The sequence below is a fragment of the Streptomyces scabiei 87.22 genome, assembly GCF_000091305.1.
GTDB lineage: Bacteria > Actinomycetota > Actinomycetes > Streptomycetales > Streptomycetaceae > Streptomyces > Streptomyces scabiei.
Genome location: NC_013929.1, coordinates 8,990,184 through 9,046,922, shown reverse-complemented (window position 1 = coordinate 9,046,922; position 56,739 = coordinate 8,990,184). Strand labels below are relative to the sequence as shown.

The window sequence follows — 56,739 nt, the reverse complement described above, 5'->3', positions numbered from 1 at the left end:
AGCGGTGCTGTCTTCGGTGTCGCCGGCCCCTCCCCCCGAACCGCACGCCGCAACGACTCCGAGGACGGCCACGGACGCGCTCAGGCGGATGATCAACCCAGGGCTGAATCTCATGCTTCTCCCCGCGACGCTTCACCACACTCTGCCGATGCGGACAGCAGGGGAACATAGCCCGATTCTTGCTCACTGCCGGGAAACTCGACCTGAGCAGTGGACCGTGCTGCCCAATCGGAGCAGCGTCCGGCCTGCCTGGGCCGTGCCCAGGAGCCCTCGCGCCTGCGGTTGCCATGGACGAAGGAGTGCATGGGCCCGCACGGGCTGGTGTTGGCAGGGGGCGTCACCTGGGGTGTACCCGTGAGGCGGGTGTCGACGCCGATGATGCCCGGGTGATCAGTGCGCTGTACGTACAGGCGCAGCAGGTTGTGGCCCAGGAGCAGGAACCCGATCAGGACGGGGTCTCCTCGCCGTCGGGGCTCGACAGGGCTCGCAGGACGGTGAGTGCCCGGCCGTGTTCGGGTTCTGGGTCCGGGGTGAGCTCGGCGGGGCGGAGGCGGATGACGGTCATGCCCATGGCTTCGCTGATGTCGCTGCTGCTGTGGAGCTGGGTGCCGGCCAGGACGGTGCGCAGGATGCCGGGGATGTAGTAGGGGGCGACGGTGTCGTTGGGGATCTCGTACAGGAAGGTCGTGCCGTCCTCGCCGTCTCCGGCTTGGACGGCGATGCGGACGGCGCCTGGGGCGCGCAGGACCCCGCGCAGGCGGCAGCCCTCAGCGAGGGGCGCGTTGAGGTTGGTACAGCAGCAGGCGGTTGACAGCCGCCTGCGTGTGTACTGAACGATCACGACAAACCTGACCTGCGCGGGTTGGCCCGCCGGTTCTGGTGAGGGCGCTGACCCTGTTCTCGTACTCGCGGCGGGTCTTGCGCCGGGCCGGGACTGCGGGGAGGCCCTGACCGCCGTCGAGCGGCTGGCAGCGGGCGTGGCGCGGAGGTAGTCGGCAACCTTGCCCGGCATGTCGAGGGGGCTGTGACCACGGCCTTTCGACGCTGATCGAAAGGCGTGGCCTGCTTTTCGGCTCGCGGACCACACTGAGGCCGAACCACCGAAGTCCCACCAAGTCCGAGGGTCAGGGCACCTTCGCGAGAGGGGGCGGTTCGGCTGGACCGGTTGCCACCACAGAGGAGATCAGATGAGCGTGACAAGCTTCAGAAAGCGGGCGGCCGCAATGGTCGTGACGATGATCGCCGCATTGGCCCTTCCGCTGGCGGCGCAGGCACCAGCACAGGCAGCACCCAACGGTGCGGCCGGAGCAGCCGCATGGACACCGGAGATCTACCCGCTGTACTCGGGCGAGCGGGTATGGGCACGGAATGTGTCGAGTGCCAATCGGAACTTGGCGCTGGGCGCGTGCTCCGCGGCGTCGGGGATCGCTTGCGTGTCGGTTGGCCAGGGCGACGGCAATCACAGCATCTTCCACCTGTTCAGGTGCGAAACGCGATCGCTCTCGAACTTCATCGACGCGCTGGCTGTTCGTAACAACCAGACCGGCTCAGCCGTAGTCCGTTTCTGGGGGCCCAAGTATCACGCCAACGTTGAGGCGAACGGCCGGATCACCGAGGTCGGCCCGAACGAGGCGGTGTACGACTTCACTCACATCGACATCTGCTGAGGTCACATCGACCCGGGAACGCTGATCGTGGAGTCCTGGTCGGAGGCCTTTGCGGATGTCGCGAAGGACCCCGGCCCGCACGGCCGTCACCGTCCTCTGGCGAGGGTCGGTCCGTGGCCGCTCGCTCGTGGCCGACGTGGAACAGCTGGGAGCGGGTCAGCGCCTTGTCGCTGACATCGATGATCGAGGTCAGGCCGATGTTGCAGCTCTCGGCGACCGGCCGCGCCACCAGGGAGGCGAGCAGCCCGTCCATGCGGTGGGCCGGTCGGAGGCGTGCTTGAACCTGCCTGCCCAGGAAGCCGATCCAGGAATGGACCTCGAACAGTAGGTCCGGCAGGTCCGGCCCGTCCGGCAGGTCGATCCACGGACAGCTTGGCCCGGCCGCCGCCGTCGGGGACGACGATCTCCACCTTCGCCTCGTCCCCGGCCGCCGCGAGCAGGTCGGCCATCTGCCGCCACGCGGCTTCCAAGGCCCGGATCAGCTGGTCCAGGTGCTCGTGGGGGTCCTCGGACAGGCTCAGGCCGGCCTCGGACTGAGTCAGGCCGCCGTTTGCCGGGTCCGTGCAGGTGCCGTTCGTCCTGCGGGCGACGGAGTCGTCGTTCTCCCACTCGCCAGTGACGGCCGGGCCGCCCCGGTGAACCGCGGGATCGCCCGGGACAGCGTCACTGCCCGGCCTTGCAGTACTCAGCAGCCGCGCCGGTCTCCTCGGCAAACGGGCCCGGCGAGTGCGCCACGGCGTCCGGCAACAGGGTGGGGGATCTCCGCCAGGTAGGGATGGGTGGCGGCGACGTTGCGCAGCAGCTTGGGGATGGCGACCCGGTCCAGTCCGCGCTCTGTGCGGGAGAGCAGCAGCGGGCCGTACTCGGGGCCGGAGTGCGGGGCCGTGTGGGTGCGCGCGGGCAGGTACTCGCCGAGCGCCCACACCACGGGCCGGGGCACGGACGTCAGTGTGGCGAGAAGGGCATCCGCTGGGGAGGACGGCCCGCAGCTACGGCCGCATGAGGATCCGTTCACCGCAGCTCACCCCTGGCGACAGCGGGCAATGAGCTGTGCACCCTCTGCGGTGAGCAACCGAGGCATGAGTCGACGCAGCGCAGCGGCATGCTGATGGACTCGCTTCAGCGCGGCTCGCCGGGCCGGAGCCGAGCCGGGAACCTCTTGAGCGGGACCGCATCCGCTCACGACACACCCAGTGGGCCACCACCGCACGAGCGGCTTCGAGGCAGGCTCACGGACGGCGAGTGACCCGGCTCGGCGGGCGGTCGGGTAGCGGGACGGAGGAATGAGCGGCCCGGCCGAGTGCCCGATCGTTTGGAGAAGGCGCCGCGCACGGCTGGTCCCCTTTTCTGGGGTTACGGAGGCGGTCCCGCAGTTTGAGTCCATGATCGCCATGCAGGCAAATGAGGCACACATAGCCGGGGCTGGCACAACGAGCGCGACCGCGGTATCTGCAGAGATGCGCTCCACCGGTTCACGGCACGGATTGCGGCTCATCCAGGACATTCTCGAAAGATCGGTGACGGGGCGTCATCTGATCGCTCAACCGGAGGTCCGGACGCCGCCGCCGAGCAATTGGTCCAAGCCATTGGCGACCTGCTCGATGAGGCCGTCTTTGAAGACGACGAGGGCTTGTTCCGCGTAGTGGGCGAACGTGCCGAGGCGGGCGTCCGCGGTGACAAGGAACTGGAACTCATCGTCGGCGATGGCGCTGCAGTAATGCTGCAGTCGGCCTGCCCCATGTGCTCGTGGAGGGCACCGCTCCCGTGGCCCGTCCCCACTTCCAACTCTCCGGCCTGCGTACCTGCTTTCCTGTCTCCTCGTGCAACCCTTCGACGCCTTCGCAAGTCTCCTGATTGCCGAACAATGGATCAGTGGGTCATACATGGCACAACTTCGGGCAGACATGAACGGACCAGCACTTCGTCGACCGGGATGTCCGCACCGGATGTCCCGGTCCCATCGCAGGATCTCAACGCGTGGCCGAGCACAGTCGCATTCCCGGCCCCGCTCCCGACACGCGTCCACGTCCTTACGGCGAACGTCGCGGCAGCGCCCCTGATCGGCGGCCTCCTCGCCGCGTCGGCGGCTCGGCCGGCGCGGCCCACTCCGCCACGACCGCACAGCGGAGGTCGATTGTGAGGGCTGTGCGACGTTTTGGGTGAACGTCGCCTGCCGGGCTCGCATCGGCGGCCACCCTGGGGTGATCAGCACAGCAACGCCCGACTCGTCATCGGCAACAGCCCAGCGAAAGGCCCGTCCATGAAGCGAACGTTCACTTTGATCAGTGCACTGGCCGTCACCGCGCTGTCGCCGACCGCGGCGCACGCTGCGGTCAAGAAGGCCAAGGCTCCCCTCAGTTGCGAGTCCCGGACGTTCACCTCGACACCGGGTCCTCGCTTCAACGACCCGGAGGACCCCGACGCCCGGATGAACGTCATGGCCCCGATCATCGAATCGATCAACAGCGCCAGTTGCGGGCAGACCATACGCGTCGCCATGTACTCGATCGGCAGCACGCAGCCGGGCCCGGACTTCGCCAACGCCCTGATCGCCGCGCACCAGCGCGGCGTCATCGTCAAAGCGCTGATGGACGTGCACAGCGACAACGCGGTCTGGCAGTCGTTGGTCACCGAGCTCGGCAACGATCCGCAAGCCTCCAGCTTCGCCGCACTGTGCCCGGGCGGCTGCCTGACCCACTATTCCGGCTCCTCCCTGCACGCGAAGTACTACATGTTCAGCGGCGGAAGCGACGCGAACAGGACCGTGACCGTCAGCAGCGCCAACCCCACGTCCACCCAAGCCAATACCGCGTGGAACAGCAGCGCCACCGTCAAGGGCAACGTCGACCTGTACACCCTCTACGTCCGCTACTTCACCGCCATGGCCAAGGGGGCGCTCAACGGTCCGGGCCCGCTGATGCCCGACTACTACAGCTCCACCGACGGCCAGGCCGCCAGGACACTGTCCCCGCCCTCCTACCAGTGGCCCAAGGCACGCTCCAAGAGCGACACCTGGGTCGACTTCCTGAACAACGTCAAGGCGCCGGCCACGATCAACATAGCCATGTTCCAGTGGACCTCTCACGGGCAGCCGGGCGACCGGAACTATCTCGAACTGCCGAAAAAGCTGGTGAGCCTGGCAAAGACCGGCGTCAAGATCCGCATACTCCTCACCGCCGGTCAGGTCGACAGCAGCGTGCAGAACTACCTGAAGGACCGGCCGAACATCTCCGTGCACGACACCAGCCGCGGAACCGACGCGAACGGCCACGCCCTGCACTACACGCACGACAAGTACATGATGGTCAGCGGCGGCTACGCAGGTACGGTCAACTCCAGGAACGTGTTCGTCGGCTCCGCGAACTGGACAAGCAACGGCGTCTGGCACAACGACGAGTCGGACCTGAAGCTGGTCGGCCAGTCCAACTATGACGCGTTCATGACGGACTGGCAGAACCAGTACGACCGCTGCTGCGGGACCGCAACGCTGAAGCTGGGCGCAGAGGAGCGCGCCGAGAACACGGCACGCGAGATTCCGATCGACCCGAAGCAGGTCAAGGAGTAGGCACTCCCCGCCGCTCGGTCACCCCTGTGGGTACCGCACGGTGAGCTCTTCCAACCGCGCCAGAAGGTCTTCACCGCCCTGCTCTCCCAGGCCGACGCCGAAGGCGACCTCGACTGGGTCGTCGCTGGTCGACTCCACCATCGTCCGTGCCCACCAGCGCACCGCCGGGGCCCGTCAAAAGGGGCCCCGGCCGCGAGCCGGACGACCATGCCATCGGACGGTCCCGAGGCGGACTGACCATCAAGGTCCACCTCACCGCGGACAGCCGCTGCCGTCCGCTGGCCTTCGTCCTCACGCCTGGCCAGGCGGGTGACGCGCCAGCATTCCCTGCGATCACGGCCCGTTTACGAGCGCCGCGACCGCTCGGCCGCCCTCGGATCACGCCAGACGTGATCCTGGCCGACAAGGCCTACTCATCCCGCGCGATCCGCACCCACCTTCGCCGGCGCGGGATCCGGGCGGTGATCCCACAGCCCGCCGACCAGGCAGCCCACCGCAAACGCCGCGGCAGCCGAGGCGGCGGGCCACCGGCCCTCGACCGCGACGCCTACAAGCAGCGCAACACCGTCGAGCGGTGCATCAACAAGCTCAAGCAGTGGCGCGGCCTGGCCAGCCGCTACGACAAGACAGCCACCATCTACCTCGCCGGACTTCACCTCGCCGGACTCCACCTCCCCGCCATCCTCATCTGGTCAGCGACATGATCCGAAAGAAACTGCCTACTTGTGGTGTCTGCGGGCCGCCGGGCGCCTGGTTGCAGGAGGTCCCGCGCTGTCGAGGTCCAGCCGGTCAGCCCGCCGTCCACGGGCGGAGTTTGTCGGGGTTGCGTACTGCCCAGATGTGCGTGATCCGGTCGTCCGCGACGTCGAACGCGTACACAGCCACGGTGACGCCTTCGTGTTCGATCACCAGACCGGCCCGGCCGTTGACCGTGCGCTCCGAGACCGTCAGGCCGCCGGACGCCCGGACTGCGAGGTCGGTGAGGTAGCGCGCGATTCCTTCGCCGCCTGCGATCGGGTGGAGCGCGGCGGCGACCACACCGCCGCCGTCCGCGGTGAACGTCGCGCCGGGGGCGAGGAGTCTGACGAGGGCGTCGATGTCCTGCGCCTCCCACGCCTGCTTGAAGTCCCTGACGAGGCCCGCCTGGTGGGCTGCCGGGGCCGCAGGGGGCAGGGAGGTGCGGACGCGGCGCCGGGCGGAGGAGGCCAGTTCGCGGCAGGCCGCCGGGGTGCGGCCGGTGATCCCGGCGATCTCGGCGAACGGGTAGCCGAAGACATCGTGCAGGATGAGCGCGACGCGCTGAGCCGGTGTCATGGATTCGAGGGCGACAAGAAACGCCATGCTCACCGACTCGTCGAGTGTGACCCGGTCGGCCGGGTCCGCGGGATCGGTCGCGGCGCCGCCTGTGCGCCCGCTGATCCAGTCGGTCCGCTCGGGCAGCGGCTCCGGGATCCATTCGCCCATGTAACGCTCGCGCCGGACCCGCGCCGAGCCGAGGAGGTCCAGGCACACGCGGGTGGCGACCGTCGTCAGCCAGGCGCCGGGTGACTCGATGGCGTCCTGCTGCTGTCGGGACATGGTGTACCAGCGGGTGTAGGTCTCCTGGACCGCGTCCTCGGCCTCGGCCAGGGAACCGAGGAGGCGGTAGGCGAGACCGATGAGCCGCCGCCGCTCGCTGATGATCGCGTCCAAGCCCGTGTCGGACTCGTCGTGCCGTGACTTCGCGTGATCGGTCATCGTTCCGGTGGCTCCCTGATCTCGGATCGTCCCTCGGCAGTCCGACGAGACAGCACGCCCGATTGTCAGGTCTCCGACTCGCCCTGACGTTCAGAGGGGTTGCGTCGTCGTACCGCTCACAGACGCCACCGGCCCGGAGAACCCGGGCGGGACACCTCAGGAGACAGCGATGACCAGGATCGGCATACTCATCGGCAGCACCCGCCCCGGCCGCAAAGGCGACCAGGTCGCCCGGTGGGTCCACGAGCGGGCGGCCCGCCGCGGCGACGCCGCATTCGAGGTGATCGACCTGCTCGACCACCCGCTGCCGCACCTGGACGAGCCGCTGCCCGCGCTCGCTGGGAGGTACCAGCACGGGCACACCCGCGCATGGGCTGACACCATCGCCCGCTTCGACGGATTCGTCATGGTCACCCCCGAGTACAACGCCTCCATCCCCGGCGTGCTCAAGAACGCGATCGACTACCTGTACGCGGAATGGACCCACAAGGCCGTTGGATTCGTCTCCTACGGCGCCGGCGGCGGCGCCCATGCGGCCCGGCAGTTGCGGGCACTGTGTGAGCTCCTTCAGATGGATGCAGTGACCCCGCAGGTCTCGCTGTCCCTGCACACCGACTTCGAGGACCACGCGACACTCAAGCCGGGCGCCCACCACGTCAGCACCCTCGACACACTGCTGGACCACATCGTCGCCCAGAGCACGGAAGGACGGACAGCCATCCCCACACAGCGCGAGACGGACGAAGCCGCGATCGGCCGCCACATCGACGGGATCATCGACGCGATCCAGGCCAAGGACCTCGAGGGTCTGAGGCGGCTCTACTCGAGGGACATCGTGTCCTTCGACATCGATCCGCCGCTCCGGCACGTGGGGATCGACGCCAAACTCAAGAACTGGGCGAACGTGTTCACGTTCTTCCAGGAGGTGACCTACGAGGTGCGCGACCTGATGCCCACGGTGGGCGAAGACGTGGCGTTCACACACGGCTTCGGTCGCCTCAGCGGCACGCTCCCTGACGGGACGGCGGTGGGCGGCATGTGGGTCCGGATCACCCTCTGCTTCCGGAAGATCGACGGAGCATGGCTGATCACGCACGACCAGGTCTCCGTGCCGCTGGACATCCCGGGTGGCAAGGGGGTCGTCGACCTCGAACCGTGACGTCAACGGGCCCTGCCAGCCCTGCGCGGCTCCGCGCCCCTGGGTTACCGAAGTAGTGGTTCTCCATGGACCCGAAGCGGCGGTTGCCGAGCCAGGCACGGTGCTCTTCAGGGTCGCCCAGCGCGGCGAGGGCCGCCTTTCCGAGCCGGATCCGGGGGCGCCGACCCACCAGCCGGAACCACGAACCGCGAACCTCACCGAGTCACCGGATATCGAAGACGGCGATGCCGCATGACATCCGCTGCCGACTCACCTGCCGCTCGCCGCCGCCACCTGCGGACCACGCGGTGACCCATGGATGCAGGACTGGCCGGTCTTCTCGGTGGTGTCATCGATACAGCTGCCACGCACCACAGAGCCCTCGTCAGTAAACTGACGTTGCCGAGATTGAAAGACGGGTTCTGAGCTCTTGAGCAGCACGTGCACCGTTGCCGGTGGCGCGATGCCGGCCCTGGCCGGGTAACTCTTCGGCTGCCTCGCGGCCGTGGCTCTCCGGGCCAGGCCCGCGAAGGCCTGGCCCGGAGAGCGCCGGATTGCACGGGAGTTACCTACACCGGGTTCAAAGGCGGGTTCTCACGGGTTTCGACAGCAGCACTGGCACGGAGATGTTGCTGTCGGGTCCGATGGCCGGCACGGTTCTGCGGACTCCCCGCCCATCCGGCGCGTCCGGCGTCGCCTCGGACGTACGCGCCCCCAACCGTCCGGATAAACGGATGCCCGGGCGAGCGTGACGCGACAGGATGCTCCGCATGACCTTGCCCACCCCCGAGTTGCACACCGCCCGCCTGCGACTGCGGCCGTTCACCGACGCCGACGCGGCGCCGCTCTACGCGCTGCACAGCAGCGCCCACGTGCTGCGCTACTGGGACTCCCCGCCGTGGACCGAACCGGCCCGCGCCCAGCGCTTCGTCACGGCCTGCCGGACGATCGAGAAGGAAGGCACGGGAGCGCGGGTGGCCGTCGACCGCGTCTCCGACGGCTCGTTCATCGGCTGGTGCGGCCTGACCGGCTGGAACCCGGACTTCCGCAGCGCGTCCCTGGGCTACGTCCTCGACGCCGCCGCGTGGGGCCACGGCTACGCCACGGAGACCGCGCACGCCGTCCTGCGGTGGGCGTTCGACACCCTGGACCTGAACCGCGTCCAGGCCGAGACCGACACCCGCAACGCGGCGTCCGCCCGGGTCCTGGAGAAGCTCGGCTTTGTCCGCGAAGGCACCCTCCGCGAGGACTGCATCGTCAACGGCGACGTCTCCGACTCCTGGGTCTTCGGCCTCCTCCGCCGCGAGTGGCACCCGACGGTCACGCCTATGGCCGGCCGCTAGGACCGGGCCTGCCCGCCTTTCGGTCCGCGACCCCCACGGAGAAACACCGTGGGCCGCTCCGGCGAGCTCGACGTACGTCTTCGCTTGCCCCACCGATCCCGACCATCCGCACCGCTGGTGCATCCGGTAGTTCATAGGGTCTGCCCGCAGCGGCAACAGCCTCATCGGTGTGCGGGTGCTGTCGCTTCTCGTGAACATCGAACACGCCGCGGCCCAGGCGTCTCCCGAAGCACTGAACTACCTCTGTCGAAACCGGGGCTCCGGCACAGCTTCTGTGACGCCATCACTGCCCGTCACGCCGACAGCACTCCGTTTCGCAGGAGTTGGGAGCCAGAGTGGCCGACCGTCTGCGCCGGGCACGGCCGACGCCGGTGGTTCGGCACCTGCCCATGGACTCAGCCCTGACCTGGACCGCTTCCAACTCCGTTGCTGTACGGCTGAGTACGCGTACTCAGGTGCCGGCTGCCGGACTCCTCCATGCTGGGGCGCGAACGCCGGACCGTCTCAGGGGGACATACGCATGGACCACACCCTGCAGCTGCGCACTGCCACGCCTCGGGATCACGACTGGATCCACGAACTGCGCCACCGCGTGTATGCGGAGGAGCTCGGTCAGCATCCTGTGGATCCGTCGGGAAGGCTGAGTGACGGACTCGACGGCGACAACATCTATCTCGTGGCCGCGCGCGGCGAGACGCGGATCGGCTTCGTCAGCCTTACCCCGCCGTGGGTCGGCCGCTATTCCCTCGACAAGTACCTGACGCGTGAGGAGCTGCCGGTCCTGACCGAGGAGGCGCCGTTCGAGGTCCGCGTCCTGACCGTCGAGGAACGCTGGCGGTCCACCGCGGCGGCGCCACTCCTCATGTACGCGGCGCTGCGCTGGGTCACGGCGCGGGGCGGTCGCCGGGTGGTGGCGATGGGACGCACGGAGCTGCTCGACATGTACCTCGCCGCCGGGCTGCGGCCGGTGGGGCGCACGGTCCGCTCGGGCGCGGTCTCGTTCGAGGTCCTCAGCGGCTCCGTGGCCGAGCTGACGAGGACGGTCGCGGACCGCCACGGTCGGATTCTGGAGCGGCTGAGGACGGGCCTCGACTGGCGGCTCGACGTGCCCTTCGCGCCGCGTGCGGACGGCTGTGAGCACGGCGGGGCGTTCTTCTCGGCGATCGGCACCGATTTCCGGACCCTGACCCGCCGTCACGAGGTGGTCGCGGCGGATGTGCTGGACGCCTGGTTCCCACCGTCCCCGCAGGTCCGCGCGGCTCTTTCGGAGGATCCGGGGTGGGCGGCCCGGACCTCGCCGCCGACGGGCGCGGAGGGACTGCTCGCGGAGATCGCCACGGCCCGCGGGCTGCCGGTGGAGTCGCTGGTCGTCGGGGCGGGCTCGTCCGATCTGATCTTCCGGGCATTCGGCCGGTGGCTCACGCCGGGGAGCCGGGTGCTCCTGCTCGATCCGGGCTACGGGGAGTACGCCCATGTCACCGAGCGGGTGATCGGCTGCCGGGTCGACCGGCTCCAGCTGCGCCGGGAGGACGGCTGGCTGCTCGACCCGGCCCGGCTCGCCACAGCGACCGCCGACGGGCGGTACGACCTCGTGGTGGTGGTCAACCCGAACAACCCGACCGGCCGCCACGCCCCGGCCGACGCGCTGCGCGCGGTGATCGAGGCATCGCCCGCGCCGACCCGGTGGTGGATCGACGAGGCGTACCTGGGGTATGTCGATCCGGCGGACTCGCTCGCCGGGCTCGCCGCGGTCGACGCCCGGGTCGTGGTCTGCACCTCGCTGTCGAAGATGTACGCGCTGTCGGGGATGCGAGCCGCGTACCTGGTGGCCCGTCCGGAGACGGCCGGGGACCTGCGGCGCTGGACGCCGCCGTGGCCCGTGAGCCTGCCGGCCCAGCTGGCTGCCGTGACGGCGCTGCGCGACCCCGCGTACTACGCGGAGCGTTGGGCCCGCACCCATGCGCTGCGCCGGGAACTGGCATACGGCCTAGGCGAGTTGGACGGATTCTCCTCGGTCGACGAGGGGGTGGCGAACTACCTCACGGTGACCCTGCCGCCGGACGGACCGAGCGCGGCGCGGCTGGTGGGTGAGTGCCGGCGGCACGACGTGTATCTGCGTGACCTGTCGCCGATGTCCCCGGCGTACGAGGGGCGGACCGTCCGGATCGCCGTCCGCGACACGGCGGAGAGCGCGAGAATCGTGGCGGCGTGCCGGAGCGCCCTGGACGCGCTGCGCACGCCGGCCGCAGTGGTGTCGGCCGCGCCGGGACGGGCCTCCCGGTGACGACGGTCGCTGGTCTCGTACCGTACCTCGGCGGGGCGCTGACGGTCGGAGGTGTCGCCGTGGCGGCGACCCGGCGACGTGAACTGATGGTCCGCTGGTGCGTGTGGGCGCTCGGAGTACCCCTGGTGACCGCCGCGTTCTGGCTCGGTCCACCCGGGATCGCGGTGCTCGCGGCTGTGGTCGGTGTGGTCGCCGTGGCGGAGTTCGGCGGGCTGCTCCTGCTGGGTCCGGTGGACCGGGCCGTGCTGGCCGCGGCGATCGTCGGTCTCGTCCTCACCGCCTGGCTGGCGCCCGGGGAGGTGCTCCGGGTGGCGGCGGCCGGGGCACTTGCCCTTGCCGGGGTGCCCTTGCTCTCGGGCGACGCGGAGCACGGGCTGCGCCGCCTGGGGGCGGGCCTGCTGGGGCTCATATGGCTGGGCGCCCTGGCCGGCCTCGTATCGTCCGGCGCCCTCGGCCTCGTCCTGTTCGTGGCCGTGTCGATCGCCGACATCGTCGCGTACGCGGTGGGTCGCCGAATCGGCGGCCCCCGGCTCTCCCGGCTGTCGCCCGCCAAGCGGTGGAGCGGCACGCTGGCTGGGGCCGCGGCCGGTCTCCTCTCGCTGGCCGTACTGTCCTCCCTGACGTGGCAGACGGCGGTGGCCGTGGCGGTCGGCGGCCCGCTCGGGGACCTGTTGGAGTCGATGATCAAGCGGGGCGCCGGCGCCAAGGACACCGGCCGATGGCTGCCCGGCTCCGGCGGCATCCTCGACCGGATCGACTCCCTCCTCGTCGCTCTGGCTGTGCTGTTGGTGCTGAAGTGAACCAGGGGGCGGTGATCCTGCAGGCCTGGCTCGGACTTCCCATCGCCGAGCTCGAACTCCGCCACCGCCACCGCCTGCGGGCCACGGGCCGAGGACCGCATCCGGGCTGCCCGCACGACCGGCCTGCGGAACCTGCCCCTGCACGACAGTGCGCAGAACAGGGTCCGGCTGGAGATCGTCCAGATCGCACTCGACCTGCTGGCCTGGATGCCGATGCTTGCACCGAACGGTAAGGTCCGGCTCTGGGAGCCCCGCCGCCTGCGGCTCCGCCTGTTCAGCCCGGCCGGCCGGCCAGCTCATCACCACCGGCCGCCGCCAGATCCTCCGCCTTACTCACCACTGGCCCTGGACCCATATCGTCACCGACGCCCTCGAACGGCTCGACCAACTACCCAACCCGGTCTGACCAGTAGCCTCCCGTCCCTACAAGCAGCACCATCCGTCTCCGGAGTGAAACCCGGCGCTCACCGACACGACAGTCGGGCTACCGGCCTGCCCGTCAACAGCCACGGAACGCGAAACGGCCTGCCGACGGAATCGGCAGACCGCCACGAAAGATCGAGGTTAGGCGGTGTAGTCCGCCTGATCGCAGTTCCTGGGCGCATAGCCGGACTTGGTGTTGCACACCTTCAGGGTCACCGTGGCGCCTTCGGGGATATTGCCCGAAGCCCATGGGCTGCAGTAACCGGCAGGATGCCCGCTCGTCGTAGCGGTACGGTCGAAGACTCCGTTGTGATTGGAGTCGAGGTAAGCAGTCACGCCCCAGCCGTCTGCAAAGCCGTCACACGCCCTGATCGAGTCACCGGGTATGTCCTGGTACGGGTCCTGCTCGAAGTTGCCCCAGTCCCGGAAGTTGTTGATCTTCAGCGCGAACAACTGTCCGGTGCCGGCACTGGCGGAGGTCGCGTCGACTCCTACGAGAAGGGCCGCAGCGACAGCAGTCATTACCGGAAGTGCCTTCGTTCGGAACAAGTTTCTACCTCTCATGGGCCATTTCTAGCCCCTCCGAAGTGAGTGATCAGGTCAGAGCAAGGATGCTTGGCCGGACTCAACTAGTCGTTAGCAATCCGTCGCAAGTATGTTGCCAATGCGTCCACGTGGCGATCGTGTGCCTTCTGACGTCCCACCCGGGTTCCTCCCTTGCGCCCGCGAAAGCGGCAACGTTTTACCGCGACTGAACGCCGGCCAGCGGGTTGTGAACCGAAGCCGGAAATACCGTACCGAGATTACGGAAGTGTTCACGAAGACCAACATGTCGGCCGCCGAACTCAGCAGGTCACCCTCAATGCCTCCTGCCCTGCCAGCACTGGCCTTGCGCGTTGACGCCGTACGACGGCCAGGAGGTGCCTGAGCGCCCTGCGGCTGATCGTGCGCAAGAAGCGGCGCGCGCCCGTGCCCCCACTGCGCTTCACCGACACCGGCGCCGACGCCGACGCCGACCTGACGGGTGGTATGAAGGGCGAACGCATGAACAGGGATCTTTCAGCAAGGCATCGGGACGTAGTTCCACCGGACCACATGCCGCTACGGAAGGTGCGACTCCTCCACGCTGCACCGTCGCCCATGCCTGAATCGGGAAGACCATCCGGAACGGCTGAGCCGCCCGGCCTCGCGGCGGGACTGCGGGTCAGGAGAGCGACCAACTCCGCGCTGTGGGGCTGCCTACGAAGAGGTCGGCCCCATGGCCTGAGAAGTGTGGGGCCATATCCTGACCACATCGGACCACTGCCAGACCTGCGTCAGCCCTCGGGCTGCCGAGGCTGGAAGATCCGGCTCACCACAGAGAACGGAGCCCCGTGATGACCGTGTCCCCCTCCCTGACCTACGCCTTCGAGATCCGCGCGGCGGTCGCCCCGAGCCTGCACATCGGCCACGGCGAGGGCGAGCTGACGGAGTTCACCCCCGTCACCGGCGGAACCGTCCACGGCCCTCGCCTCACCGGCACCGTCCTGCCCGGCGGAGGTGACTGGTCCAACACCCGTGGCGCCGTCTGCGAGTTGGAGGCCCGCTATCTCCTGCAGGCCGACGACGGCGCCGTGATCGACATCGTCAACCGCGGCTACTACCACGAACACGCCGACAGCCCCGACCTCTACGACGGGACCCTCCGCCTCGCCGAGTCCGGCACCTACTTCCGCACCGCCCCCGTCTTCCGCACGGACGCCCCACGGCACCTCTGGCTCGCACGCACCGTCTTCGTGGGCCTCGCCCGGGAGGAAGACGACCACATCGTGATCCGGTGCTACTCGGTCGACTGACCCTCGCCCCATCGCCGGCAACGGGGAGGAGCACGGTCCACGGCTCCGTCGCCCACTATGTCGACCCGCTGGTGGAACCACGGGAGGGTGGGTGTGGCCCGGCAAGGCGGGCGAGAGCCACAGCAGCCGGCCGCTGGGGTCGGTGACGACCTGCACGTTCACGCCGTGGCGCCGGTATTTGTGGGAGTAGTGGGCCGGGCCGTCGCCGCCCGGGTCGCACTCGGCGAGGGTGCCGTCCAGCAGGACGAAGTCGGGATCGCGCTGGCGCAGCGTCTTCAGCAGACCCGATGCATGTTCGGCGAGCAGGTCGACGACCGTGCTTGGGTTGCGACTTCGAACACCTCCCTCAACGGCACGTGCGCCTCGTGCGTTGCGCAAGGGCTCACTGACACCAAGTCGCTCCGACAATCGGCCCCGACGCGAACATGACGATCACCACGCGAATGGTGAAGACTGGATTGATGCGCCCTCACGCCCCAGGCGGACTCCTGTTCGTAGCGCTCGGTCTCATCCTTGTCGCCGCCGGCTACGTCTGGAGAGGACGTGTTCTGCGTCCCCTCTCGGCGAAACGCGCCCAGGCAGCCGTGATGCGGGATCGTTCCAGAAACCTGCTGCGCTCTGCCGACATGGCAATCGCCGGAGCGCGTCAACGGGCCGCGCACGGCGAACCGGCCATCGTGACGGTTGGAGACGTGACCAGGGTGGCGCGCCGGCACTACGGGTACCCCTTCGTGGAGCGCGAAGAAGCGGCTGCCGCCCTCCGCCAGCGCTATGAGGCTGCCGACTGCCGAGTGGACTGCATGACCGACGCTTTCAACTGACTGCCTCCCCGGCAAGTGCATGACGCCAGAGGCGCCGGAGCTGTCACCTGATAGGTGGTCACGCTGAGAATGGTCATTGCCGTCATTGGTATGTGCCCGCACGTACCGGACGGGTAGGACACGGACGGCCGGGTCGGGAGCCGACAGCAGTCCGCGCACTGATCGCGACGTCGCCGATGTCCCCCAGACCACGCTGTCACGCCTACTCGGAGCCCGGGCCGGGTCGCCCCCGACTCCGGCGAGCATCAGCAGAGAGCACCGCTCTTGACCGCGAGGAACTCGACCCAGCCGCCCACCAGCGTGCTCTGCTCGGGCTCACCGAAGACCTCGGTGCCCGTCAGCGCGCCTCCGGCCAGATCGCGAGCGGCCTGACCTGCATTCACCACCCACACCACCGGCCTGCGCAACCTGCGCTTGCACGACGCCGCACAGAACCAGATCTGGCTGGAGACCGCCCTCGATCGACTGGCCCGGATGCCCATGCTCACTTTGACCGGAGAAATGCGCAGGTGGAGCCCAGCCGCCTCCTCCGTCTCCGCTTTTTCTCCGCCGCCGCTCAGAACGTCACGACCGACCCCCGCCCGCACCTGACGGTCGCACGCCACTGGCCCTGGGCCAACGGATCACAGACAACCCGGCACCGCTCGCAGCCCTCCCGAACCCCTGCTACAGCACGTTCCCGTCCCCGCGAGCAGCACCACCCTGACGGACCACCGAAACGGCCCGTCGAAGAACCGACGGGCCGTCACGAAGGATCGAGGCTGGATCAAACGCTCTGGCTCATCCCGTGCGGTCGGCGGCAACGACGTTCACATAGCCCATCATTCCGTTGTCCTCGTGTCCGGTGATGTGGCAGTGAAACATCCACATCCCGGTGAAGTCCGTAAAGCGAATCCGGATCACTACTTTGCCGGCTTTTCCATCGACTGCGTGGGGAACGCTCACGGTGTCCATGTAGTCGGCGGGAGGCTGGGCGCGGCCGTTCACACTGAGGACCTGGAACGGTGCGATATGGAGATGGAACGGATGATCGTGGTGACTCGTGTTGGTGAGCGTCCATTCTTCGACTGTTCCGAGTGTGGCCGGCTTCTTGAAAGTCGGCTTCTTCATGTCGAACAGCTTGCCGTTGATCCAGAAGTTGTTGCCGCCGTCGTCACTCAGGGCCACGCGGCGGGATTGGGCGATGGGTTCTCCGGACAGATCGGGTTCGGATCCGGGAAGCGGTCCGGCGATCTCGGGCGAGGTGACCATGCCCGCCGGTCCCCCGGTGGCAGCCGACCCCGCGCTCCCGCCGCCCTTTCGGACACTGACCTTCATGAGGGTGGTGTCGGGGTAGGAGTCGCCGTCACCCTCCGGCCCGGTCTCGTGGGCGAGGGTTCTGAGCCAGGTTGATCCGGGGGCTCCGGCTGTCACCAGGACGTCGAAGCGCCTGCCGGGCGGAACCCGAAGGTGGGTCGCCCGGGTCGGCGCCGCGGAGGGATTCCCGTCCTGGTTGATGACGGTGAAGCTGCCGCCGTCGAGTTGGAGGTCGTAGAGGATGGCGTAACCCTCATTGGCGATGCGCCACAACTGGGTCTCGCCGGCTTTCACGTTCAGTGTGGGCCGGTACTGGCCGTTGACCAGGCGGACCGTCGGTGATGCCGGCTCCAGGACCCCGTCCGGGTAGACGATCGAGCTGGATCCGCTGATCTGGGCGTCCTTGAGCGCCAGAGTATGAGCGGTGATCCCGCGGTAGGCCGGCGACAATGAGGCGCGGCTGTCCCCGACAATGATCGTTCCCGACAGCCCCGCCCCGATCTGGGTCTCGGTTACATTGCAGCGAGCCTCCGCTGGAGCAGCGGACATCTCCATCTCTGGCATCGAATCGCCGTCCCCAGGGGACGTCTCCATTCCCGGCATCGACTCGCCGTCCCCGGTACACATTTCATGGTCGTGGTACCAGTAAGTCCCGGGCGCCTGGTTCGCGGGAATGTCGAGATGGTAGGTCAGAGTCTGGCCAGGCTTCGCGGACAGCATGATGTTGTCCGCGCTTCCCTTCGGGGACAGGTGCATTCCGTGGTAGTGCAAATTGGTTGCCGTGTCCAGCTTGTTCTTCAGTTTCAAGGTGACACGCTGGCCGGGGACAGCATGGATGGTCGGCCCGACGAGGCTTCCGTTGTAGGTCTCCGCGAGCACTTTCTTGCCCGAGATCATCACCTCCTTCTTGGCCGCCGTGAGCTGAACCGTCACATCCCCGGGGGTTGCGGTGTTGAGGTCGGGCGGTTCCACCAGCGCAGCTCCGGGAACCATTCCAGCCGCCTGCTGTTTGGTCGTCGGAAGCGGCTTTTCGTCAGCCGGACGCGCTTTTCCATGAGCTGCCGAATTCGAGTGTGCGCTCTCGCAGCCCGCCAGGAAGGAAGACACGAGCGCGGCCCCGACCGTCAGGACTCCGAGGCGGGCGATGCGTGATCGGCGCACGTTCGAGCGTGCGGTCGAGCGTGCGGACAAAGGATTCTTCCTCTCGGGAACACTATTCACACTCGGTGGCGATCTTCTCGGTGTGATCGCTGACCTCATCGGATGTACTTGGCGGGCTTGGTGGCGACGTTGAGGAGATATTCCAGCGGGCCACGGCGGAAGAAGCGGGACCAGAGCGCGGCGAACACGATCGCGCCCACGATGTACGTGAGTACGGGTGTCCAGGAGCCCGGGGCGGCGGTGCCGGGGGCAGAGGACAGCAGGGACTGGGCGACGAAGTGGCCCACGTAGGCCGTCAGGGACATGGTGCCGACGGCGATGACCGGCTTCGCCAGGCGGCGCAGGAGCGGCAGCCGGTCGATGAGCACCGTCGTTCCCACGATCACGAGGATCGCGATCCCGACGCTGCCGATGATGTCGAACGTGGTGCCGCTGTGCGGCCCGGCGGACAACAGTTCCGACATCGGCAGCTCCGGCATCCCTCCGGACCCGCTGCCCACGGCCGACGCCGCAGAGCCGCTGGACGACGACCCGCCCTCCGCCATGCTCTTCAACGCGTCCTTGCCCGCAAGGAGCAGGGACAGGCCGTACGCGCCTACGAGGAGGGCGGCGCCGAGCGCGGCCAGGCGCCGCTGGACAGCGGGAACGGACAGGTCGAGGCGGGCCAGCGCCATGCCGGCGACCACGAACGACATCCACGTGATCGTCGGGTAGAAGCCGGTGAGCAGCAGATCGAGCACTCCCACGCCGCTGAGCCGCTCGAGCGGATCGTGGGCGTTGATGCTCCCCCGTACCGACTCGTTCAACAGCGAGGCCAGGGCGAACGCCAGCTGCGGTGTGGCGAGGGCGAGCCCGGCCGCGGTGATCGCCAGCGTCCTCGCGCTCAGTCGCACCAGGGGCAGCGCGATGAGGAAGTAGACGCCGTAGAAGCCGAGAATGATCACTTCCCCGTACTCCATCGCCAGCGCGGTGCCCAGCGCCAGAAGGATCACGGCGCGGATCGCGATCCGGGCTTTCGCCTGCCGACCGGCCAGGCCGGTCTTGGGCTCACGGCGGCCGGCGATCAGCATCAGCGAGAACCCGGCGAGCGTGGCGAACAGGACCGAGGAGTGCCCCTCGGCCAGGAAGCGCACCCAGGTGCCGACGCCGTGGGTGGCCGACAGTTTCGGGCCGATGTGCACGATGTACATGCCGAACACCGCCAGCGCGCGGGCCAGGTCCACCCCGACGAGGCGTCCCATCGAGGGGCCGCCGGGGACCTGCCGGGCGGACTCGGACGAGGTTCGGGCCCGCGGAGGCGAGTGCTCCTGCGGGGCCGGTGCCTCCTGCGGCGGCTGTATCTGCGTCACACAGAAGATCATTCGGCGCCGCTGGGCGGCGGCCCACCCGCCAGGCTTCGGCGCCACCCCCGCCGACCGGCCACGACCACCCCGCCGACCGGCCGGAATTGATCCCCCGGCGACCGGAGGCAGGGCGCGCGGTGCCCTCGGGCCGAGCCGGCTGTGTTCGACCCGGTGGCCTCCGACCCGACCGTCTCCCCCCTCGTCGACGCGCTCGCCGCGCACGGTCCGCATGCTCGTGCGGTGATCCGCGGCGCACGTTACGAAGTACGCGAACAGGGCCGGGAGTTGGCGAAGGCAAGCAGTCCAGCCGCCGACGGCCAGGTGACCGTGGACCTCGACGAGGTGCTGGTGCCCGCTCACTCCGAGAAGCAGGACGCCACCTCGACCTGGGAGAAGACCTTCGGTCATCATCCGAACCTTGTCGAGGGCCGGGGACGGCCACCGGTTCGTCCCCGGCGCTTGCGGTGAAGCCGCTGGTCGTCGGGATGGGCAATGGTGGCTTTGATACCGCGCCGTCGCAGGTAGGCGCGGTTGTCGCGGCTGGAGTAGGCCATGTCGCCGCGTACCCGGTCCGGCCGGCGACGCGGGCGGCCCGGTCCGCAGCGCCGGATGCGCAACAACCTTGGGAGCGGTTGAGTTCGGGGCGTGCCGGCCTGGCGGGTCGGATGGTAGGTGATCAGCAGGCGTGCGGCCGGGCGAGCACCAACTCCGTGCTCCACTTGCGACGGGTCGCCTGCCGTGTGGGGCGGTCAGAGACCGGGGCTGCGATCGCGAGGGGGCGGGGCGTAGGCCTTGCGGCCGGGGCGCTGGGCGCATGAGCGGCGGACCTGTACTTCGGTGCCGTCGATGCGCAGGTCAACGCCCTCCGAGTCGACGTAGGCGAACAGGTCCTCCAGCGTCCGCAGCCGCACCCCCGGCCGGTCCGCGTGGCGGAGCCGCGGGCCGCCAGCAGTCGGGCAACTCGCCGAAGTGGGCGCGCGAGACGCCGGACGGGGCAGGACGGGAACCGACCGCACGGGCCCAGGTAGGCCGCACAACTCGCCCGACCCGTACGGCCGTTCTCATGTCACGGGTCAGTGGGTCAGCACTCTTGATCGCCTTCTGGGCGGCGCCTAGGCTCTCATGCCCATGGACATGGGGGAACCGGACCGCGGGCGGCGGGCACGGCACGACGGGCTGGTCAGGCGTCGTACAGCCGCAGGTGTGCTGGCCGCGGCGGCGGGGCTGGTCATTCTGGGCACGGTGTTCGTCGTACTGCCGGGGGTGGTGGTCGACCACGACCTCGCCGGGGCGAGCGTCGCCGCGCAGGATCGGCTGAAGGCGGTGAACGATGTCCGCACGGCGCTTCTGCAGGTCGTCGGCGGCCTGGTCGTGCTCTTCGGCGCGTACGCCACCTGGCGGCAACTGCGGGTGAGTCAGGACGGTTTGCGTGCCACCCAGGAGGGCTACGTCACCGACCGGTTCAGCCGGGCCGTCGACCAGCTCGGCAGCGACAAGCTGGATGTGCGCATCGGCGGGTTGCACGCGCTGTGGCGGATAGCGGAGCAGTCCGCCCGCGACCGGGAGGCCATCATCTCCATCCAGGCCGCGTATCTGCGTACACACCTGCCCTGGCCACCCGCCGGGCCGGAATCGCCGGCGGCGGACGTGCCCATCAACGACATCGCACCCCTGGAGACCCGCGCCGCCGACGCCCAGGTGGCACTGACCGCGCTCGGCGTGCTGTGCCGGCACCGGGAGCAGTCCTGGGTCAATCTCAGCATCACCGACCTGCGCCGGGCCGACTGCGACGGACTGTGGTTCCCCGAGGTCAACTTCGACCGCGCTTGCCTGGAGGCGGCGGGCCTGTACCACGCCAATCTGACCCAGGCATCCCTGGTCTCCGTCAACCTGCGGCACGCCGACCTCACGACTGCGATTCTCCGCCGGGCTCGCTGCGTTCTGGCCGACCTTCGGGCTGCGAAGCTGGTCGGAACCGACTTGCGTGACGCCGACTTCACCGAGACCGACCTGCGCGAGGCGAACCTGCGCAAGGCCGACGCCCACGGCGCGGTCTTCCACCGCGCCGACCTCCGCATGGCCGACTTGCGCGGCACCGACTTGAGCACCGCCAACCTTGTCGAGGCACGCCTGACCGGCGCCCTGGCCAGTGAGCACACCCGCTGGCCCGCCGGTTTCGACCCTACGGCCGCCGGAGTCGTCGACACCGATGACCCCGGCCCCGAGCCCTCGCCTTTACTCCAGCCGCCGGGGATGACGTGGCAGGCAGCGCCGCTGCGGTCCGCTCCCTGACCAAGACACGCCGGTCAAGACTCCTGCGACCGCGATCCGCAGGACTGGGGACACCTCTCCTCAGCGGCGTCTTGATCGCGCAGAGCCCCAAGCCGGCATGTGCTTTCGCGGGGCCGTGCGGGTGATCGGCGCATCCGGGAGAGGCGTGCGGAGGGAAGAAGCTCGGTGTCCGTACGTGGCTGCCGCCCCGGCGCCGCCGGACTCGCGAAGGAGGCTTCCGTGCCCACGTCCCCGAACATTCCCGACGTCCTGGTCATCGGCGCAGGTGTCGGCGGACTGGCCTGCGCGCGTGACCTCCTGGCGGCCGGGTTGGACGTCCAGGTCGTGGAGGCGTCCGACGCCGTGGGCGGCCGGATGCGCTCCGACCGGGTCGACGGCTTCATCGTGGACCGGGGTTTCCAGGTGTTCAACACCTCCTATCCGCAGGTGCGCTCCAGGCTGGTGCTGCGCGAACTGCGGCTGCGGCCGTTCACGGCCGGCGTCCTGGTGCACACCGCCGGGCAGGGCACCCTGCGCTTCCAGGACCCCACCCGGCGTCCGCACGCCTGGTCGACGCTGCTGCCGGGACGGCTCGCGGGTCCCCGTGACCTCGCGGCGCTCGGCCTGCTCACGGCCCGCGACCTGGTCGGCCCGGTCAGCCGGGTGAAAGCGGCACGGGACCGGACCACCCGCACCGCCCTGGCCGACGCCGGATTCTCCGCGGAGTTCGTCGAACGGTTCTTCCGGCCGTTTCTGTCCGGGGTCTTCCTGGAGGACGAGCTGGAGACCTCCAGCCGCTTCTTCCACCTTGTCTGGCGCAGCATGCTCCGCGGCACCCTGTGTCTGCCGGGCGCCGGAATCGGCGCCGTCCCCGCGGCGCTCGCCGCCGCGCTGCCCGCAGGCACGGTCCGCCTGGAGACCGCCGTGAGTGCCCTCACGGACGACGGCGCCGTGACGGACACCGGACGGGAACTGCCGGCGCGGGCGGTCGTGGTCGCCACCGGCCCCGGTCCCGCGGAACGGCTGCTCCCCGGCCTGAAGGTGCCCGACTACCGGGTGGTGACAACGTACTACCACGTGGCACCGCGGTCGCCGCTGGCTGAGCCGACTCTCCTCGTCGACGAAGGCCGCCGGTTCTTGAACACATGTGTCCTGAGCGAGGTGGTGCCGGCACACGCCCCGGACGGCTACGCCCTCGTGGCGACCTCCGTGCTCGGCGGGGACACCGACGGGCGGGAAGGGACGGTGCGCGCCGCGCTGGCCGAGGCGTACGGGACGGACACCGCAGGGTGGGACCTGCTCACCGTCCGCACGATCGTCGACGCGCTGCCGGTCATGGCGCCACCGCTGCCGCTGAGCCGGACCACCCGGGTGGGGCCGCGACGTCACGTGTGCGGCGACCACCGGGCCACGGGCTCGGTCCAGGGAGCCCTGGCCTCCGGCGCACGGGCCGCCCGGGAAGTGCTCCGGGAACGCTTCCGTTAGCTTGATCCTCACCCCGTGCGGCGAGATCGCGGAAAGGTCGGCTGCCTGTTCCGGGACATGGCAGTACCCGTCTTGCGGGGTGGGTGGACGTCGTGGTGTGGGGTGGGGTGGGCCGGGTGCCCTTTCGGCCAGGCAGCCCTCACCCTCACCCGGACGGCAAGGACTTCACGGCCCGCTCGGGGGCATGGCCGACGAAGAGGAGCGGCATACGGCACCTTCCTGCACCGAGGACATGTACGACTTCGGAACGATTGGTTTCGGGGTGCGGCGGCCTGGCGGGTCGGATGGAGGGTGATCAGCAGGCGCAGACGTTGGCGGCCGGGAACGAAGTGGGCTCGGGCGGGACGCCCTGCACGTCCTTGTGGGTGTCGATGACGAACACCACCACGTGCGGCTCGGCCGTGGCCTCGACCACGGCCCGTGGCGTTCGGCAGGTCACGCCAGGCGCCCCGGTGGACAGCTTCCACAACACGCCGTTGATCAGGGCGGGCGGGGAGTGTGGCCCGGTGCTGCAGTTGCTTCACGCAGAGCGCAGCTACGTCTTCGACGAGCTCGACCGGCCGGTCCAGAGCCTCAGTCGGCCGAACTCTGCATGCCGACAGGGCTCCACGGGCCGAGTACGCCCTGACCGGCCTCGGTCGATCCCCGAAGGTGCTCTGATCCCGCTCGGACCATGGGCGATCACCACGAGGCGGATGTGCGGACCGCACGCGCGCGTTACGACGCCGCGTCGTGACGAGCTCGAACGTGCAGGCCAAACAGCGTTCGCGCAACCGTGCCGGGTTCGCGCTCCGGTTGACGAGCGGGCGCTCGGAGTCAGGCGCCGGCCGCCTGCTCACGGGCCTCGACGGGGGGGGCGACGTGCGGCAAGTTGTGGGTCTTGCCCTGGGCGGGCTCGACGGATGGCTTGTGGACGGTGGCGGGACCGCGGTCGTGCGGCGGCAAGTCGTGCGGCTTGGCTTGCCACTCTTGTCGGACCGGTGCGACCAACGACTGGGATGATGTGTCGCCATGGACACAACCCCTCCGAGCCACACCCGCGTCGAAGCAGGGTGGCAGAACGTTCGCGCTGACGGGCGGGTCCGTCCGGAATTGAGGTTCCCCCGAGATGCGGAGGAAGTTGACAGCGGGTCAGATGGGACTCATGAGAGGACCTGTGACCATGGCTGCACCCCGGAAATACTCGCTCGAGTTGCGTGAGCGTGCGGTACGGATGTACCGCACCACCGAGCCGAAGCCGCAGATCAAGAAGCTGGCCGTCGACCTCGGCGTGCACCCCGAGGCCCTGCGCGGCTGGATCCGCCAGGCCGAGGCGGACGCCGGCGAACGCGACGACCGTCTCACCACCGACGAACGCGCCGAGCTCGCGGCCCTGCGCAAGGAGAACGCCCAGCTCAAGCGGGCCAACGACGTCCTGCGGACGGCCTCGGCTTTTTTCGCGGCGCAACTCGACCCGACCCGGCCCAGGTGACGGCGCTCGTTGACGAGCATCCCCGCCTGGGAGTCGAGTGCGTCCTGCGGGAACTGCACATCCCCTCCTCCACCTACTACCGCTGGCGCCGCGCGGAGAAGGAACCGTGCGAACGGCGACGCCGCGACGTCGAACTGGCCGAGCGGATCAAGGAGATCCACGCGGAGTCCGGCGGCAATTACGGATCGCCGCGCGTGCACGCCGTCCTCAGACGCGAGGGCACACGCGTGGGCCGCAAGCGGGTCGAGCGCCTGATGCGCGAGGCCGACATCGCGGGGATCAGCCCGCGGCGGAAGGGCTTCACGCGCCGCGATCCCAAGGCCAGCCTCGCCCCGGACCTGGTCAACCGGGACTTCACCGCACCGGCGCCGAACCGGTTGTGGGTCACCGACCTCACGATGGTCTCCACCGGCGAGGGACCGTTGTGGCTCTCCGCGATCCGGGACGCATTCTCCCGGCGGGTGGTCGCGTGGGAGACCTCCGCCCGCGCGGACGCCGACCTGGTCCTGACCACGCTGGAGTACGCGCTCGCGTCCCGCGAGGTCGAGCCGGGCAAGCTCATCCACCACGCCGACCACGGCTGTCAGTACACGTCCATCAAGCTCACAACCCGGCTGATGCGGGCGGGAGTTGAGGCGTCCATGGGCTCCGTCGGGGACTCGTACGACAACGCCCTCGCGGAGAACCTCTGGATGCTCATCAAAACCGAGGGCCTCCGTGGCCGCACCTTCACCACGAGGGCCGAGGCGAATCTCGCGCTCTTCGAGTACATCGACGGCTTCTATAACTCCCGCCGCATCCAGGAACGGCTCGGCTTCCTCAGCCCGATCGAGTTCGAGGAGAAGTACTACGCCGAGCAGGCGACGGCCGAACCAACGAATCTGAACACCCGTCAACCCCTGCTGACCAGCTGATCAGCGGCTCCCGCATGACGGGGGAACCTCAAATTGCTGGAAGCGGCCTACGCTGAGCCGCGCCTGCGCCAGTTGTTCCCCTGGACGGGAATGGGCGAGCTGCATTTCAGCCGTTGCACAGAGTGGCCATGGGCATGGGACATTCCTTACATCCAGCCCACAGCCGAAGGCGAATACTGGGTCTCCGGCCCCCTGCGCGACCAGTCCGTGGGTCCGGCCGCGACGTCGCAACAGGCCGTCACAATGGTGGTTGACCGCCTCCCTCCCGATTGCGGACCCGCCTTCGTAGGAACCCGAGAAGAACTCGCCGCCCACGACGCCGCGACCTCCGGCGCCCGGGACGCCAACCGCTCCACGCACCAAGGCTGAAGCGTTCTCAGCCGACAAGATGAGCTGATCGCCTGTCCTGCTGCGCCACTGCGAGGACATCGACTCCGCCTGCCCGGATCCGGAACCACGGCAGTTCACCGCCTTGGCCGAAGTGCTGGGGCGGATACCCGATGTTCGACGATCCTCGCCGGTCCGGGGCCACCGCTACCGCTTGGGCTCCCTGCTCGCACTGTGCCCGGTCGCTGTCCTCGGCGGAGCCACGTCCCTGGCCGCCATCGCCCGCTTCGCCGTCGATATCGACCCCGACCTGCGCGAACGAATCGGTCTGGTCTCCAGCACGCCGAGCGCCTCCACACCGGAACGGCTCCTCGCCCGCCGGTACGGGGACACGCTCGACGACGCCGTCGGCGCCTGGCTCGCCCGATACGCCACCGACCCGATCGGCAAACACGACGACCGCTGGTCGACCTTGCCGTCGACGGCAAGATTGCGCGGGTCCCGCACCGACGGCACAGCCGTCCACCTGCTCGCCGCCGCGCTCCACGCCTGCCAGACCGTGATCGCACGGCGCCAGATCGCTGAAAGGAGCAATGCAATACCCGCCGACGGGCCACTACCACGGCACTGGTGGACGGCCGACTCTTCCTCGCCGCGGCCAAGAGCGGCACGGCCGCGCGGAACACGCCACCGCGCGGCTCACCCCGCCGCTGCCGGCCCCTGCTCTCCCCGCCGGCGGCTGACGATGCTGGACAGGGTGAGCGCGGTGACCGTGTCCCGTACGCCGGGCATCCGGGCGATGTCCTCCCAGATGCTCCGGACACGTTCCAACGAGGCAGCCTCCAGGCGCACCATGATGTCGAAGTCGCCGCTGAGGATCTCGCAGATGACCACCTCCGGAATGCGCTTGAGCGCGGCCAGGACGTCGCCGCCGCGCATGCGGTCCTGGCGGTGGACGAGGACCAGCGCCGAGACCACATCGCCGGTGTCGCCGCCCGCGCGGACGATGGTGTAGCCGGCGATGTGGCCCCGGCGCTCCAGCCGTTCGACGCGCTGACGCACCGCGTTGCGGGAGAGCAGCACCTTGCCGGCCAACTCCGCATGCGAGATGCGAGCGTTGCGGGTCAGCTCGGCGATGATCTTCTCGTCGGTGCTATCCACGGCGGACCGTCTCCTTCGCGCATCGGTCATGGTCGCAAACTCCCCGCGCCAGGGGTCTCCGGCGCGACCGGGTGCCGGAGCGAGACCGCGGCGGCGGACCTTCGGCAGGCCGCCGCTCAGGTCCGGCCGGGCTCGGCCCGCAGCGTGCCGATGGTCGGGGTCATGGCTTTCCTCGTTCGGGCTCAAGCCGCGGTGCGGCCGTTCGTGGTGATGAAGTCGATCGGCTGGGAGGTGTGGCCCTGAAGGGCGAGGTCCGCGGCGATGTCGCCCATGGCGGGCGAGATCTTGAAGCCCTGGCCGGAGAAGCCGGCCAGCAGGACGATGTCGTCGCAGCCCGGCAGGGGGCCGACCAGAGGGAGGGTGCTGTCGGTGTAGCCCTCCATGAAGGCGGACAGGCGCACCGGGTCGGGGTTCAGGCCGGGCAGGTGGCGGCGCACCGCCGTGGTGAAGGTCTCCAGCTCTTCGGGCGCAACGGTCCGGTTCAGGCGGTCGGGGTCGTCCACGGGTTTGTGGTGCTGCTGGGGCAGGCCCAGCTTGACGGTCAGGCCGTCCGGGGACGGGATGCCGTAGAAGGGGACGTCGCCGCAGCGGACGAAGGCGGGGCGCTCGGCGTCTGCGGGACGGTCCTCGTGGGGCAGGAACCAGGCGCTGATCGCGCGGTAGACGTTCACTTCCCACGGCAGGTCGGGCAGCAGGTCGCCCACCCAGGGGCCCGGGGTGACGACCGCGGCGTCGAAGCGCTCGGTGCCGGTGTCGGTGCGGATCTCCACTCCTCCCCCGGCGACGGGAACGACTTCCCGCACCGGGGTGTAGCGGCGGACCCGGGCCCCCAGCTCCTCGGCACGCCGGGCCGCGGTCTGGACCGTCAGCTCCGGGCGGACGAACCCCGCGTGGGAGTCGAGCACCACCAGGTCGCCGTCGTCGACGCGGAACTGCGGGAACCGCTTCGCCATGGCCTCGGTGTCGATCATCTCGTGGTCGAGGCCGTGCTCGGCGATGCCGTCCATGACGGTGCGCATCTCGGGGTCGTCGGGCGGCCCCATGACCAGGGCTCCGGTCAGGCGGCGCAGTTCCCGCCCGGTCTCCGCCTGCAACTGCTCCCAGAGGGCGTCGGCGTGCCGGACGAGCGGCACATAGCGGCCGTCGTGGGTCTGCACGCTGCGGAAGACCCGGGTCTCACCGCCTGCGGCACTGCGGTCGTGACCCGGGGCGAAGCGGTCGTAGGCCACGACTTCGGCGCCCCGTGCCGCCAGCCGCCAGGCGGCCTGGCTGCCCATCGTTCCGACGCCGACCACAGCGACGCGATTCCTCGCGGCTGACACAGGACTGTCCTTTCGTATCGCCGAGCCGCAAGCTGGGCCCGAGCGTGAGGACGCTTGGGGGCGACGTGGAAGGGGCGCACCCTCGGGATCCCCATCCACCACGTGCCACAATGTGGCATAGCATGCTGTTATATGACACAGAGAATGGCGGCGGCTTTCGAGGTAGTCAAGAGGCTCGAAATGGTGACGCGGTTCGAGTGCGGCGACAGAGGCGTGTGCTCGACTCGTGGTCGATCGGCCATGCTGCGATCAGCGGTCGCCCGAGGCAAGTCGGCGCGACGGAAGAGCAGGTCGTTCGGCCCATCGCTGGTGGTGGTACTCAGCAGGAATGTTCAGAAAGCGGTGTACCCGCCGTCGACGGTCAGGACCGATCCGGTCACGTACGACGACTCCGACGATGCGAAGAAGAGCACCGCGTCGGCAACCTCTTCGGGGGTGGCGAGGCGTTGGAGGGGGATCGTGCTCTCGCGCTCACGACGGTAGGCCTCGGGGTCGGGCCTGCGCTCGAACGCCGCTTCGATGACCGGAGTGACGGTCAGACCCGGAGCGACGACGTTGACACGGATGTTGCGCGAAGCCCATTCGATGGCAGCGCCCTTGGCGAGCATGATGAGGCCACCCTTGGCGGCGGAATACAGGGCCTGCCCGGCCATGCCCACCATGCCCAGCCGTGAACTGACACACACGAACGAGCCGCCGGTATCGGGCATCAGAGGTGCGAAGTGCTTCATCACCAGGAACGCGCTGAGCAGGTTGCTCTCCAGCACGTTCCTCGCGTCGTCGCAGGCCATCTCGGTGAGCGGACTGACGGCCTGCAGGCCGTGGTTGAGGACGACGACGTCGACGGAGCCGAAGGACTCCGCGGCCTGCTCGGCCAGGCGCTCGACGAACGCCTCGTCGTTGAGGTTTCCGGGAACGTACAGGTCGTCGGGCTCAGCGCTGTCGAGTCGCTCCCTGCGGCCGGTGAGCAGCAGTCGTGCGCCCTCGCGGCGGAAGTGGGAACTCACGGCTTCCCCGATGCCACTGCTGGCACCGGTCACCAAGGCCGTGACCTTGTCGAGTCTCATGTCAGGCACTCCTTTGCGGGTGAGGTCGGTCGGGTTGCGGGCTCGGATTCGAGAGGTCCCGTCCCCGGCATGGGTCAGTTGAGGAATCCGCGGGCGTCGACCGGCCAGCGCTGCAGCGACGTGCCCGTGCTGTCGGTGACGATCAGTTCCTCGAAGCCGAGGACGACCGGGCAGACATGGTTCGGCACCACCGGGACGACGCTGCCGACTCTGGGGCGGAACTCGCCGTCCGTGAGCGGAAGGAACCCGTGGTACTCGTTGACCTTGGACAGGACCGCCTTCGTGCCGGCGATGCCTCCGTAGCCGATCTCGGGGCTGCCTTCTTTGCTGAGAGCCTTGTTGCCCACATCGACGATGACCTGGCCGGGGACCCAGTCGCTGACCACGGTGCCGGCGACGAACAGCGCGATCTGGTCCTCCGTGCAGGAGCCCAGCCGGGCGTTGTTCAGATCGCCGAAGATGTACTCACCGGGACGGATCTCGGTGATCACGCCGCTGGTGGAGAACTCGAAAGTGGGAGTGGAGCCGGCGCTGACCACCTCTGCGGTGACACCGACACCTTCGAGGCTGCGTACCGCGGCGGTGAGCGCGGCTTCCTGGTCCTGCGCGGCGCGTCGGCGAGCGTCCCGATCCGCGCCGCCGTGACCGGGATAGGTGAAGACGCCCACCGGCATCAGGCCGCGTTTGCGGGCGGCGAGCGCGAGATCGCCCGCGGCCTCGGGCGGCGCCCCGGAACGACGGGCGCCGCAGTCGACCTCGATCACGACCTGCAGTCGGTCCGGTTCTTCCCCCATCGCGTCGGCGAGAGCCTCGATGGCAGCGACGTTGTCGACGCCGACCCGTAGGCGGGCGGACTCGGTGAGCCGGCGGATCCGGGGCCCCTTCGTTCCTGCGGCCCAGATCGGGTAGGCAAGGAAGATGTCGTCGAACCCGGCCGCGGCGAAGACCTCGGCCTCACCGACGTTTCCCGCGGTGACACCGACCGCGCCCGCCGCGATCTGCCGTCGCCCGATCTCCACGCACTTGTGCGTCTTGATGTGGGGCCTGACCTTGAGGTTGCGCTGGTCGGCGAAGCTCTGGATGCGGTCGATGTTGCCCTGCATGACGTCGACCAGCACGATCGGCGCGGGGGTGTCGATCCGCTCGACCAGAGCGTCGAGTGCTCGTTGCAGCCGGTTCATGCTGCCCCTCCTTGTGATTCTGCCTGGAATGATCGAGGGGCGCGGGCGCTGACTCCCTCTGGATGCCGAAAGCGGTCCGCGATATCGCGCGTTCGCGTGCACCGCCGCCGTCGGCTCGCCGCTATACCGCGGTGCAGACCATCTGGATCTCGACCGGACTGTTGAGCGGCAGCCCGGCGACACCGATCGCGGTACGGGCGTGGCGTCCGTTCTCACCCAGCACCTCGATGAGCAGTTCACTGGCCGCGTCGGCGACCAGAGACTGCTCACCGAAGTCCGGCGTACTGGCGACGAAGACCAGCATCTGCACGATCCGCACCCGGTCCAGATCCCCCACCGCCAGCACAGCCGCAGCGAGACAGTTGAGCACGGCATGACGGGCGAACGACCGCGCCAACTCCACCTCCACCTCCCGGCCGAGAACGCCCTGCCCCAGCAGCCAACCGTCCTTGTAGGGCAGTTGGCCCGAGATGTAGATGCTGGAGCCCACGGTCCGGTGGTGCACGTAATACGGATTGTCACGGAGTTCGGGAAGGGCCAGACCCAAGGCTTGAAGCCGGTCGGAAGCCGAGGCGGCGTTGGTCGGCGGGGTCATGGTCTGACTCATCGAGTCACCTCTGCGGTCGGGTCGGGGCACACTCCCGCGCAATCGGCCAGGAGGACCCGCTTCGTATAAGGCTTGATCATCTGCACTCGGCTTTCCTCTCGAGCAACAGGGGGCGACAAAGCGCTACATAAGGGCTTAAACCTCCCCACCACATTGTCGTTTGTCGACCATATGGTCGACAGTTGAGTACTGTCAACACAAGCTTCAGCGTCGAACACGACCCCGGAACACCGCGTGCGTCTGGGCTCGCCGCCGATGGGAGCGCCGGTGGGCGCCGCGAGCCGGCCCCCGAGGGCGGCTCGGCCTGCCGCCCGGTTTGCGGGCCAGACCCGCAAAGGCAGGCCGCAAAACCTGGGCGGCCGGCTCGGCGACAGTGCCGCGTGGCGGCACAGGCCCCGTGCACCACGCGAAGAACGCCGCCACCCTTGTGGCGGTTCAGCACCAGGACGATCGCGAGCGAAGGCAACTACCCGCACGAACAGCATGTTGCTCGCGCCTCGCCTGCCGATGGGCAAGCACGGCCTCTACGCCGAGCGGCTGCGGGATCAGTTCGTGGGTGCGATGCGGCGGTTCAGGCCGGACGCGCAGTGGCGTGAGATGCCGTGAAGTCACTCTGAGGGACCTGCCACCGGTCAGAAACAAGCTCGACCCCGGCGGATGCCTGTCGTCCGTGGTCGCACCTTCACAGGCGTACCGAAGCGCGGTCAGGGCTGAGGCCCGGACGCCGCGACAGCGATGAGGGGCGGAGTCCGGGCAGGCCGTAACGCATGCCTGGGCTGTCCGCACCCGCGGTGACCGTGCTGCGGACGCGGTCAGTGCGCCGTCTCGGCCAGGTCACAGGTGTGGCATACCACCCTGCGTGCCGGGACACGGCCGGACGCGGCGCCCATGCCGACCTGACGGGTGACCTTTACGTGACGTACGTGGGCATGGTTCTCGCAGTGGCCGAGCCGCAGCGCGAGCACACATCGATGCCGATGGTGTCGCTGCGCGCCTCCTGGAGGCAGTCGTAGCGCCTCATGTCCAACTCCGATTGCAGCAGAGGCCGGGTAGGCGGCCAGTCCATACGGACAAACCGCGCTGCTCAGGCACAGGGCGTGGCCCGCGTCCCCACACCCTGGCCCCGCCCACCAGGAGCATTGAGGGTCAACGAGGCACTCACGCAGCCCCGCTCGGCACGGAGCCGGAGAGCCACGCCTGCCGAGGGCGCTCAGCCGAGGGGCAGTGGCGAGCGGGCTTGAACGCCGCACACAGGCGGCACGCACTCATGCATGCCGGGGCGCGTGTTCGCCCGGATTCGACTTCCGGGCCCCCAGGCCCATGGGGAAATGGGCGGCCAGCTCACGGCGGAACGCTTCCGTGTCGCCTTCCAGGGCGACGGCGGCCAACCTCTCATGCTCGACGACCAGCTTCTGCGGGTCTTTGCTGTAGGTGCGGTGATCGACGCTGAGGTGGAGGCGCAGCCGGGTCTCCCAGCCGGTCCAGAGGCTCTGCAGCACTCCGTGCCCCGAGAGCTCGTAGAAGAGCCTGTGGAAGCGAAGGTGCGCGTCGATGCTGGCCGGGATGTCGTCCTCCTCCATTGCCCGGCGGAGATCCTCGACGGTCTGCAACAACTGCGGCCGCTCAGGACCGCGCAGCGCTTCGGCCGAGAGCTCGGCGGCGTAGGGTTCGACGTGAAGCCGGACCGAGTCGATCTCGGCCACTTCACGAGCGCTCACCTCCACGACGAAGGCCCCACGGTAGGGGTACTTGACGACGAGCCCTTCCTCCTCCAGCTTGGTCAGCGCCTCACGCAGCGGGGACCGGCTGATCCCGAGGTCCGAGGCGATGTGCGCTTCGCGCAGCTGACCACCGGGACGCACGGTTCCGTTGAGGATGGCAGCACGCAGTGTGCGGTAGACGCCGTCCGGCGTCGTCGTCCGCTGCTCCTGCCACTCGAACTTGTGGTCCACCCCGTTGCCCTCCGTCGACGCTTGTCGACCATTTGGTCGTTTGTCGACTATACCTTTGCTGGTTCTGCATTCCACCTCAAGTCGGCTGTCCGGCAAGGAGCTCACCGCGTTCACAGCGATGCCTTATCCGACTCGCGCACCCCTGCCAAGGCCAGGCGTCGCGGGTGATGCGGCGCCTGCCGGGTGAACGCCTTCGCACCCGGGGGCCGACTCCTCGGCCGGCAACCCCGGCGAGCGCCGGCCTCATGTGCCCATCGATCCGGCACTGGCTGCCGGCCCACTCGAAGGTGACCTCGGCCGACAGCTGAAGCGCCCGGCCCGGCGCGTCACTCGATTCATCCGGAAGTGGATCAGCGCCGGACCTGCCCGAAGGCTCCTCTGGCCTCTGACGCTATTGACAGGCGAGTTTCATTTGGTCGACAATCGACTAAGTAGTCGACAATCGACTAAACATGACTGCTCCGCTGAAGCACTAGGAGGACCGGTGGGATTCGACGTCAAGCCCAAGTTCGTGACGTTCGACATGAACGGCACACTGATCAAGTTCAGCATCAACGACACGATGCGTGAGGTCCTGGGCGACCGGCTGCCGGCCGAGGTCGCCGATGAGTACCTGCGGGTCTGCAAGGCGTACCGCATCGACGAGTGCACGGGGGCCTACCAGCCGTTCCACCAGGTCGTCGCGCGGTCCATGGAGCGCGCCCTGCACAAGGTCGGTCTGGAGTTCCGCGAGGACGAGGCGCAGGCGGTGTACGAGCGCATTCCCACCTGGGGCCCGTACCCCGGAGTCACCGAGGCGCTGAACCGCCTGGCCGAGGCGGTCCCGCTGGTCATCATCACCAACAGCGACACCGCGCACGCCGTGCGCCTCGCGGAGAACCTCAAGGCCCCGTTCGAGGTCGTCATCAGCGCCGAGGAGATGGGCGTCTACAAGCCGCGACTCAGCGCGTTCGAGTACATGTTTGACAAGCTCGGCGCGACACCCGACGAGATCGTCCACGTCTCCGCGAGCCCCATGTACGACCACCGGTCCGCGGCCATCATGGGCATCAAGGACAAGGTGTACATGGACCGCGGCTGGGAGCACGACGAGCACTGGCTCGGCTACGAGCGGATCACCGACATCGCCGACCTCCCGGTCCTCTTCGGGCTGCCGCGCCCCTGACGTAGGTGGAGTCGGCGCGGTCGTTCGCCCGTCATGCCGTGCTCAACTGTCTCGCTGCGGCTGTGCTGGCGGTGGGGGATCTGGACCGGGTCCGGATCGTGCAGATGCTGGTCTTCGTCGCCAGTAAGCCGGACTTCGGTGAGCAGTCTCTGGTCGCCGACGCGGCCAGTGAACTGCTCATCGAGGTGCTGGGTGAGAACGGACGCCACGCCCGCACCGCGATCGGTGTCGCCGGGCTGCCGCTCAACAGTCCGGTCGAGATCCAGATGGTCTGCACCGCGGTATAGCGGCGAGCCGATCATGAGCAGTTCGGCGGTGGCGGCTTCAACAGGTACTCGGCACCGCAGATCCGCCCCAGAGGTCATCCGCCATGAGCGTCGAGGGCAGATTCCGCTCCAGCGTCTCGCCACTTCCGAGAGATCTCCGAGAGGTCGCCGACGCCGTCCCCTTCCTCGCGCCGTCGGCGCCCTCGTCCATCGCCGGGGCAACGGACTCGGTCGGCAGCGGCTACTCCGCCTTCCAGCAGCCCCCGCGGTTCCCAGAGACAGATGAAGGACACACCATGAACGTCCTCGCGGCACCACCTCGAAACGGAGAGCTCGGCTTCTGGGTGCAGCAACTGGCCGCCAAGAAGCCCTCGTTCCCCCGGTTCACCGGCCAGGACACCGTCGACGTGGCCATTGTCGGCGGCGGCTACACCGGTCTCTGGGCGGCGTACTTCGCCAAGAAGCTCGAACCGTCGCTCTCGGTCGCCGTCTTCGAGGCCGAACAGGTCGGCTACGGCGCGTCAGGGCGCAACGGCGGCTGGCTCTCGGCGATGCCACCGGGGAACCGTGCCGGCTTCGCCCGAGCCGGGGGCGGGCTGGAGGCGAGCCGGGCACTGCAGCAAGAATTCGTCGCCGGCGTCGACGCGGTCCTGGACATCCTCCGGGCCGAGGGCATCGACGCCGATCAGCACAAGGGCGGAGCGCTCGTCGCGGCCCACACTCGGGCAGGGCTGGGCCGACTCGTCACCCGGCGTGATGCCGACCTGAAGTACGGGCTGACCGACGACGAGGTCCACCTGCTCGGCCGGGACGAGTTCCGGTCCAGGATCAACATCGCCACCGTCCACGGCGGGCTCTTCTACAAGCACTGCGCACGGATCCACCCGGCGAAACTCGTCTACGGCCTAGCCGACACCCTGACCTCCATGGGGGTCAGGATCTACGAGGGCAGCCGCGTGGACCGTGTCGGGGGCAAGACCCTCGCTCTGGCCGACGGACGGGTCACCGCGGCGAAGACGTTCATCTGCACCGAAGGCTATTCGGGACAGCTGCTGGGCAGCCGGACCCTGATCCCGGTCAACTCCTCGATGATCGTGACCAAGCCCCTCCCGAAGGAGGCATGGCAGGAGATCGGCTGGGACGGTCCCCAGTGCCTCAACGACTCCGCGCACACGTTCATCTACGCCCAGCGGACAACGGACGGCCGTATCGCCATGGGGGGCCGCGGTGTCCCCTACCGCTTCGGTTCCGGTACGGGAGGAGCCGGTGCGACCGCCCGGTCCACCATCGACCTGATCTCGCACAAGCTCGGTTCCTTCTTCCCGGGGATCCCCTTCGAGGTGGATCACGCCTGGTCGGGAGTCCTGGGCGTCACGCGGGACTGGAACGGCGGCGTGCTCTGGGACCCGGCCGCCGGGGTCGGATCGTCCTCCGGCTACGCGGGACACGGTGTCACGGCAGCCTATGTCGGCGGCAGGACCCTCGCGGAGCTCGCCCTCGAGAGGGAAACCGAACGGACCACCCTCCCCTGGGTCGGCTACCGGGCACGGAAGTGGGAACCGGAACCCGTTCGCTGGCTGGGCGTTCACGCCATGTACCGGCTCTTCGGTATCGCCGACCAGTGGGAAGAGCGCCGGGGCTCCACCACGACCTCACTCCTGGCCAGATTCGGCAGCCGCCTTGCCGGACTGCACGAGTAACGAAAGGAAACGCCACTCATGGACGCACAACTCGCCGTCGTCGGCCTGGGCAGCATCGGAAGCATGGCGCTGTGGCAGGCTTCCCGGCTGACCGACTCGGTCGTGGGCTTCGAGGCCGCCACCCCTGCCCACGGCCGCAGCGCCGTGGGCGGGGACACCCGTCTGTTCCGCATGATCTACTTCGGGAAACCCGATTACTACCCCGTCTTGGAACGCTCCCAAAGCCTGTGGGCCGAGCTCGAAGCGGAAACGGGGCAGGAAATCTTCATGCCTACCGGGGGCCTGACCATCGGGACGGCGAACAGCAGCTTCATCAACAGCCTCCTTGAGACAGCGCGCATCACGGGAGCCGAGCACCGCGTACTCAACCGGGAGGAGATAGCGGAACGCTACCCCCAGCACAACCTCCGCCCCGGCGACTGCGCCGTCTACGACCCCCGCGCCGGCGTTCTGCGCGCCGACCGCGCCGTCAGCGCCGCCGTCGCGGCGGCCCGGGCCAACGGCGCCACCGTCCTGCAGAACACACCTGTGGACAGCATCACCGAAACCGACCACGGCGTCGTCGTCACCTCCGGCGACAGAACCTGGACGTTCGAGAAGGTCGTCGTCGCCTCGGGCGGCTGGTCCCGCCGGCTCATGCCCGACCACCTGAAGGCAGTCACGGAAACCCATCGACTCGTCCTGACCTGGTTCATCGCCCAGGACGGCACACAGTTCTCGCCGGAGAACTTCCCCGTCTTCAGCCGGCAGTACGACGATCGCTCCCTGTACGGCGCACCCGCTGTCGACGGTGTGACGGTCAAGGCATCCGTGGACGCACCGATGAAGGGGCGGGCGAGGGCGACCCCCGACCCGGGCTCCGTGCTCAGGGAACTCACCCCGGAAGAAGTCGAGAAGGTCACCGAGACCGTCACCGAATTCTTCCCCGGCCTCACCCCCACCATCGTGCGCGCCGACGCCTTCCCCGACCTCTTCACCGAGGACAGGCATCCCCTCGTCGGCTGGCTGGACGAGAACAGCAGCATCTACTGCGCCACCGGTTTCTCCGGAAAAGGCTTCAAGATGGCGACCGGCTACGGCCACATCGCCGCACACGAGGCGCTCGGCAAGCAGACCGTCGAAGGCCTGGACTTCGTGCGTCCGGACCGGTTCAAGACCAGCTAGCCGCCCACTCCGGCCGCCTCGGCGCAGTGGGGAGCGTAGATCGGCTCCATCAGAACGCCGGCGCAGTCTGTTCCTGCTGCGGGCCCTGAGCGCGTGCCTTGAGCAATGCGTCCCGCAGGCGGTTGTGGGCCATGGCCAGGGCGGCGTGCACCGCGCCGCATGCCACCGAGAGTCCCAGAACCTGGGAGACGGCCGTGATCCGGGGCACGGCCGGCAAGTTGTGTCCGAGTCGCTTGCGCACTTCGGGGAGCACCTCCTCCACCAGAGGGCTCAACCGGCCGACGAAGTAGATGGATTCGGGATCGAGTGTCACGGCGACGACACTCACGGCGGTCGTGACCGCCGTAGTGAATGCCTTGAGTGTCTCCGCACGGCCTCGATGGTCCTGGGACGTGAGCCACAGGTCCTCGACGCGCTCGGTGTCCAGTCCGTGTTCACGAGCGAGCTTCGCGAGTCCCGCGGTGCTCAGCGTCCCGTTGAGGGCGCGGTCGTCGACACCCGAGGAGAGGGAACCGATGTCGCCGAACGCGGGAGTACGTCCCCGAGCCGGTTCCCGGTCCCTGCACGTCGCGAAGTTCACGGTACTGCTGAGGCTGAACAGGGCGGCGTTGCGGATGCTCACGTCGTCCGTGAGCACCTGGAGCAGGGATGCGTTCGCGTCACTGTCGAAGGTCACTGGAGTGTCGAGGAGTTCTTCGAGGATGCGGTGGAAATCTCTGCCGGAGAAGATCTTCATCGGATCGGCAGGCCGGAAGACCTCGACGCCGTCGCGGACATGGGCGGGCAGTGCCACGACGATCTGGCGTCGGGGACCTCGTGCCGAGGCCCTGGTCCGTGCGATCAGGTCGGCCAGCCACCGGCCACCGGCGGGGACGTCGTCGTGCTCGACCGTCGGAACGACCACATGTCCGATCTCGCGACCGCGCAGGTTGGTCACCAGCACGCCGGTGGTCACGGCGCCGAAGCTGACGCCCACGACGTGTCCGGCGGTCTCGGGCACGTCGAGGTACGTCGACGGACGGCCACGCCCCGACGACGGCGTCGACTCCCCCGTCCACGACGAACCCGTGCGAGCGCAGGTCTTCGACGGCCCGTGACACTGTCGCCTTGCTCAACCCCGTGTCCTCGATGAGCTTGTTCCGGGTCGACGGCGCGTGGGAGAGAACCACGTCGAGGACACGTGCCGTGTTGTGGTCGCGTGGTGTGGGGTTGATGCTGCTCACCTCATGACCTTAGCCAGACCGTACGCCGCCCGAACCCGGGGTCTGCGTCTCAGGGCGCGGCTCCGGACGTGTCACGGCGGGTGCTCAGCAAGCGGTCCACGACCTCCTGCAGGGCGACGGACATGGCTCGTTCAAGGTTGAGCCAGTCGTCGCCGGCATGCTCGAGCAGATACTCGCGACGATCCGGCACGCGCCGCGCGAGCGGCGAGATCGGCGACGAACCGCTCGTCGTCGAGGTCTCCCGCCAGGTAGAGGTCGTCCGGGTGGCTCTCCGGCGGCTCGGGTCGCCGTCCGGTGAGCAGGAGCCGGGCACCCTCGCGGCGGAAGTGGGAGGCGATCGCCTGCCCGATGCCGCTCGACGCTCCGGTGATAACGGCGTTGACGCCCTGGAGTCTCATACGCGTTCCCAGTCGGTCGGTGGTCGGAGTCGGCCGTCGTCAGGCGCGTACCTGTCCCCTGCCGGCGACGATCTCCGGGCGGAGCAGCTCGGCGAGGGTTTCGGCGGGCAGCAGGCCCTTCTCCTGGACGAGTTCGGCGACGCCCCGGCCGGTGGCGAGGGCTTCCTTGGCGATGTCGGTGGCCGCCGAGTAGCCGATGTAGGGGTTGAGGGCGGTCACCAGACCGATGGAGTTCTCCACGCTCGCGCGCAGCGCCTCGGTGTTCGCGGTGATCCCGTCCACGCACCGCTCGGCGAGCGTCAGACAGGCGGCCCGCAGATGGGTGAGGGACTCCGACAGCGAGTGCAGGATGATCGGCTCGAAGGCGTTCAGCTGGAGCTGACCGGCCTCGGCGGCCATCGTGATGGTGACGTCGTTGCCGATCACCTCGAAGGCGACCTGGTTGACCACCTCGGGAATCACCGGGTTCACCTTGCCCGGCATGATCGACGAACCCGCCTGCACCGGCGGCAGGTTGATCTCGTTCAGCCCCGCCCGCGGCCCCGACGACAACAGCCGCAGATCATTGCAGCTCTTCGACAGCTTCACCGCGATGCGCTTGAGCACCCCCGACATCTGCACGAACGCACCGCAGTCCTGCGTCGCCTCCACCAGATTGGCCGCCGTCACCAGCGGCAGCCCCGTGATGTCCGCGAGATGCCGGCGCGCCGACTCGGCATACCCGGCCGGGGCGTTGAGGCCCGTGCCGATGGCCGTGGCACCCAGGTTGATCTCATGGACCAGTTCCACGGCCTCCGCCAGACGGGACCGGTCCTCGTCCAGCATCACCGCGTACGACGAGAACTCCTGGCCCAGCGTCATGGGCACCGCGTCCTGCAACTGCGTACGGCCCATCTTCAGCACATCACGGAACTCCACCGCCTTACGGGCGAAGGAATCCTGGAGCACCGCCATCGCACGGAGCAGCTCCCGCACCGCGAAGACGGTCGCGACCTTCACAGCGGTCGGGTAGACATCGTTCGTCGACTGGCCGAGATTGACGTCCTCGTTCGGGTGCAGGAACTCGTACTGCCCCTTGGCGTGGCCCAGCAGCTCCAGCGCCCGGTTGGCGACAACCTCGTTGGCGTTCATGTTCGTCGACGTGCCCGCGCCACCCTGGATGACGTCCACGACGAACTGGTCATGCAGCCTGCCGCCACGGACCTCCCGGCACGCCCCGACGATCGCGGCGGCCTTCCCCGCCTCCAACAGACCGAGTTCCTCGTTCGCGAGGGCGGCGGCCTCCTTCACCGCGGCCAGCGCCTCGATCAGATGCGGGTACGCGGAGATCGGCATACCGGTGATCGGAAAGTTCTCCGTGGCGCGCAGAGTGTGCACACCCCAGTACGCGTCGACGGGAACGTCACGGTCACCGAGCAGGTCGTGCTCGCTGCGGGTGGTAGCGGCGGTCATGGATATACGGGCCTTCTCTCAGGGGGCGTCCAGGGGGTCGCGGGGGCCTCTCGCTCTGTCGCGGTCAAGGCCCCCGCGACGTCATCGGCGGCGGCGCCCGGTCAGAGCAGGCGGTCCTTCGCCTTGTAGTAGGCGCCGCCGAACGGCAGGAACCAGGGAGTGCCGTTGTAGAAGGGGACGGGGACCTTCGGGAAGTCGAAGCCGCGCATCGGGTTGGCCTCGGGATTGCCGTCCATCATCTCGGCGACCGCGCGGCCCATGTACGTGGCCATCTGGACGCCGTGGCCGCAGTAACCCATGGAGTAGTACAGGCCGTCGACCTCGCCCGCGTGCGGGATGCGGTCCCAGGAGAAGCCGACCATGCCGCCCCACACATAGTCGATCTTCACCCCTGCCAGTTGCGGGAAGATCTCGGTCATCTCCCGCTTGAGGATGTCGCCGCTCTTGACGTCGGAGGCCGGGTTGGAGGGGGCGAAGCGGGCCCGGCCGCCGAAGGCGAGGCGGTTGTCCGGCGTGAGACGGATGTAGTTGCCGACGTTCTTGTGGGCGACCAGCAGGCGGCCGTTGGGGATGAGCTCCTTGGCGCGCGCCTCCCCCAGCGGCTCGGTGACGATGATGAAGCTGCCGACGTTGATCAGCCGCTTGCGGAACCACGGCATCGACTGGTCGGTGTAGGCATCCGTCGCCGCCATGACCTGCTTGGCACGGATGGTGCCGTGCATGGTCTCCACCACGAAGCCGCCGCCGGGGAGGCGGGTGAGGCCGGTGGCGGCGTTGCGCTCGTGGATCTCGGCGCCGGCGCGCTCGGCGGCGTCTGCCAGGCCGACGACGAACTTGCCCACGTGCAGGGCCGCGCCGAGCGGGTCGAGCAGGGCGCCGTGGTAGTAGTCCGAGCCCAGCTCGGCGCGCAGCTCGCTCTTGCTCAGGACGACCGTCTCGTGGCCGAAGTTCTCGGCCAGGTCGCGCTGCTTGGCGTGCATGCCCTCGAGGTGCTTGGGCTTGCAGACCAGGCCGAGGCGCCCGGCACGGTGGAAGTCGCAGTCGATCTTCTCCTTGACCGCGATCTCCTCGACGAGGTCCACGGCGACGCGGAACGCGTCGTAGAGCTCGCGCGCACGTTCCTGCCCGTAGCGCTGGCGGGCCTGGGCCGGGCTGATGGTGATGCCGGGGTTGCAGTGGCTGCCGTTGCGCCCGGAGGCGCCCGAACCGACCTGGTCCTTCTCGACGAGGACGACCCGGGCCCCCTTGCGGGCGGCGTGGTAGGCGGTGGACAGGCCGGAGAGGCCGCCGCCGATCACCACCACGTCCGCCTCGTCGGGCAGGTCCTTCCCGGAACGGTCGGGCAGGGCGGGGGCTGTGTCCATCCAGTAGGGGATCTGCTTCATGGCGTGCGTCCTCTGTCTTCTCTGTCTCTTTCGCCGGTGAGCCGTCGGTCAGCAGCCGAGCAGCTTCGGCAGGCCCGACAGGTCGGGCAGCTCGTCGTAGGGCTGGTAGTCGGCGCTGCCCTTGCGGCCGTAGCGGTTGATCCACACGCGGCGCTTCAGGCCGAGGTCGCGGGTCGGGATGTGGTCGTACTCCCAGCCCTGCGCGGTGTGGATGACCTGGGAGGGCTCTACGCCCATGGTCTTGAAGGCGTACTCGAACGTCTGGCGGTCGGGCTTGTAGGCGCCGGCCTGCTGGGCGGTGATGACGTAGTCGAACTCGACGCCGATGTTCTCGACGTTCCGTGCGATGAGGTTGTCGTCGGTGTTGGAGATGATGGCGATCTCGTACTTCGTCTTCAGCGCGCGCAGCGCGTCCGGGACCTCGGGCCAGGGGCCGAAGGTGGGGACGGCCTCGACGAGGGCGTCGCCGTCGGACTCGCGGTACTCCAGGCCGTGCAGGCGCATGGCGTTGCGCAGGCTGGAGTGCAGGATCTCGTGGTAGGGGCGGTATGCCTCCAGGACGGCCTGGAAGCGCATGACGCGGAAGTCGTCGAGGAACTCGTCGACGTCCAGATTGTCCAGGTCCAGCCGGTCCTCGATGACCTTCAGGGTCGTGGGGGCCAGCTCGAAGTCGATGAGGGTCGCGTAGGCGTCGAAGGTGACGATCTCTCGCATGGTGTTCAGCCTCGTCTCGCGGGATTCTCGGGTTGGCGGGGGCTTCAGACGACGCGTTCGCCGGGGGCGACGATCGCGTCCAGCGCGGCCAGGTCGGCCGGGCTCGGTATCCAGTCGGCGGCCGCCGCGTTGGCGGTGACCTGTTCGGGGGTCATGGCTCCGCAGATGACGGAGCCGACGGCGGGCAGGGCCGCCAGTGCGCCGACCGCGACCCGGAGGAGGGTCAGGCCGCGGTCGGCGCCGTATCGGGTGAGCGCCTCGGTCCTGTCGAGGGCCGCGTCGGTGAGCCAGCCCTGTCGCGAGGACAGGCGGCTGCCGGGCGGGGGCGCCTCGCCGCGGCGGTACTTCCCGCTGAGCAGGCCGTTGGCCAGCGGGTAGTACGGCAGCAGGCCGAGGCCGTGGTGCAGGCAGGCAGGGACCAGATCCTGTTCCGCGCCGCGGTCGAGCAGGTGGTAGCGCTCCTGGGTGGACACGAAGGCGTCCGTGATCCGCCCGGCCGGGAGGTTGGAGCAGCCGATGTACCGGATCTTGCCCTCGTCGACCAGTTCCCGGAGCGCGGCGACCGTCTCCTCCAGCGGTGTGACGCCGTCGGGTTCGTGGTACTGGTACAGGTCGATCCGGTCGGTGCCGAGCCGGCCGAGGGACGCCTCGACCGCGTACCGGATGTAGGGGCGGGCCCCGCGCGGACCGTAGAGGTCGGCTTCCCGGCTCATCTCCATGCCGAACTTGGTGGCCAGCACCACCTCGTCGCGGCGGCCCTTGAGCGCGGCCCCGAGGAGCCGCTCACCGTCGCCCCGGAGGCCGCCCCGATCGCCCCGTCCGCCGTACATGTCGGCGGTGTCGAACAGGGTGATCCCGGCGTCGAGGGCGGCGTGGACGACGGCCTTCGTGCCGTCCTCGTCGAGGCGGCTGCCGATGTTGTTGCCGCCCACGCCGACCACCGAGACGACGGGGCCGCGCTCTCCGAGCGTGCGGTATCTCATGACCGGTTCCCGAACCCGATGCAGACGTTCTTGGTCTGCAGGTAGCTCGCCAGTCCTTCGAGGCCCTTCTCCCGGCCCCAGCCGCTGTGTTTGTAGCCGCCGAAGGGAAGCTCGACGCCGGTGCCGACTCCGGTGGCGTTGACGTAGACCTGGCCGGCGCGGATGCCCTCGGCCAGACGCATCGCCTTGTCGATGTCGCGGGTCCACACGTACGAGGCGAGGCCGTACGGGCTGTCGTTGGCGATCCGAAGGGCCTCGTCGACGGTGTCGAACTCGATGACCGTGACCACGGGGCCGAAGATCTCCTCGCGGGCACACCGGGCCTGGTTGTCCACTCCGGTCAGGACGGTCGGCTCGACGAAGTAGCCGTCCGCCAGCCCGGGGTCGGCGGGGGCGCCTCCGCCGGTCCGTGCCACGGCGCCCTCCGCCTTCGCCACCTCCAGGTAGGCGAGGACCCGGTCACGCTGCCGTGCGGCGACGAGCGGGCCGACGTCCGGATCGGTGAGACCCGGGCCGAGGCGCAGGGAGGCTGCGTGCGCGACGAGCTTGTCCAGGAACTCCTCGGCGCCGCGCTGGACCAGCAGCCGGGTGCCGGCCGAGCAGGTCTGTCCGGCGTTGCCGAAGGCGGAGGCGGCGACGGCGCCGAGCGCTGCGTCGAAGTCGGCGTCCGCGAAGACGACGACGGGGGACTTGCCGCCCAGCTCCGTCACGGAGGGCACCACGTTGGCGGCGGCGGCCTGCGCGACCTTGATACCGGTCGGCACCGAACCGGTGAAGGTCACCTGGTCGATGTCCGGGTGCCCGGCGAGGGCCGCGCCGGTGTCGCCGTCACCGGGGACCACGTTCAGCACGCCCGGCGGAAGACCGCACTCCAGGGCGATCCTGCCGATCTCCAGCGGGGTGAGCGGTGCCTCCGGAGAGGGCTTGAGCACCACCGTGCAGCCCGCGGCCAGCGCGGGGGCGGAGCCCCTCGCGGTGTTCTGCAGCGGGTAGTTGAACGGGATGATCTGACCGGAGACGCCGATCGGCTCGCGCACGGTGTAGTCGATCAGGCCGGGCCCGAGCGGCACGGTCGAGCCGCCGAGCTTGTCGGCGACGCCCGCGTAGAACTCGAAGTAGCGGGCCGCCGCCTCGACGTCGTTCTTCGCCTGGCGCAGCGGCTTGCCGACGTCCTGGCTCTCCAGCCGGGCCAGTCGCTCGCCCTGGAAGCGGATGGCCTCCGCGATGCGGTACAGGATCCGGCCGCGGTCGGCAGCCCGCATCCCGGCCCACTCGGGTGCCGTGAAGGCGGCGCGCGCCGCTGCCACCGCGGCGTCCACGTCGGCCTTGCCGGCCAGCGCGACCTGGGCGATCGCCGTGCCGTTCGACGGGTCGAGGACGGTGAAGGTGCGGCCGTCGGCGGCGGGGACCTGCTTGCCGTCGATCAGCAGTTCGGTCGACTGCGTTGCGTCGCTCATGGCCGGATCTCTCCCAGCACCTCGCCGAAGATGACGACCTCGTCGCCGGGGCGGACCGTACGGATGCGGCGCACCCAGAGCACGATGCCTTCCTGCGGCGCGCGGACCTCTTCCAGCGTGGTGCCGTAGTGGTCGGTGATGGTGGCGATGAGGTCGCCTTCCTTGCAGGTCTCCCCCGGCTCGGCGTGCGCGACGAAGAAGCCGCCGGCGGCGGAGCGGGCGAAGGTGCCGGAGACGGTCGTGTAGGTCTCCCGCAGCACCGGCTCGCCCTCGATGATCCCGAGCCGGCGCAGGATGTTGCGGATCGAGTTCATGTGGTGCTCGACGTTGGTCTCGCGGTACGTGGCGCCGCCGCACTCGATGGTGATGGCGGGCTTGCCCGCTTCGAGGACGGGGTGGCGGACCGTGCCGCCCCACTTGCCGCCCTTCCAGACCAGCTCGTGCCCGGCGGCGAGAGCGATGTCCGTCGCCAACTCCTCGTAGCCGCCCTGGAGGATGACCAGCGGGGCGATCTCGCCGTAGGCGCCACCTGTGTGCAGGTCGACCACGGCGTCGACGGCGGGGACCACCTGCTCGACGAAGGTCGCGGCCAGGCGCTGGGAGTAGGAGCCCTCCGCGTCGCCCGGGAAGATCCGGTTCAGGTTGAGGTGGTCGATGCCGCTCGCACGGGCCGCCGCCTCGAAGGCCGGGGTGTTCAGGCAGGGAATGCCCACGACCGTGCCGCGCAGGGTGGCCGGGTCGAGCTCGGCGAGGACGCGGCGGACGGCTTCCTGGCCGTCGTACTCGTCGCCGTGCACACCGGCGTCGACACACAGGACGGGGCCGTCCTCGACGCCGTTGACGACGATCAGCGGGATGCCGAGCTCCACGCCGTAGCTGCTGGTGCCGACCGGGATCAGGCCCTGGGCGCGTTCGCCGGGGGCGACGGTCAGCGGACCGATGGAGTACATGTGGTTCCTTCCCAAAACGTGCGTCAGATACGGGACGAGGCCTCGGCGAGGACGCCCGCGATGATCGCGGCGATACGGTCGAGGACCGCGCGGTCGCTGATCAGCGGGGGTGCGATCTGGACCAGCGGCGCGGACCGGTCGTAGACGCGGGCCAGCAGGCCGGCCTCGCGCAGCCGGCGCGGGATGAGATCGGTGATCAGTTCGGCGCGGGCCCGGTCGCTGAAGCCCCCGCCGTCGAGGTCACCGACGAGTTCGCAGGAGTAGAAGAACCCGGTGCCTCGGACGTCGCCGACGATCGGCAGGTCCTTGAGGGCCGCCATGCGGGTGGCGAGGTCGCCCTGGAGATCGCGGACGTTGTCCAGGACCCGGTCCCGTTCCATGATCTCCAGGTTGCGCAGGGCGATGGCCGTGCTCAGCGGGTGCCCGGCGAAGGTGTAGCCGTGGTTGAGGACGGCGCCGGGCCGGTTGACGACCTCGGTGATCCTGGTGCCGACCAGGGTCGCGCCGAGCGGGGCGTGTCCCGAGGTGATGCCCTTGGCGACGGTGACCATGTCCGGGCGGGCGCCGTAACGGTCCCCGCCGAACCATTCGCCGATCCGGCCGAAGGCGGTGATCACCTCGTCGGCGACGAGCAGGAAGCCGTACCGGTCGGCGAGCGCCCGCAGCCCCTGCCAGTAGCCCTGGGGCGGAGTGATGCAGCCGCCCCGGTTCTGTACGGGTTCGGCGATGAGCATCGCGACCGTCTCCGGGCCCTCGGCCAGGAGCATGGCCTCCAGTTCGGCGAGCAGCCAGGCCGTGTACACCTCGTCGTCCGCGAACTGCGGTGCGAGGCCGAAGCGGTTGGTGTTCGACACGAACCGGGTGTCGATCGCCGGCGGGCCGTAGGGCTGTGTCAGACCGGGTTCGTCGGTGAACGACAGGGTGCCGACGGTCAGCCCGTGGTAGGCCCCGCGCCGGGCGATCGCCTTCACCCGTCCCGGCTCCCCGCGCAGGGCGTGGTACCGGCGGGCGATCTTCCAGGCGGTCTCGACCGCTTCGGCGCCACCGCTCGAGAAGAACGTGTGCTCGATGTCGACGGGGGCGATCCGGGACAGGCGCTCGGCCAGCTCGATCGCCGTGGGGTGCGCGGAGCCGGTCCACAGCGGGCTGTAGCACAGCTCGCGCAGTTGCCGTTCGGCGGCCTCGGCGAACTCGGGGCCGTACGAGTAGCCGAGTTGGCAGCAGTACAGCCCCGACAGACCGTCGATGTAGCGCCTGCCGTCGGCGTCGTCGACGTACGGGCCCTCCCCTCGCCGGACGACGAGGAGGTCTTCGCCCTCGTTGCCGAGCGATCCGTTGGCCGTCATGTTCAGCAGCAGGTGCCGCTGAGCGGTGGCCGCGGTCGTCCGAGCGGCGGCGGTGGTCATACGGCCTCGCCTCCGGGGTTGGCGACGCCGACGGTGTTCTCGACGGAGAGGAGGGAGTCCTGCCTGCCGGAGCCGAGCCAGCGGACCAGGGCGACCAGGCCGAGGGCGAGGATGGCGAAGGCGATGAGGATGGCGCTGACGGCGGTGACGCTGGGGTCGATCTCGAAGGTGAGGGAGTTGTAGACCTGCACCGGGAGGGTGACGGTGTCGACGGAGGAGAGGAACTGGGAGATGTAGAACTCGTCGAAGCTGGTGATGAAGGAGAAGATCGCCGCCGCGATCATGCCGGGTGCGGCCAGCGGGAAGGTGATCTTCCGGGCGATGGTGAGCCGGCCGGCGCCCATGCTGGCGGCGGCGTCCTCCAGGCGTTCGTCGATCCCGCGCAGGGTCGCGATCAGGATCAGCACCGCGATGGGTGAGGCGAGCACGGTGTGGCCGAGCGCGATGGCGATCGGGCTGCCGAGCATCGCGGCCGGCTCGAAGAGGAGGAACAGTCCGAGCGCGGTGACGATCTGCGGGATGAGCAGCGGTCCGAGGACCAGGGCGAACACCGCCGAGCGCAGCGGGAGTTCGCTGCGGACCAGGGCGGTCGCCGCGGTCACGCCGATGACGAGGGAGAACACGGTGCTCAGGGCGGCGACCAGGGCGGACAGGGAGAGCGCGGCGGGCCATTTGCTGCCGTCGGCGAACAGGGCCTTGTACCAGTTCAGCGTCCACGTCTCGGGCGGGAAGGCCGCGAAGGCGTTGTTGCTGAAGGAGGTGACGAGGATGACGACGATCGGCAGCGCCAGGAACAGCAGGATGAGCGTGGCGACCGCGGTGAGGGCGATGCGTCCGGTGAGGGTCTTGCGCAGTTCCATCAGGACCCACTCCTCTTCTTACGGCTGGCGCCGAGGGAGGTGACGGCCTTGACCAGGAGCAGTCCGGCGAGGGTGAGGACCAGCAGGATCACGCCCTGTGCGGCGGCCCCGTTCCACTGGTTCTCCTTGGTGACCTGCTGGTTGATGAGGGTGGCGATCATCGTCTGGTTGGGGCCGCCCATCAGGGCGGGGGTGATGTAGTAGCCCAGCGAGAGGATGAAGCTGAGCAGTCCGGCACTGGCCAGCCCGGGGGCGACCAGCGGCAGATACACCCTGCGGAAGATGGTCACCTTGCCCGCGCCCATGCTCGCGGCGGCCGCCAGCAGACGCCGGTCCACCCCGCGCATCACCCCGTAGAGGAGGAGCACGGTGTAGGGGAGCATCATCGAGGTGGTACCGATGACCACACCCAGCTCGTTGTAGAGCAGTTGGAACGGCGCTCCGGGCAGCGATACGGCGGTGAGGGTCTCGTTCACCAGGCCCTTGTCGCCGAGCATGATGATCCACCCGTAGGTGCGCACCAGCGCGGACACGAAGTGCGGGACGACCACGACCAGCATCGCCAGGCCCGCCCAGACGGGCTTGAGCCGGGAGATCGCCTGCGCCAGGACGAACCCGAACACCAGACTGAGCACCGCTGTTTCGGCGGAGATCCGCAGCGTGGTGAACAGCACCGACAGGTTCACACCCGTCAGGGCGTCGGCGTACCAGTGCAGGGTGAACGAGCCGTCGGTGTCCTTCAGGCTCAGCAGAAGCGTGCTGAAGATCGGGTAGACGAACAGCACCAGCAGGTAGATCACGACCGGCAGCGCGTAGAGGATGCCGACACGGGTCTTGCGTGAGGCCAGGAGTTTGCGTGGGCGGGCCGGAGCCCCCGCGGTCAGGGTGGCTGCCATGGCTCACCCCGCCTTGTCTGTGGGGAAGAGGTTGATGTCCTCGGGGTCGGCGGTGATCCCGACCCGCTCACCGGCGACGGGGCCGCGGCCGGCGGGGACCTCCAGGCGCAGCAGCGGTGCGTCGCCTCCGTCGATGCGCACACCGGCGCGGACCAGGGTGCCGACGTAGGTGGCCATCTCGACCGTGCCGGTACAGAAGCCGTCGTCGGCGGCCGAGGCCCGCAGCCGGCCCGGCTGCACGGCCACCTTCACCAGCGTGCCGGAGGGCAGCTGGTGGCGGCGGGCCTTGAGCAGTCCGCCGCTGTTGTCGAGGCGGACCAGGGTGTGGTCGCCGTCGTTCTGTTCGATGCGGCCGGGCAGGAAGTTGGCCGCGCCCAGGAAGTCCGCCACGAACGGCGTCTTGGGCCGCTCGAAGAGTTCCCGGGGGGTGTCGAACTGCTCGATCAGGCCGTTGCGCATCACCGCGATGCGGTCCGACATGACCAGCGCCTCTTCCTGATCGTGCGTCACATAGATGACGGTCAGGCCGAGTTCCTGCTGGATGGACTTGATCTCCACCTGCAACTGGTCGCGGAGCTTCTTGTCCAGGGCACCCAGCGGCTCGTCCATCAGGATGACCGGCGGGCGGTAGACCAGCGCCCGGCACAGCGCCACACGCTGCTGCTGACCACCGGACAGCTCGCGCGGCTTGCGGCCGCCGAACCCGGACAGGCCCGCGATCTCCAGGGTCTCCCCCACCCGCCGGCGGATCTCGTCCTTGCCCACCCCGCGCAGGGTGAGCGGGAAGGCGACGTTCTCGCTGACCGTCATGTGCGGGAAGAGCAGGTACTGCTGGAAGACGAAGCCCAGGCCCCGCTTCTGCGGCGCGAGCCGGGTGACGTCACGGCCGCCGACGGTGATGGTGCCGGAGTCGGGTTCGCAGAACCCGGCGATCATCATCAGCGTCGTGGTCTTGCCCGAGCCGGAGGAGCCGAGGAAGGTGACGAACTCCCCGGCGGCGATCTCCATCGACGCCTCGTCCACGGCGACGACGCCGCCGTAGGTCTTGCGCAGAGCCACCACCGACAGTGCTTTGCCGGTCGCGGCGGCCGGCTTGACGCCGGCCACCTTCACCGACGGTGCGGCGACACCGAATTCAGCCACGAGCCCACTCCAGCCAGCGCTTGGTGACGGCCGACTCGTTCTTCAGCCACCAGTTGACGTCCGTGTCGAAGCCCTTGTCGTAGTACTTCGGCGCACCGGCGAGTGCGTTGCGCTCGTCCTCGGTGAGCTTCTCGTAGGCCAGCGGGGACGACGGGTTCGACGGGAACGCCTTGGCCAGACCGGCCTGGCTCTCCGCCCGCAGGGAGAAGTCCATCAGCTGGTAGGCGTTGTCCGTGTTGGCCGCGCCCTTGGCGATGGCGTAGCCCTGGAACTGGCGGCGCATCCCGTTGAGCTGACGGGTGACCGGGACACCCTGCTTCTCCAGGTCGGCGATCCGGCCGTCCCAGACGGTCGACATGGTGACCTCCTGGCGGCTGAGCAGCACTCCGGGGAGCGGGCCGCTGTCCCAGAACTTCTTGATGTCGCCCCGCAGCCGGGTCAGCACCTTGAATGCACGGTCGACGTCCAGCGGGTACAGCTTGTCCGCGGGGACGCCGTCGGCCAGGAGCGCGAACTCCAGCTCCGGCAGGTCACCGTCCGGGCTGCACATCGAACGGCCGCCCTTGAACGCCTTGGTGTCCCAGAAGTCCGCCCACGACTCCGGCTTCTTCCCTCCGAAGGCGTCGGTGCGGTACGCGATGCACTGGCCGTAGAAGCTGCTGCCGACGGCGTGCTCGGTGACCTGGGCCTCGGGGATCTTCGCGCTCTGCACGCTCTTGATCCGGTCGAGGTCCAGCGCCTCCAGGGCGTCCTGCTTCACGTACTTCAGATGCGACATCATCGAGTTGTTGATCAGGTCGCACTGCGGGCGGCCCTGCTTGATCTGCGCCAGCAGCGGGGCGTCGTCCAGGTTCAGCACCTTGACCTGGATGCCGGTCTCCTGCGTGAACGGCGTGTAGATCGCCTTCTGCAGCGCGGCGCCGTAGGAACCTCCGCTGTCACGGACGACCACCGTCTTGGAACCCTTGTCACCGCCACCGCTGCCGCCGGCCGTCCGGCTGGTACCTGTACCGCAGGCGGAGAGGGTGGTCGCGGCGGCGACACCCGCCGTGACTCCGCCTATGCCTCGGAGGAACAGTCTGCGGTCTATCCGGGCGTCTTTCATGGTGTGCCTCCTGGTGGTGCCGGCCGCGGGAGGTGAGCGGCCGAGGGACGTGGGAAAAGGGCGAGGGGGGGTGGAGGGGGGTCTAGGGGCGGGGATCCGGCTCGTCGGATCCGGCGCCGAGGCCGGGGGCTCGGAGTGTGGTGGGGCCTGTGGCCAGGGCGGGGTCCCAGGGGACGGCCAGGGCGGCGAGTTCCTTGCCGGGGGCGACGGTGAGGCCGTGCATGCCGTAGAAGATGCGTCCGTCCGCCGGTGCGTGGACCGGGTGTTCCGTGCCGTCGACCGGGTCGACGATGCGGCCGAGGAGGTCGCCTTCGGTGACTTCGCCGATGATGTCGGCGTCGAAGGAGAACGCCGGGTACCACAGGCCGGTGGCCTCGGCGGTGACGCCGCCGGACCAGACCCATTCCCGGGTCGGTGCGGGGGCGGAGTGGCCCTGGTCGAGGACGCCGAGGTGGCGCAGTGCCGTCAGCAGGCCGTCGACGCGGCGCAGGGCCGTAGCCTCGTCCCGCCGGCCCAGCTCGCCGACCTCGACGAGGACGGCGGAGATGCCCCGGCGGGCGGCGGCGGCGTGGCTGTTGCCGCCCTCGGGTGTCAGGCCGAGGATGACGTCCTCGATGCCGAAGGAGCCCGCCAGTGCGGCCGTGGCCTTGTCGAGGTCCGGATCGCCGGTGAGGCGGTAGCCGACGAAGTCCCGCAGGACCTGGTCGATGCCGCCGCAGTGCAGGTCGATGTAGACGTCGGCGCCGTCGATCAGGTTCGTGAAGAGCCAGGCGGCCAGCCGTTCGGTGGGGCCGCCGTCCGGGTCGCCGGGGAAGACGCGGTTGATGTTGACGCCGTCGACGGGGGAGATGTTGAGCCGGCCCTGGTACACGGCGGGAGGGTTGGCGACCGGGCAGATGATCAGCTGTCCGTGCACCTCGCGGGGGTCCAGCCTGTCGGCCAGGCGTACGACGGCGTCGATGGGGGTGAACTCGCCGCCGTGGACGCCCGCGGTGACGACGACCCGGGGGCCGGGGCGGGAGCCGTTGACCAGGGTCAGCGGAATGTCGGTGGTGAGGGTGCCGAGGTCCGCCCGGAGGGTGCCGCCCACCGTGCTGCCGGGCTCGGCGTGCAGGGAGCCGACGGAGAGGGTGGTGTCGCTCATGGTCATGCCTCCGTACGGCCGATGGTGGAGAGGAAGTCGATGGGCTGCGGCGAGGTGCCGTCCAGCGCCAGGTCGGCGGCGATGTCGCCGAAGGCGGGCGAGAGTTTGAAGCCGTGGCCGGAGAAGCCCGCGAGCAGGACGACGTTCTCGGCGCCGGGCAGCGGACCGACCAGCGGGCGGCTGCTCTCGGTGTAGCCCTCCATGTAGACGGCGAGACGGGTCGGGTCCGGGTGCAGGTCCGGCGCGTAGCGCCCGATGAGCTCGGAGAAGATCTCCAGCTCCTCCGGACGGACCGTGCGCTCCAGCTCGTTGGGGTCGTCGGCCAGCCGGTGCAGGACGCGGTTCAGGCCGAGCTTGACGGAGACGCCGTCCGGGGAGGGCAGGCCGTACCAGTGGGTGGGGGCGGTGCGGATGAAGGCCGGGCGCTCCTCGCCGAACCATGCCTCGGGGGTGGTGGGCACGAACCAGGCACTGACCAGGCGACGGACCTCCACCTCCCACGGCAGGTCCGGGAGCAGGTCGTTCACCCAGGGACCCGGGGTGACGACCGCGGTGTCGAACCGCTCGCTGCCCGCGTCGGTGCGGACCTCGACGCCGCCCGCGACGGGCACCACCTCGCGGACGGTGGTGTAGCGGTGGATCACGGCGCCCAGTTCCTCCGCGCGGCGGGCGGCGGTCTGGATGGCCAGTTCGGGGCGGATGAAGCCGGCGCGGCGGTCGAGGACGGCCGCGTCGCCGTCCTCGAGCCGGTACTGCGGAAAGCGCTTGGCGAGTGTCTCGGCGTCCAGCACCTCGTGGTCGAGGTCGTGCTCCGCGACGGACTCCAGGACGGTGGCCATCTGATGGTGCTCGGTCCGCCCCATCAGCAGGCACCCGGTCAGGCGGCGCAGCTCGCGGCCGGTCTCCCCCTGGAGCTGCTCCCACAGCGCGTCGGCGTGCTTCAGGAGCGGGACGTACCGGGAGTCCTCGAAGTGGGCGCTGCGGAAGATCCGGGTCTCGCCGCCTGCCGCACCGCGGTCGTGGCCGGGGGCGTAGCGGTCGTAGCCGACGACGTCCGCGCCACGTGCCGCCAGCCGCCAGGCGGCCTGGCTGCCCATCGTTCCGACGCCGATGACGGCGACACGCTTCCTGGCAGCTGACACGGGGGTTTCCTTTCGTTTCACCGGGGCGCATGCTGAGCTCCGGTGCGAGGCTGTTCGATTCGAGTGGTTTTGGGCGGGGGCGGAGTCCTCGGGGCCCGCAGCGCGCATCCGTCCGGTTCTCGGGGGGTGTTCCGGCTCTGTCGGAAAGTTCTTCCTCAAGCCGTGCCACATTGTGGAACGCTGTGCTAGAATCTGGCACAGACAATGACAGTGGCACGGAGGGGAGTCAAGGGGTTGTTCACGAAAAATTCAGAGGACCAACAGGGGGAAATCGGATGGAAATGAAGAGCGTCACCAGGTCTCTGCGCATCCTGGAGGCGGTCGCCCAGCATCAGCCCGTCACCGTGGGCGAGTTGACGAAACTGTTCGGCCTTCCGAAGTCGACCGTGCAGCGCACCCTGGTCACCCTGAACGAGGCCGGCTGGCTGCGTGCCAACCGCAAGGACACCACCCGCTGGGAGATCGGCGCCCGCGTCCTCGCCGTACGCCCCGCCGCCCTCCAGGGCTCCAGCCTCTTCGCCGCCGCGCGCGACCCCATGGTGAGCCTGCGGGACGCGGTGAACGAGACCATCCACCTCTCGGTCCCCGACGGGCTGCACGGCATGGTCGTCGTCGACCGCGTCGACTGCGCGCAGGCGGTACGCACCTTCCACACGATCGGCGACACCTCTCCCCTGCACGCCACCGCGGTCGGGCGGGCCGTCCTGGCCCACCTCCCCGGCCGGGACGTGGAAGAGGTCATCGCCGCGGGCCTGGAGCGCTTCAGCGACACGACGCCGGCCGACGCCGACGAGCTGCGCGCCGCACTGGCCCGGATCCGCACCGACGGGTACGCGGTCAACCGCAACCAGTTCCGTCCCGGCGTCTGCGCCGTCGCCGCCCCCGTACTGGACGAGGACGGCACGCCGCTGGCCGCCGTGGCCGTCTCCATGCCCGAGTCCCGGTACGACGCGGACCGCCTGCCCGAGTGGGGCCGCCTCGTCGCCGACACGACCGCGGACATCTCGCGCCGCCGCCTGGGCGCCTGAGCGCGACGGCGACCGCACCGGAGTCGCCATCGAGGGTGGGTCTCGCACCGACGCGCGACGCCCACCCTCGACGCATGTCGTCACCCGCTTCCGCGGACCTCCCGCCCAAACTTCAAGCTCGTGCCACATTGTGGAATGGCATGCTATAGTGCGGCACATGGAGATGAAGAGTGTCACCAGGTCGCTGCGCATCCTGGAGGCGGTCGCCCGGCATCAGCCCGTCACCGTGGGCGAGTTGACCAGGCTCTTCGGCCTTCCGAAGTCGACCGTGCAGCGCACCCTGGTCACCCTGAACGAGGCCGGCTGGCTGCGCGCCAACCGCAAGGACACCACCCGCTGGGAGATCGGCGCCCGCGTCCTCGCCGTACGCCCCGCCGCCCTCCAGGGCTCCAGCCTGTTCGCCGCCGCGCGGGAGCCGATGATCCGGCTCCGGGACGCGCTCGACGAGACCATCCACCTGGCGGTGCCCGACGCGCTGAACGGCATGGTCGTGGTGGACCGCGTCGACTGCGACCACGCCGTACGGACCTTCCACGCCATCGGCGCCACCTCACCGCTGCACGCGACGGCCGCCGGGCACACGGTCCTCGCCCATCTGCCCAAGTCCGAGGTCGACGAGTTCACCGCCCGCACCCTGGAGGGATACGGCGAGGAGACCATCACCGATCCCCGGGAGCTGCGCGCCGAGCTGGAGCGCGTCAGGGAACGGGGATACGCCGTCAACCACAACCAGTACGTCCAGGGTGTCTGCGCCATCGCCGCGCCGGTGCTGGACGCCGCCGGCGCACCCCTGGCCGCCGTGGCCATCTCCCTGCCGGACTCCCGCTTCGAGCCCGGCAGGCTCCCCGAGCTGGGCCGGCTGGTGACCGCCACGGCCGCGGAGATCACCGTCCGCCACCTGCGCTGAGCGCACGGACGACGGTTGACGGGTACGGCGGGCTGGGAGACGAGGCCCGTGTCGAGGCCGACCAGGCCCCGGGGGGACGCCGATGCCGGCGGTGAAGCACGGGCGCGGCCTGGCGAAGGTGCGGCGACAGTGCGGTCATGTTCGTCTCCCGGGCCTCGGTACTCCGTCTGCTGCGGTCTCCCGAGCATCCCGGCGGACGAGGACCGCACCAACGCGCGATCTGTCCGGCCCGGACGCCAGGTCCGGACAATGTGTCAGCCCCGTGCCCGCCACCGGCCAGGTCACGAGGACCACCGGCTCCGCCTGTTCGGGCAGGGGCTCGCGGCCTCAGCAGCCGAGCAGGGCCGGCAGCCCGGACAGGTCGGGCAGCTCGTCGAAGGGCTGGTAGTCGGCGCTGCCACGGGCTCCGACGGAGCCGTTGTGGCCGTAGCGGTTGATCCACACGCGGCGGGCGAGGCCGAGGTCGCGGGTGGGGACGAGGTCGTACTCCCAGCCCTGGGCGACGTGGATGACCTGGGCGGGGTCGATGTCCATGGCCCGGAAGGCGTACGCGAAGGTCTGGCGGGACGGCTTGTACGCCTCGGCCTGCTGGGCGGTGACGACATGGTCGAACTCGACGCCCATGTGGGCCAGGTTCCGGGCGATGAGGTCGTCGTCCGTGTTGGAGATGATGGCGATCTCGTACCGGGACTTCAGCGCCCGCAGGGCGGCCGGGACCTCGGGGTGGGGGCCGAAGGTGGGCACGGCCGCGACCAGGGCCTCGCCGTCGGACTGCCGGTACTCCAGGCCGTGCAGCCGCATCGCCGTCTCCAGGCTGGCGGGCAGCACCTCACGGAAGGGGCGGTATGCCTCCAGGACGGCGTGGAACCGCATGATGCGGAAGTCGTCGAGGAACTCGTCGACGTTCAGACGGTCCAGGTCCAGCCGGTCGGCCAGGATCTTCAGGGTGGTGGGGCCGAGCTGGAAGTCGACCAGAGTGCCGTAGGCATCGAAGGTGACGATCTGACGCATGGTGTTCAACCTCTTTCCGGGCATAGCAGACACCCCGTTCACCGGGAGTCACGTTCTCGTCGAGTGCGG

The 56,739-nt window shown here is 69.3% G+C and carries 51 protein-coding genes and 6 pseudogenes; 25 read left to right on the top strand and 32 right to left on the bottom strand.

From position 1 onward, the window contains the following. Nucleotides 1–445: 445 nt before the first annotated feature. Nucleotides 446–841, bottom strand: coding sequence for a hypothetical protein (locus SCAB_RS39010; protein ID WP_013005553.1), 396 nt, complete (start codon nt 839–841; stop codon nt 446–448). Between the two features lie 346 nt (nt 842–1,187). Between SCAB_RS39010 and SCAB_RS47165 the strand changes: the two genes are divergently transcribed. After that, on the top strand, nt 1,188–1,667 hold the full coding sequence (locus SCAB_RS47165) for a hypothetical protein (RefSeq protein WP_148274248.1): 480 nt from the start codon (nt 1,188–1,190) through the stop codon (nt 1,665–1,667). Nucleotides 1,668–2,352: 685 nt separating this feature from the next. Here SCAB_RS47165 and SCAB_RS39000 read toward each other — a convergent pair. Next, on the bottom strand, nt 2,353–2,607 hold the full coding sequence (locus SCAB_RS39000) for a hypothetical protein (RefSeq protein WP_013005551.1): 255 nt from the start codon (nt 2,605–2,607) through the stop codon (nt 2,353–2,355). Between the two features lie 1,320 nt (nt 2,608–3,927). Between SCAB_RS39000 and SCAB_RS38995 the strand changes: the two genes are divergently transcribed. Together SCAB_RS38995 and SCAB_RS45695 are read left to right on the top strand one after the other, a co-directional pair. Next, nucleotides 3,928–5,232 (top strand): phospholipase D-like domain-containing protein, encoded by a 1,305-nt coding sequence (locus SCAB_RS38995; protein ID WP_013005550.1) that lies wholly within the window; start codon nt 3,928–3,930, stop codon nt 5,230–5,232. 212 nt (nt 5,233–5,444) lie between these two features. Further along, a pseudogene (locus SCAB_RS45695) lies at nt 5,445–5,936 on the top strand (IS5 family transposase); the annotation flags it as partial. A gap of 85 nt (nt 5,937–6,021) precedes the next feature. Here the strand turns inward: SCAB_RS45695 and sigJ are convergent. Further along, nucleotides 6,022–6,969 carry an RNA polymerase sigma factor SigJ gene (gene sigJ, locus SCAB_RS38985; RefSeq protein WP_013005548.1) on the bottom strand — a complete coding sequence of 316 codons (948 nt, stop codon included), beginning with the start codon at nt 6,967–6,969 and terminating at the stop codon, nt 6,022–6,024. A 169-nt stretch (nt 6,970–7,138) separates the two neighbouring features. On the opposite strand from sigJ, the gene SCAB_RS49130 reads away from it, so the two are divergent. The 5 genes and pseudogenes from SCAB_RS49130 to SCAB_RS45690 form a co-directional block, all read left to right on the top strand. Beyond that, nucleotides 7,139–8,128: an NAD(P)H-dependent oxidoreductase gene (locus tag SCAB_RS49130; RefSeq protein ID WP_013005547.1), complete on the top strand. Its 990-nt coding sequence runs from the start codon at nt 7,139–7,141 to the stop codon at nt 8,126–8,128. A gap of 749 nt (nt 8,129–8,877) precedes the next feature. After that, a complete protein-coding gene (locus SCAB_RS38975; RefSeq protein WP_013005546.1) occupies nt 8,878–9,450 on the top strand; it encodes a GNAT family N-acetyltransferase in 573 nt (190 codons plus the stop codon). Nucleotides 9,451–9,970: 520 nt separating this feature from the next. After that, the gene (locus tag SCAB_RS38970; protein WP_013005545.1) at nt 9,971–11,734 is read left to right on the top strand and encodes a pyridoxal phosphate-dependent aminotransferase; all 1,764 of its coding nucleotides are present in this window, start codon (nt 9,971–9,973) and stop codon (nt 11,732–11,734) included. Then, a complete protein-coding gene (locus tag SCAB_RS38965; RefSeq protein ID WP_013005544.1) occupies nt 11,731–12,534 on the top strand; it encodes a phosphatidate cytidylyltransferase in 804 nt (267 codons plus the stop codon). Before SCAB_RS38970 ends, SCAB_RS38965 begins: the two co-directional genes overlap by 4 nt. A 32-nt stretch (nt 12,535–12,566) precedes the next feature. Beyond that, nucleotides 12,567–12,940 (top strand): annotated as a pseudogene (locus SCAB_RS45690) (transposase); the annotation flags it as partial. A gap of 158 nt (nt 12,941–13,098) precedes the next feature. On the opposite strand, the gene SCAB_RS38960 reads toward SCAB_RS45690, so the two are convergent. Continuing rightward, complete coding sequence (locus tag SCAB_RS38960) at nt 13,099–13,479, bottom strand: hypothetical protein (RefSeq protein ID WP_013005543.1); 381 nt, start codon at nt 13,477–13,479, stop codon at nt 13,099–13,101. 854 nt (nt 13,480–14,333) lie between these two features. Here SCAB_RS38960 and SCAB_RS38955 point away from each other — a divergent pair. Then, nucleotides 14,334–14,792, top strand: a complete 459-nt coding sequence (locus SCAB_RS38955) for a DUF3237 domain-containing protein (RefSeq protein WP_041670127.1) — start codon at nt 14,334–14,336, stop codon at nt 14,790–14,792. 87 nt (nt 14,793–14,879) lie between these two features. Here SCAB_RS38955 and SCAB_RS49490 read toward each other — a convergent pair. Then, nucleotides 14,880–15,113 (bottom strand): annotated as a pseudogene (locus SCAB_RS49490) (IS5/IS1182 family transposase); the annotation flags it as partial. A 104-nt stretch (nt 15,114–15,217) separates the two neighbouring features. Between SCAB_RS49490 and SCAB_RS38945 the strand changes: the two are divergent. Further along, entirely contained in the window at nt 15,218–15,613 is a 396-nt protein-coding gene (locus SCAB_RS38945; RefSeq protein ID WP_049875811.1) for a hypothetical protein, read from the top strand. 245 nt (nt 15,614–15,858) lie between these two features. Here the strand turns inward: SCAB_RS38945 and SCAB_RS47480 are convergent, their stop codons facing one another. Further along, a complete protein-coding gene (locus SCAB_RS47480) occupies nt 15,859–15,996 on the bottom strand; it encodes a hypothetical protein (RefSeq protein ID WP_158512275.1) in 138 nt (45 codons plus the stop codon). Between the two features lie 10 nt (nt 15,997–16,006). Between SCAB_RS47480 and SCAB_RS49570 the strand changes: the two are divergent. Continuing rightward, nucleotides 16,007–16,319: pseudogene (locus SCAB_RS49570) on the top strand (hypothetical protein); the annotation flags it as partial. Nucleotides 16,320–16,393: 74 nt separating this feature from the next. On the opposite strand, the gene SCAB_RS38935 reads toward SCAB_RS49570, so the two are convergent. Further along, entirely contained in the window at nt 16,394–18,100 is a 1,707-nt protein-coding gene (locus SCAB_RS38935) for a multicopper oxidase family protein (protein ID WP_197696215.1), read from the bottom strand. A gap of 65 nt (nt 18,101–18,165) precedes the next feature. Then, a complete protein-coding gene (locus SCAB_RS38930; RefSeq protein WP_013005539.1) occupies nt 18,166–19,419 on the bottom strand; it encodes a DUF418 domain-containing protein in 1,254 nt (417 codons plus the stop codon). A 153-nt stretch (nt 19,420–19,572) separates the two neighbouring features. On the opposite strand from SCAB_RS38930, the gene SCAB_RS47150 reads away from it, so the two are divergent. Further along, a complete protein-coding gene (locus SCAB_RS47150) occupies nt 19,573–19,881 on the top strand; it encodes a transposase (protein WP_049875810.1) in 309 nt (102 codons plus the stop codon). 281 nt (nt 19,882–20,162) lie between these two features. Here SCAB_RS47150 and SCAB_RS46100 read toward each other — a convergent pair whose 3' ends face one another. Further along, nucleotides 20,163–20,324, bottom strand: a complete 162-nt coding sequence (locus tag SCAB_RS46100; protein WP_193789223.1) for a hypothetical protein — start codon at nt 20,322–20,324, stop codon at nt 20,163–20,165. A gap of 217 nt (nt 20,325–20,541) precedes the next feature. On the opposite strand from SCAB_RS46100, the gene SCAB_RS38920 reads away from it, so the two are divergent. From SCAB_RS38920 to SCAB_RS49485, 6 genes and pseudogenes are all read left to right on the top strand, one after another. After that, a complete protein-coding gene (locus SCAB_RS38920) occupies nt 20,542–21,705 on the top strand; it encodes a pentapeptide repeat-containing protein (protein WP_013005538.1) in 1,164 nt (387 codons plus the stop codon). A gap of 219 nt (nt 21,706–21,924) precedes the next feature. Beyond that, nucleotides 21,925–23,169 carry an NAD(P)/FAD-dependent oxidoreductase gene (locus SCAB_RS38915; protein WP_041671215.1) on the top strand — a complete coding sequence of 415 codons (1,245 nt, stop codon included), beginning with the start codon at nt 21,925–21,927 and terminating at the stop codon, nt 23,167–23,169. Between the two features lie 1,162 nt (nt 23,170–24,331). Next, on the top strand, nt 24,332–24,640 hold the full coding sequence (locus tag SCAB_RS38910; RefSeq protein WP_041668893.1) for a transposase: 309 nt from the start codon (nt 24,332–24,334) through the stop codon (nt 24,638–24,640). Beyond that, entirely contained in the window at nt 24,637–25,554 is a 918-nt protein-coding gene (locus SCAB_RS38905) for an IS3 family transposase (protein ID WP_012998059.1), read from the top strand. Before SCAB_RS38910 ends, SCAB_RS38905 begins: the two co-directional genes overlap by 4 nt. 33 nt (nt 25,555–25,587) lie before the next feature. Beyond that, a complete protein-coding gene (locus SCAB_RS48825; protein ID WP_078580262.1) occupies nt 25,588–25,923 on the top strand; it encodes a DUF6193 family natural product biosynthesis protein in 336 nt (111 codons plus the stop codon). Nucleotides 25,924–26,035: 112 nt separating this feature from the next. Next, a pseudogene (locus tag SCAB_RS49485) lies at nt 26,036–26,290 on the top strand (transposase family protein); the annotation flags it as partial. A gap of 290 nt (nt 26,291–26,580) precedes the next feature. Here the strand turns inward: SCAB_RS49485 and SCAB_RS38895 are convergent. From SCAB_RS38895 to SCAB_RS38875, 5 genes are all read right to left on the bottom strand, one after another. Then, on the bottom strand, nt 26,581–27,042 hold the full coding sequence (locus SCAB_RS38895) for an Lrp/AsnC family transcriptional regulator (RefSeq protein WP_197696214.1): 462 nt from the start codon (nt 27,040–27,042) through the stop codon (nt 26,581–26,583). Nucleotides 27,043–27,224: 182 nt separating this feature from the next. Beyond that, the gene (gene solA, locus SCAB_RS38890) at nt 27,225–28,337 is read right to left on the bottom strand and encodes an N-methyl-L-tryptophan oxidase (protein ID WP_013005532.1); all 1,113 of its coding nucleotides are present in this window, start codon (nt 28,335–28,337) and stop codon (nt 27,225–27,227) included. 359 nt (nt 28,338–28,696) lie between these two features. Then, a complete protein-coding gene (locus tag SCAB_RS38885) occupies nt 28,697–29,431 on the bottom strand; it encodes an SDR family NAD(P)-dependent oxidoreductase (protein ID WP_013005531.1) in 735 nt (244 codons plus the stop codon). A 74-nt stretch (nt 29,432–29,505) separates the two neighbouring features. Then, nucleotides 29,506–30,612 carry an alanine racemase gene (locus SCAB_RS38880; protein WP_013005530.1) on the bottom strand — a complete coding sequence of 369 codons (1,107 nt, stop codon included), beginning with the start codon at nt 30,610–30,612 and terminating at the stop codon, nt 29,506–29,508. 121 nt (nt 30,613–30,733) lie between these two features. Next, complete coding sequence (locus SCAB_RS38875; protein ID WP_049875809.1) at nt 30,734–31,219, bottom strand: RidA family protein; 486 nt, start codon at nt 31,217–31,219, stop codon at nt 30,734–30,736. A gap of 483 nt (nt 31,220–31,702) precedes the next feature. On the opposite strand from SCAB_RS38875, the gene SCAB_RS49125 reads away from it, so the two are divergent. Beyond that, entirely contained in the window at nt 31,703–31,825 is a 123-nt protein-coding gene (locus tag SCAB_RS49125; protein WP_013005528.1) for a hypothetical protein, read from the top strand. 659 nt (nt 31,826–32,484) lie between these two features. Here the strand turns inward: SCAB_RS49125 and SCAB_RS38870 are convergent. After that, nucleotides 32,485–33,171 carry a GntR family transcriptional regulator gene (locus SCAB_RS38870; RefSeq protein ID WP_013005526.1) on the bottom strand — a complete coding sequence of 229 codons (687 nt, stop codon included), beginning with the start codon at nt 33,169–33,171 and terminating at the stop codon, nt 32,485–32,487. A 484-nt stretch (nt 33,172–33,655) separates the two neighbouring features. On the opposite strand from SCAB_RS38870, the gene SCAB_RS38865 reads away from it, so the two are divergent. The 4 genes from SCAB_RS38865 to solA (SCAB_RS38850) all read left to right on the top strand — a co-directional run bounded on the left by SCAB_RS38865 (nt 33,656) and on the right by solA (SCAB_RS38850) (nt 37,466). Next, on the top strand, nt 33,656–34,336 hold the full coding sequence (locus SCAB_RS38865; RefSeq protein ID WP_013005525.1) for a haloacid dehalogenase type II: 681 nt from the start codon (nt 33,656–33,658) through the stop codon (nt 34,334–34,336). Between the two features lie 5 nt (nt 34,337–34,341). Continuing rightward, entirely contained in the window at nt 34,342–34,623 is a 282-nt protein-coding gene (locus tag SCAB_RS38860; protein ID WP_231885180.1) for a RidA family protein, read from the top strand. A 275-nt stretch (nt 34,624–34,898) separates the two neighbouring features. Continuing rightward, on the top strand, nt 34,899–36,302 hold the full coding sequence (locus SCAB_RS38855; RefSeq protein ID WP_037726596.1) for an NAD(P)/FAD-dependent oxidoreductase: 1,404 nt from the start codon (nt 34,899–34,901) through the stop codon (nt 36,300–36,302). A gap of 18 nt (nt 36,303–36,320) precedes the next feature. After that, nucleotides 36,321–37,466, top strand: coding sequence for an N-methyl-L-tryptophan oxidase (gene solA, locus SCAB_RS38850; protein WP_013005522.1), 1,146 nt, complete (start codon nt 36,321–36,323; stop codon nt 37,464–37,466). Between the two features lie 49 nt (nt 37,467–37,515). Here the strand turns inward: solA (SCAB_RS38850) and SCAB_RS38845 are convergent, their stop codons facing one another. From SCAB_RS38845 to solA (SCAB_RS38780), 16 genes and pseudogenes are all read right to left on the bottom strand, one after another. Then, entirely contained in the window at nt 37,516–38,466 is a 951-nt protein-coding gene (locus SCAB_RS38845; RefSeq protein ID WP_013005521.1) for an ROK family protein, read from the bottom strand. A 115-nt stretch (nt 38,467–38,581) separates the two neighbouring features. Further along, nucleotides 38,582–38,635, bottom strand: a pseudogene (locus tag SCAB_RS49320) (hypothetical protein); the annotation flags it as partial. A gap of 185 nt (nt 38,636–38,820) precedes the next feature. Further along, the gene (locus SCAB_RS45670; protein ID WP_013005520.1) at nt 38,821–39,087 is read right to left on the bottom strand and encodes an SDR family NAD(P)-dependent oxidoreductase; all 267 of its coding nucleotides are present in this window, start codon (nt 39,085–39,087) and stop codon (nt 38,821–38,823) included. Nucleotides 39,088–39,126: 39 nt separating this feature from the next. Continuing rightward, a complete protein-coding gene (gene aspA, locus SCAB_RS38840; protein WP_013005519.1) occupies nt 39,127–40,539 on the bottom strand; it encodes an aspartate ammonia-lyase in 1,413 nt (470 codons plus the stop codon). A 101-nt stretch (nt 40,540–40,640) separates the two neighbouring features. Further along, nucleotides 40,641–41,924, bottom strand: a complete 1,284-nt coding sequence (locus SCAB_RS38835; RefSeq protein ID WP_013005518.1) for an NAD(P)/FAD-dependent oxidoreductase — start codon at nt 41,922–41,924, stop codon at nt 40,641–40,643. A 48-nt stretch (nt 41,925–41,972) separates the two neighbouring features. Continuing rightward, nucleotides 41,973–42,638 carry a haloacid dehalogenase type II gene (locus SCAB_RS38830; RefSeq protein WP_013005517.1) on the bottom strand — a complete coding sequence of 222 codons (666 nt, stop codon included), beginning with the start codon at nt 42,636–42,638 and terminating at the stop codon, nt 41,973–41,975. 44 nt (nt 42,639–42,682) lie between these two features. Next, nucleotides 42,683–43,621, bottom strand: coding sequence for an aldo/keto reductase (locus SCAB_RS38825; protein WP_013005516.1), 939 nt, complete (start codon nt 43,619–43,621; stop codon nt 42,683–42,685). Continuing rightward, a complete protein-coding gene (locus SCAB_RS38820) occupies nt 43,618–45,078 on the bottom strand; it encodes an aldehyde dehydrogenase family protein (protein WP_013005515.1) in 1,461 nt (486 codons plus the stop codon). Before SCAB_RS38820 ends, SCAB_RS38825 begins: the two co-directional genes overlap by 4 nt. Continuing rightward, nucleotides 45,075–46,028 (bottom strand): succinylglutamate desuccinylase/aspartoacylase family protein, encoded by a 954-nt coding sequence (locus SCAB_RS38815; RefSeq protein WP_013005514.1) that lies wholly within the window; start codon nt 46,026–46,028, stop codon nt 45,075–45,077. The genes SCAB_RS38820 and SCAB_RS38815 overlap by 4 nt, the downstream gene beginning before the upstream one ends. Before the next feature lie 23 nt (nt 46,029–46,051). Further along, nucleotides 46,052–47,434: an aminotransferase class III-fold pyridoxal phosphate-dependent enzyme gene (locus tag SCAB_RS38810; protein WP_013005513.1), complete on the bottom strand. Its 1,383-nt coding sequence runs from the start codon at nt 47,432–47,434 to the stop codon at nt 46,052–46,054. Beyond that, nucleotides 47,431–48,294 carry an ABC transporter permease gene (locus SCAB_RS38805; RefSeq protein WP_013005512.1) on the bottom strand — a complete coding sequence of 288 codons (864 nt, stop codon included), beginning with the start codon at nt 48,292–48,294 and terminating at the stop codon, nt 47,431–47,433. The genes SCAB_RS38810 and SCAB_RS38805 overlap by 4 nt, the downstream gene beginning before the upstream one ends. Continuing rightward, nucleotides 48,294–49,190 carry an ABC transporter permease gene (locus tag SCAB_RS38800; RefSeq protein WP_013005511.1) on the bottom strand — a complete coding sequence of 299 codons (897 nt, stop codon included), beginning with the start codon at nt 49,188–49,190 and terminating at the stop codon, nt 48,294–48,296. Before SCAB_RS38800 ends, SCAB_RS38805 begins: the two co-directional genes overlap by 1 nt. A 3-nt stretch (nt 49,191–49,193) precedes the next feature. Next, the gene (locus SCAB_RS38795; RefSeq protein ID WP_013005510.1) at nt 49,194–50,333 is read right to left on the bottom strand and encodes an ABC transporter ATP-binding protein; all 1,140 of its coding nucleotides are present in this window, start codon (nt 50,331–50,333) and stop codon (nt 49,194–49,196) included. After that, complete coding sequence (locus SCAB_RS38790; RefSeq protein WP_013005509.1) at nt 50,326–51,438, bottom strand: ABC transporter substrate-binding protein; 1,113 nt, start codon at nt 51,436–51,438, stop codon at nt 50,326–50,328. The genes SCAB_RS38795 and SCAB_RS38790 overlap by 8 nt, the downstream gene beginning before the upstream one ends. Before the next feature lie 82 nt (nt 51,439–51,520). Further along, nucleotides 51,521–52,582, bottom strand: a complete 1,062-nt coding sequence (locus tag SCAB_RS38785) for a M14 family metallopeptidase (RefSeq protein ID WP_231885179.1) — start codon at nt 52,580–52,582, stop codon at nt 51,521–51,523. 2 nt (nt 52,583–52,584) lie between these two features. Then, complete coding sequence (solA, locus tag SCAB_RS38780; RefSeq protein WP_374194930.1) at nt 52,585–53,832, bottom strand: N-methyl-L-tryptophan oxidase; 1,248 nt, start codon at nt 53,830–53,832, stop codon at nt 52,585–52,587. A gap of 173 nt (nt 53,833–54,005) precedes the next feature. On the opposite strand from solA (SCAB_RS38780), the gene SCAB_RS38775 reads away from it, so the two are divergent. Together SCAB_RS38775 and SCAB_RS38770 are read left to right on the top strand one after the other, a co-directional pair. Further along, on the top strand, nt 54,006–54,752 hold the full coding sequence (locus tag SCAB_RS38775) for an IclR family transcriptional regulator (RefSeq protein WP_013005506.1): 747 nt from the start codon (nt 54,006–54,008) through the stop codon (nt 54,750–54,752). 163 nt (nt 54,753–54,915) lie between these two features. Continuing rightward, a complete protein-coding gene (locus SCAB_RS38770; RefSeq protein WP_037728430.1) occupies nt 54,916–55,659 on the top strand; it encodes an IclR family transcriptional regulator in 744 nt (247 codons plus the stop codon). Between the two features lie 327 nt (nt 55,660–55,986). Here SCAB_RS38770 and SCAB_RS38765 read toward each other — a convergent pair whose 3' ends face one another. After that, nucleotides 55,987–56,670: a haloacid dehalogenase type II gene (locus tag SCAB_RS38765; protein ID WP_013005504.1), complete on the bottom strand. Its 684-nt coding sequence runs from the start codon at nt 56,668–56,670 to the stop codon at nt 55,987–55,989. Nucleotides 56,671–56,739 lie beyond the last annotated feature (69 nt).

What these genes read in the sequence shown, in the direction of transcription:
- SCAB_RS38885 (WP_013005531.1), bottom strand. Translation starts at nt 29,431, where the DNA reads ATGAGACTCGACAAGGTCACGGCCTTGGTGACCGGTGCCAGCAGTGGC.
- SCAB_RS38955 (WP_041670127.1), top strand. Translation starts at nt 14,334, where the DNA reads ATGACCGTGTCCCCCTCCCTGACCTACGCCTTCGAGATCCGCGCGGCG.
- SCAB_RS38800 (WP_013005511.1), bottom strand. Translation starts at nt 49,190, where the DNA reads ATGGCAGCCACCCTGACCGCGGGGGCTCCGGCCCGCCCACGCAAACTC.
- sigJ (WP_013005548.1), bottom strand. Translation starts at nt 6,969, where the DNA reads ATGACCGATCACGCGAAGTCACGGCACGACGAGTCCGACACGGGCTTG.
- SCAB_RS38875 (WP_049875809.1), bottom strand. Translation starts at nt 31,219, where the DNA reads ATGAGTCAGACCATGACCCCGCCGACCAACGCCGCCTCGGCTTCCGAC.
- SCAB_RS38855 (WP_037726596.1), top strand. Translation starts at nt 34,899, where the DNA reads ATGAACGTCCTCGCGGCACCACCTCGAAACGGAGAGCTCGGCTTCTGG.
- SCAB_RS38770 (WP_037728430.1), top strand. Translation starts at nt 54,916, where the DNA reads ATGAAGAGTGTCACCAGGTCGCTGCGCATCCTGGAGGCGGTCGCCCGG.
- SCAB_RS38880 (WP_013005530.1), bottom strand. Translation starts at nt 30,612, where the DNA reads ATGAACCGGCTGCAACGAGCACTCGACGCTCTGGTCGAGCGGATCGAC.
- SCAB_RS47165 (WP_148274248.1), top strand. Translation starts at nt 1,188, where the DNA reads ATGAGCGTGACAAGCTTCAGAAAGCGGGCGGCCGCAATGGTCGTGACG.
- SCAB_RS38815 (WP_013005514.1), bottom strand. Translation starts at nt 46,028, where the DNA reads ATGTACTCCATCGGTCCGCTGACCGTCGCCCCCGGCGAACGCGCCCAG.
- SCAB_RS38775 (WP_013005506.1), top strand. Translation starts at nt 54,006, where the DNA reads ATGAAGAGCGTCACCAGGTCTCTGCGCATCCTGGAGGCGGTCGCCCAG.
- SCAB_RS38920 (WP_013005538.1), top strand. Translation starts at nt 20,542, where the DNA reads ATGGACATGGGGGAACCGGACCGCGGGCGGCGGGCACGGCACGACGGG.
- SCAB_RS38995 (WP_013005550.1), top strand. Translation starts at nt 3,928, where the DNA reads ATGAAGCGAACGTTCACTTTGATCAGTGCACTGGCCGTCACCGCGCTG.
- aspA (WP_013005519.1), bottom strand. Translation starts at nt 40,539, where the DNA reads ATGACCGCCGCTACCACCCGCAGCGAGCACGACCTGCTCGGTGACCGT.
- SCAB_RS38830 (WP_013005517.1), bottom strand. Translation starts at nt 42,638, where the DNA reads ATGCGAGAGATCGTCACCTTCGACGCCTACGCGACCCTCATCGACTTC.
- SCAB_RS38810 (WP_013005513.1), bottom strand. Translation starts at nt 47,434, where the DNA reads ATGACCACCGCCGCCGCTCGGACGACCGCGGCCACCGCTCAGCGGCAC.
- SCAB_RS45670 (WP_013005520.1), bottom strand. Translation starts at nt 39,087, where the DNA reads ATGAGACTCCAGGGCGTCAACGCCGTTATCACCGGAGCGTCGAGCGGC.
- SCAB_RS38805 (WP_013005512.1), bottom strand. Translation starts at nt 48,294, where the DNA reads ATGGAACTGCGCAAGACCCTCACCGGACGCATCGCCCTCACCGCGGTC.
- SCAB_RS38910 (WP_041668893.1), top strand. Translation starts at nt 24,332, where the DNA reads ATGGCTGCACCCCGGAAATACTCGCTCGAGTTGCGTGAGCGTGCGGTA.
- SCAB_RS38970 (WP_013005545.1), top strand. Translation starts at nt 9,971, where the DNA reads ATGGACCACACCCTGCAGCTGCGCACTGCCACGCCTCGGGATCACGAC.
- solA (WP_013005522.1), top strand. Translation starts at nt 36,321, where the DNA reads ATGGACGCACAACTCGCCGTCGTCGGCCTGGGCAGCATCGGAAGCATG.
- SCAB_RS38835 (WP_013005518.1), bottom strand. Translation starts at nt 41,924, where the DNA reads ATGAAGCAGATCCCCTACTGGATGGACACAGCCCCCGCCCTGCCCGAC.
- SCAB_RS49130 (WP_013005547.1), top strand. Translation starts at nt 7,139, where the DNA reads ATGACCAGGATCGGCATACTCATCGGCAGCACCCGCCCCGGCCGCAAA.
- SCAB_RS38785 (WP_231885179.1), bottom strand. Translation starts at nt 52,582, where the DNA reads ATGAGCGACACCACCCTCTCCGTCGGCTCCCTGCACGCCGAGCCCGGC.
- SCAB_RS49125 (WP_013005528.1), top strand. Translation starts at nt 31,703, where the DNA reads ATGTTGCTCGCGCCTCGCCTGCCGATGGGCAAGCACGGCCTCTACGCC.
- SCAB_RS38975 (WP_013005546.1), top strand. Translation starts at nt 8,878, where the DNA reads ATGACCTTGCCCACCCCCGAGTTGCACACCGCCCGCCTGCGACTGCGG.
- SCAB_RS38945 (WP_049875811.1), top strand. Translation starts at nt 15,218, where the DNA reads ATGACGATCACCACGCGAATGGTGAAGACTGGATTGATGCGCCCTCAC.
- SCAB_RS38960 (WP_013005543.1), bottom strand. Translation starts at nt 13,479, where the DNA reads ATGACTGCTGTCGCTGCGGCCCTTCTCGTAGGAGTCGACGCGACCTCC.
- SCAB_RS38790 (WP_013005509.1), bottom strand. Translation starts at nt 51,438, where the DNA reads ATGAAAGACGCCCGGATAGACCGCAGACTGTTCCTCCGAGGCATAGGC.
- SCAB_RS38825 (WP_013005516.1), bottom strand. Translation starts at nt 43,621, where the DNA reads ATGAGATACCGCACGCTCGGAGAGCGCGGCCCCGTCGTCTCGGTGGTC.
- SCAB_RS38765 (WP_013005504.1), bottom strand. Translation starts at nt 56,670, where the DNA reads ATGCGTCAGATCGTCACCTTCGATGCCTACGGCACTCTGGTCGACTTC.
- SCAB_RS38820 (WP_013005515.1), bottom strand. Translation starts at nt 45,078, where the DNA reads ATGAGCGACGCAACGCAGTCGACCGAACTGCTGATCGACGGCAAGCAG.
- solA (WP_374194930.1), bottom strand. Translation starts at nt 53,832, where the DNA reads ATGCGCGCTGCGGGCCCCGAGGACTCCGCCCCCGCCCAAAACCACTCG.